This is a genomic window from Mesorhizobium sp. 113-3-3, from assembly GCF_016756495.1.
Taxonomy (GTDB): domain Bacteria; phylum Pseudomonadota; class Alphaproteobacteria; order Rhizobiales; family Rhizobiaceae; genus Mesorhizobium.
In genome coordinates, this window is the sequence record NZ_AP023243.1 from 1,523,403 (window position 1) to 1,579,639 (window position 56,237).

The window sequence follows — 56,237 nt, forward strand, 5'->3', positions numbered from 1 at the left end:
GCGCAGGGAAGGCTCACGGATGATGATGACGGCGCGACAAGACTTCCTCGATGGTATCGATTGAACAAGACCCCGCGTCGACCTCCAAGCGTCCCCCAAACTAGATGTTGCCTTCATGATCGACTCCCCCAAGCGTCAGGATCCCGATGAGGCCATCGAGCCGGTTTTTCAGGCGATCGAGGCGCGCAGAGTTCCCTTGCCCGTCGGCTACCGACAGGGTGTGATCTCGGCGATCACCGTATTGCTGGGGTTTTCGCTTCTTTTCCTGCGATATTGGAATTTCGAAGCTGATGGCGGATGGACGGCCGCCTCGATCCTGGCGACGCTCCTGCTCGCGCTGGCCATCGTCCTCCAACTCGTCGCACTGTGGCGTTCGCTGCTGCCGCGCGACGACGACGAGCCGGTCTATCAGGTCACGCTGCGCTGGTTCCTCGCTTCGATCATCTCTTTGGTTGCGGGGGTGCTGCTGGCCGGACTGACCGCTTCGCACGTCTTCAACCTTTAGTCGGGGCCGCTCGACCATCGGCCTCTACGCCGGACCTGTGGGCCGCACGGAAAGCCCCGCCGACCGGGAGTCAGGCGGGGCCGTTGGAGTAGCCGCAAAGGGGACTGGCTTCGGACTACTCATTGATCCGTAGGATCATCTTCAATGTGCATCCTCGGGATGAGGTGCCGCATCGGCCGAATGGATGAAGGAAACGGCCTTATCCACCTTTCAATGCCATCTCGCTTGTCCGGGAGAGTTGGCGAAGCCCGCGATAACCCGGCGGCCCGCGTGCCCGATCTCCCCAATTTAAGTCAGGCCGCAACGCTTGAAAGCGTAACGATCTCTGTTACTTGCGGTGTGTTGGGTTGGCATCCGCCGCAGCGCGGTTGTGGGGTAGAGTTGGAATGGCGTCAGGAAAGATTTGCGCGCGCTGCCATGGCGGCGGCAAGGTGTTTGACTGCTCGAGATGGAGTGCGTCGAAAGGGCATTGCTGCCCGCAAGGGACGCATCAGATCAGTTGCCCAGGGAAGAGCCTCATTTGCACCGAATGTGGCGGTGCGGGGATGATTGCGGAAGCCGAACTCAGGGCCGTCGCTTAGTCGCGGCTTCGACCGGGGCGCGATGCGGGCGGTTTTGGCTGGTGCCGCCATTTCCTGAAAGATCCCGCAGCTTTGCGGCAGAAGCGGTTTCACCGTCGCGCAAAGATGGGGCTTGCCGCTTCTGGCGCGGCGAGGCCGATTGCTTTAGCATCACCTCATGGATTTCGAGGCACGGCTCAGGCGGCACAGAGGATGCGGTGCCAGGCAGATCCTGACGAGCAATCGATGCCGCGGGGAGAAGGCCAATGCAGAAGCTGCAAGCACAAGGCGTCCACCACATCACGCTGGTCGGCGCCGGCCGCCAGACCTCGATCGATTTCTGGGAAGGCGTGCTCGGCATGCCTTTCATCTTCGAGCAGCCCAACCTCGACAAGGCCAGCGAGAGCCATCTCTATTTCGATCCGGGTGACGGCCGGCTGATCACCATCTTCACCGATGAGAGCCGCACGCCGCAGAAGCGCCGCACGCCGACCGATCCGGGCTGCGTCCACCACATCGCCTTCGCGGTGTCGCGTGTCACCTTCCTGCAGGCGGTCGCCCGGCTCGACGAGCGCGGCATCAAGCACAGCGGCGTCAAGGATCGCGGCTTCATGGATTCGATCTATTTCGAGGATCCGCTCGGCTTGCTGATCGAACTCGCCTCGTACCGTTTCGAGCCGCCGGCGGGCTTCACTCATGCCGACGTGCTGATGCAGGCGCACAAGCTGCGAGTCGGGCGCGGCGACTACAACATCGCCGAGGTGCATCTTGCGGATGCGATCCAGGCGCTCGTCGAGAGCTCCCGTGCGACCCTGTCGGACGACCGGGCGCCGAAGAACCCATACTGACGGCCAACAAAACAGAGGGAGGACAACAATGGCAAAGACAGTGACCAAGAACACCGGGAAATCAGCTGCCAAGGCAAAGGTGGCCGCCAAGCCGGCGGCAAAGGCAGCTGCGAAGGCTGCGCCCAAGGCAGCCGCGAAAGCCGCGGCAAAATCGGCGGACAAGAAGTCGCCGCCGAAGACCGCCAAGGCGAAGAAGCCGGGGTTGAAGCTCAGCATGCTGAAGCCGAGCGTCAACAACATGACTGTGCGGGTGTTTGCCCGCGCGGCCGGGTTCGACGCCGCCGAGACCGACGCCTGGGGCCACACGCGTTCGCCCGAATATCTGGCGCGCAATCCGGCGCATCTGACACCGATGATCGAGGACAAGGGGCTTCCCAGGGGCGTGCTTTGGGAAAGCTGCGCCATCATGCAGTATCTCGCCAACAAGCATGGGCTGGAGAAATTCTATCCCAAGGCGCCGGCCAAGCGGGCGATGATCGACAGCGCGATGTTCTACCTGATCGGTACGCTCTACCCCTATGTGGCGCGCGCCACCTATCCGGCGCTGGGCTTCCCGCAATATGCCGGCGAGGTCGGGCACAGCGATGCCCATCCCGACAAGAAGTCGGAGGCGCAGAAGGCCGCCATGGCGGCTATCGCCGAGCCGCTGGAGGTCTTCCACAGTTTCTTCAGGGACGGCAAGCCGTTCATCGGCGGCAAGAACCCGTCGATCGCCGACATAAGGCTGGCGGCGACGCTCGAGTTCCTGGCTGTCGTCGACTACACGCTGCCCAAATGGGCGCAGGAGTACATGGCGGCGATCGAGAAGAAGCTCGGCAAGGCCTATGCCGAGCCGGCCGGCGACGTGCGTGGCTACATCGCCTATGTGCGGTCGCAGGCGAAGGCTCCAGCTTAAGGGTTCGTTAACCAAAGCCCTGTCTACTTGCGGGAATTCACCGCGCGACCACGGATGTACTGGCGCACTATCGGTGGAAGGAAAGGTCGGCTCCGTGCCGGCCTTTTTGCTTTTCAGACCCCACGCCGCGACATCGCGCGACGGTGACAAGGCAGTGCCGGAGCATCAACCTTTCGCGTCCGGATATTGTCATCACGGACGTCGCCTCTAACGTGTTGAGCGGGTTCGGCACGGAATGCCGGCCTGGAGTGAGATGAGGGCTTGCGATGAAATGCATGGCGGCAAAGCTGATGATCGCCGGTGGAATGCTCGTCGGGACGCTTGTCCCGTCACAGGCGGCAGTGCTCAAGACAATGACGAAGTCGGGGACGCGATCCAGGTTTGCTGGACGCCGCCGACGGACGCCGGGAATTCGACCGTAACCCTGAGTTTCAGTCTCAAGCGCGACGGCTCGCTGATCGGTCCTCCACGGCCGACCGCCGCGAACGTGGCCGGCGATGACAATGCGCGAAAGGCGTTCATCGCCGCGGCCATCGCCGCCGTCCAGAATTGCACGCCTCTGAGTTTCTCGCCGGCTTTGGCGCAAGGCATTGGCGGCAACGTTTTCACGCTGCAACTGGCTTCCCCGAAGCAATAGCTGTCCCCGCCGGCGCCTCAGACCCAATCGCTCAATGGCTCAGGCGCCGGACCGCGGCATGCCGTGCCAGGTCCGGTGTCTCGAAAACATAGTCGCTCCAGGCCGATTCCGGGATCTGTCCGGCCAGATAGCACTCAAGCAACAGGTTTTCCTCGGGATTGAGCGGTCGTGGCGCGCGCTCGTGATCCAGCCCGAGAGAATGAAAAAGATTCCTTGTCAGTTCCGATACCGTGAAGTGGATCGACATCTGCGTTCTCCCTGTGCCTTAAACGCGGCAGTCAGGCAAAGGTTTCAGCGTCAAGCTTCGGTAACGCCGGATTGATCGTTCGCCCCTGGGAGCGCGGCCCGGCACTTTCGATAGCCGGCTGCCTCGTCACTTTGTTTTGCGGTTCGTCTCAATCTTGAAATAAAAATGTAATATCGAATTTACAGCGGTCATTCTATTACACTAAACGAAAGTCTGTTCGGTTCGGAAAGCTTCAATTATTAGGTATAGCTCATTTAGTTGAAGATTATCCAGGCCGAAAGAATGTGATTCCAGGCCATCAGCAACAAGGACCATGTCGTCATGATGATCCGTTTCTGGTTTCTCATGATCATCGCACTGGTGACGGTGGCCGCCTCTGCGCTCGGCACGACGTCTTCCTACGCGGATAGCTGCGGCGCGATCAGAAGTCAGTTGCTTTCTGGCGGCCGCAGCGGCGGCGTGAGCCCCGAACTGGCGCAGCTACGCCGCCAGCTTGCGGCGATCCAGGGCCTGGAGAGGCAGCGCAGGTGCACGGCCCAAAGTGCAGCGGGCGGCTTCTTCAACGCTTGCGCCGATCTTGCCAGAAACCGGACGGAAGTGCAGCGCCGGATGGCGGCTGCATCCAATTCCGGTCGGGATATTTCAGGCTTGCAGGCACGGTTCGCGGCGCTCGGCTGCACGTCCGGGACAAACGAGCAGCGCCCGGCGCCGAAGAGCCAGAGCGGAACAATTTATGCCGGCAATGCGATGCTGTTCTGCGTGCGCCTGTCGGACGGCTATTTCTTCCCCGCGCCAAAATCGCAATTCGCCGGCAGCGACGACGTCAAGGATATGGCCGATCAGTGCCGTTACATCTGCGATGATCCGGCCGTCGATCTCTACACGCTGAGCGACGCCAGTCTGGAGACCGAGAAGATGGTCGCGCTCGATACCCGCAAGCCCTACACCGAACTGCCGTCGGCTTTCCGCTACCGTGACGATGCCAATTTCAAGGCCTGCGATGTCAAGCGCTACTACCAGCGGGTCACCGAATTGAGGGCAAGGACAGTCACGCCCACGAACATGACCAACGCCATCATTCCCCTGCCGCGGCCAAAGCCGGATTTCGGCAGTGTCGCGGCGATCCCGCAATCCGGCACCGGGGCCGCGGGGGCCGCTCAGCTGCGGTCGGTCGAAGCCGGTACGCGGCCGGTGCGTGTGGTCGGCCCAGCCTTCTTCCCGGCGGAATGACCTCTCCTTTTTGCGCATTCCCGGGATAACAGGCTGCGGCGAGCCGTCATGGTGCGGCCGGCTATAGGACCCGTCTGGAACGGAGGGGCGCTGACGGCGTTGTGACCGACACAGCCGGGAGAAACGCCATGGCCACGTTCAGGGAAATGCGGGTTCTGGAGATCGTCGAAGACGGCTCCCTGACCAATGACGAGAAGGTTGCCGAACTGCGCAAGATCGAATCCGAGGCGCGCGGCCTGCAGCGGGCCGCATCGGAGAGTTCCATGGGCGACGATGACGGCTGGCAGGACGATCTGCGCCAGGTTCGCCTCGCGCTCGACAAGCTCGGCGCGAAGGAACCGAAGAAGGGCGCGGCATCGCTGTAAGGCGATCGCGGGACTTTCCCTGGATCGCGCCTATTCGCAAACCATGCGAACGCGTTGGCCTGGCGCGCTCACGTTCTTGCATGCCAATTGCTTTTCCGGCTCCGAGGGCGAGGGAGGCGGCGCTGAAAACCGAGTCTGATGGCGTCTGTGCCCGGCAGGCTTCGAAACCCTGCTTTCGGAAAATCTTGCAGGCGGCTGCGGCGACACCGGAAAGGCGCCATTATCGGCCTGCGGTGCGTAGTCGACATTGGGTGGCGGCCGGTCCCAGAAGCGCCTGGCGTCGAGCGGCCGCGGGATGATCACCGTGCCGTCATAGCTGCGCGAACAGCCGCTGCCGATAAGCAGCGCCACGCCCAGCAAGAAAGGCCCTATCCGTCGATACATTAGCAACACCCCTGCGCGGGCTTATAACGCGGCCTTGGCCCGCCCGACAACCGGACTGAATAACGCAGGAGGAGCGTGCTGGTTGCGCCGTTAAGGTTAGCGGATCGTTAATGCTTCTCGGGCACATTCCGCCGACGAACCGCGGAGGGAGGGTTCGGCCTTGATTTTCGGGGTGGGGACAGGATGGCGGAAGCGGACGAAGCAATCGGCGTGCGCGGCAAGCGCGGGCCCGGAGAGCCGGTGTATCGCGGCGCCGCGCCGCCAAGCGCGGACATGGGCTCGCCCGACGCGCTTCGCCAACTGCTCGAGGCAGGCTCGGACTGGGTCTGGGAGACCGACGCCGAACTGCGGTTCTCCTGGCTTTCATCCTCCTACCAGGCGGCCACCGGTAGCGATCCGGCCGATGTGCTGGGCCGGTTCCGCTTCGATTTCCTCAACCAGGTCTTGAAGGGCAATCACAGCGCGGCGGCGCATCTTGAAGATTTGCAGGCGCGACGGCCGTTCCGCGACTTCGTCTACGAACTGAAGGGAGGCCGCCCCGACTGCCGCTGGGTGCTGACCTCAGGCTTCCCACGGTTCGACAATGAAGGAAAATTCGCCGGCTACCGCGGCATAGGCCGCAACGTCACCGCAATGGCCAGCGCCTTCGAAACCATCGAGCAAAACCCGTTGTCGGTCAACGAACCCGACCGGCATCTTGCCGATCTCGAACGGACGATGGACGCCATGCACATGGGCGTCGTGCTTCTCGATGCCAAGCTCGACACGCTGATCGTCAACAAGGCCTATCGCGAGCTGTCCAGCATTCCAGACGGGGCCGTGACCGTCGGCGCCCCGTTCAGCCGGTTGATGGAACTCAACCGCCGCAACGGCATCTATGGCGACATCGACGAACAACAGTGGCAGCGCTACCTCGCCAGCCGTATCGATGAGATTCGCGCCGGCTCGGTCGCGCCTCGCGAATTTGTCCATGCCAGCGGCAGGACGATGATGTTCTCCGTGACGGCGCTGTCCGGCGGCAAGCGGCTCTTGACCTATTATGAGGTCACCGAACTCAAGCATCGTGATGCCGAGATCGAAAACGCCAACGCCAAGATCGCCGAGACCTTCGTCAATCTGCGCACTATGGTCGACGAGATGCCGATCGGGGTTCTCGTCCTCGATGCCGATATGCGCGCCGAAGTCATCAATCGCGCCTTCTATGATTTCTGGAGGATCGATCCAGGCCGCGCCGGGATCGGCTCGGCCTTTCGCGAGCTGATGGAAGCGAGCCGCGCCATTGACCCTTACGGCGCCGATGACGTCGCCTGGCAACGTCATACCGCCGAGCGCGAAGCCGAAATCCGGGCGGGCGTCGCCGGCTCCAGACAATTGCCGCACAATGACGGGCGCACGCTTGTCGCATCGCTGGCGCCGCTGCCCGGTGGCAAGCGGCTCATCTCCTATGTCGACGTCACCGACATGAAGGGGCGTGAGACCGAGGCCCAGGACGCGCGCAAGCATCTCGCCAGCGTGCTGGAATCGCTGCCGGCCGGGGTCATCATCTACGACCGCGACGACAAGTTCGTCTTCGCCAACCGCAAGCTGCAGGACACGCTGCCGGCGCTGAAGCCCTTCTGGCAGCCCGGGTGCAGCTTCCGCGAGGCGTTGGAATTCGGTCGGTCGGTCGGCTATTTCCGCTCGAGCGGCGATGCCGGGATCGACAGGCTGTACGAGGTCGAACCCGAACGCTGGCTCGACTCCATGCTGGCGCGTTATCGCTTGCCGAATTCCTCCTATGAGCGCCTCAATGCCGATGGACGCTGGTACCAGGTCTACGACATGCGCACCGATGACGGGACGTTCATCGGTGTGCGCGTCGACATCTCCGACATCAAGAGCCGCGAGGCGGCGCTGCGCGACTCGATGCGACAGATCGATCTCTTCCGTCACGTCATGGACGAGTTGCCGGTAGCCGCCTTCATCAAGGCGCAGGACCTCAGCATCGAATTCGTCAACAAGGCCTGGTGCGCGCTGACCGGCATCGCCAAGGAAGACGTCATCGGCCGGACCGACCGTGAGCTGTTTGGCACGCAGGACGCGGAAAGCTACAGCAATGACGACACCCAGGTCGTCGTAACCGGCAAGGGCCTCGAGGTCGAGGAGCCCGTCACCCATCGCGACGGCACGGTGCGGCAGTTGATGACGCGCAAGAGCCGGCTGGTGGCGATAGACGGTTCGGTGCATCTGGTCGGTTCCAGCACCGACATCACCGACGTAAAGGCGCGCGAGAAGGCTCTGGAAGAGAGCATGCGCGAGAACGAAGTGTTCCGCAGCCTGATCGACAATGTACCGGTGTCGATCTATGCCAAGCGCTCCGATCTCAGGCAGTTCTATGTCAACAAGGGCTGGTGCGATCTGACCGGCCTCAGCAGGGAAGACGCGATCGGCAAGACTGACATAGAGATTTTCGGGGAGGACGGCGAGGCGTTCGTGGCCGGCGATCTGGCCGTGCTGCGCACCGGCGACACCCAGGAGGTCGAGGAGACGGTGCGGCTTGCCGACGGCAGCGTCAGGCATCAGTTCGCGCGCAAGGGCGCGATGATCGCGTCGGACGGTTCGCTCTACCTGATCGGATCGACCACTGACATAACGGAGCTGAAGCTGCGCGAGGCGGAGCTCAGCGAGGCGCGCCAGCGCGCCGTGCTCGCCGACCGCGCCAAGTCCGAATTCCTCGCCAATATGAGCCATGAGATCCGCACGCCGATGAACGGTGTGCTGGGCATGGCGGAACTGCTGGCCAAATCCAATCTCGATCCCAAGCAGAAGACGTTCACCGACATCATCGTCAAGTCGGGCAATGCGCTGCTGACCATCATCAACGACATCCTGGATTTCTCCAAGATCGATGCCGGCCAGATGGTGCTCGACCCGGCGCCCTTCAACCTTGCCGAGGCGATCGAGGACGTGGCGACGCTGGTGTCGACCCGCGCCAAGGAAAAGGACCTCGAGCTCATCGTGCGCGTCGAGCCGAGGCTCGAAAGCCTGTTCATCGGCGATGTCGGCCGCATCCGGCAGATCGTCACCAACCTCGTCGGCAATGCGGTCAAGTTCACCGACGAAGGCCATGTGCTGGTCGACGTGACCGGCGAGAGGGTGCCGACCGGAACCAGGCTGACGATCTCGGTCACCGACACCGGGATCGGCATCCCCGAGGAAAAACTGAAACTGGTGTTCGAAAAGTTCAGCCAGGTCGACACCTCCTCGACACGGCGGCACGAGGGCACCGGGCTTGGCCTCGCCATCACCTCACGGCTGGTGGAGCTGATGGGCGGCACCATCGGTGTCGAGAGCGCCGAGGGCAAGGGCTCGACCTTCTGGTTCACCGTGACGCTGCCCAGGGCCGGACAGCAGAACGGGCAGCGCATCATGCCGGTGGACGTGACGGGCGCGCGCGTGCTGATCGTCGACGACAATGCCGTCAACCGGGCCATCCTGACCGAGCAGATGACCTCGTGGACGTTCGATTCCTGCGCGGCCGAAAGCGGCGCGGAGGGCCTCAAGGTGCTGATCGCGGCCGCCGCCTACGGCGTGCCCGTGGATTGCGTCGTGCTCGACTACCAGATGCCCGAGATGAGCGGTGCCGAAATGGCGCGCATCGTGCGCACCACCGAAGGCCTCGCCGACACGCCTATCATCATGCTGACCTCGGTCGACCAGTCGCTCGCCAACACCAGCTACCGCGATCTCGGCATCGACGCCCAGCTGATCAAGCCGGCGCGCTCCTCGGTGCTCCTGGAGACGCTGGTGGCGACCATCCAGCGCCATCGCCACGCCACGGACAGCGACGCCGTGCAGCCGCTTGCAACCGGAAGGCCCGATGCTCCCCAGCCGCCGCTGGCGCCGGCCGAACAGCGCGCTCAACTGCAGCCGCCGCCGATTCGGCCCAGGTTGCCCGCCACTGGCGGCGACGGACACAAGCTGGACATCCTGGTGGCCGAGGACAATGAGGTGAACCAGATGGTCTTCACCCAGATCCTTGGCGAGACCGGCTACGGTTTCGAGATCGTCGGCAATGGCCGCAAGGCGCTCGAGGCTTTCAGCAAGCTCAATCCGGGCATGATCCTCATGGATGTCTCGATGCCGGAAATGAGCGGGCTCGAGGCGACCGCCGCGATCCGCCAGCTGGAGCAGGAAACCGGCACGCATGTGCCGATCGTCGGCGTGACCGCGCATGCGCTCAAGGGCGATCGCGAACGCTGCCTGGAGGCGGGCATGGACGATTATCTGCCCAAGCCGATCAGTCCCAGGGCCCTCCTGGAGAAGGTCGAGCGCTGGATCGGCTCCGGCCGCCAGGTCCAGCGTAACGCGGGATAGCAGGGCGTCGTCCGGCTCCAAGGCCCGAAGGAACCAGACCGGGAGAATCAATCGCGAATAATGCTGCTACCCCTGCGTGCAATGCCTATGGTGCGATCGCACCATACCAAAGGCGGCGCCGAGCCGGGACAATAGCCAAATCGAATTCCGCCCTTGCAGTTACGGGCGGGAGCAGCGACCGCCGGCAACAAACAGCGTCAACCTACCCCAACGGACCTGTTTTTGGCGATGGCCCGGCCATGACACGCTCTGGCCTTGAGCAACGCGCTCCCGCCCGGATTTTCTTCATCCGAGAAAGCCCCGTCGAATCCGGCGGCGGCTCCGGCCGGTGGATGGCTCAAGCCCCTGATTTCGGGTGCAAACTCGGATCAGGTCACGGCCATCCGACGCCACCACCTTTTCCAGTGCCGGCGACGCGTTACCGGGCTGACACGAAACTGTCATGCGACTGTTATAATCCATCGCTATTGGCCTCAGCGGGCGCTGCTTAGGAATGGCGCCGAGAGACCATCTTCCGAACAGGAGCAGGCCACATGAGACATTTCATCCGCTCGGCGGCCGTTGCGATCGCAATGGCTACAGCGTCTACCTTCACCCTTTCCGCAGCCATCGCAGCTGACCTTTCCGGCGCGGGCTCGACCTTCATCTATCCGGTGTTCGCCAAGTGGGCCGACACCTACAAGAAGGACACCGGCATCGGCCTCAACTACCAGTCGATCGGCTCCGGCGGCGGCATCAAGCAGGTCATCGCCAAGACCGTGACCTTCGGCGCCACCGACAAGCCGATGTCCGATGCCGATCTGGAAAAGAACGGCCTCGTGCAGTTCCCGATGGTGATGGGCGGCATCGTGCCGATCGTCAACCTCCAGGGCGTGAAGCCGGGCGAACTGGTCCTCGACGGCAAGACGCTCGCCCAGATCTACCTCGGCGCCATCACCACCTGGGACGATGCCGCTATCAAGGCGCTGAACCCCAGCCTCACCCTGCCGTCGACCGCGATCGCCGTCGTGCATCGTTCGGACGGCTCGGGCACCACCTTCAACTTCACCAACTATCTGGTGAAGCTCTCGCCCGACTGGAAGGACAAGGTTGGTTCGGACACCGCCGTCGAATGGCCGACGGGCGTCGGCGCCAAGGGCAGCGAAGGCGTTGCCAACACCGTCAAGCAGACGGATGGCGGCATCGGCTACGTCGAATACGCCTATGCCAAGCAGAACAACCTGTCCTACTCCAAGATGCTGAATGCAGCCGGCAAGGTCGTCGAGCCGTCGCTGGAGTCCTTCGGCGCTGCCGCTTCGAATGCCGACTTCAAGACTGCCAAGAACTTCAACGTCATCATCACCAACGAGCCCGGCGACACCACCTGGCCGATCGCTGCCTCGACCTGGGTCTTGATCCACAAAGCTCCGGATGATGCCGCTGCCACCGGCGAAGCCCTGAAGTTCTTTGCCTGGGCCTACAAGGACGGCAAGGAAACCGCCAAGGCGCTCGACTATGTCTCGATCCCCGACAGCGTCGTCGACCTGATCAAGGCTTCTTGGAAGGCCGACATCCAGGCCGGCGGCAAGCCCGTCTACGCCGGCGAGTAACATCCTCCAAAGGAGCGCCGCGCCCGCGGCGCTCCTTTTCCTTCAACTGAAAGAGCCGAGCTTGACATGAGCGCTGTCCAGGAAGCCTTGCCAGCCGTTAGAAGTTCGCGCGACGCCACCGTTCGACGGTTCGCGCTGACCGATTCGATCTTCCACGGAATGACCCGCGCCGCTGCCATATTGGTGCTGGTCCTGCTCGGCGGCGTAGCGATCTCGCTGGTAGCCGGTTCCTGGCAAGCCCTGTCGACCTTCGGCTTCTCCTTCCTGACCAGCGAGAGCTGGAACCCGGTGACGGAGAAGTTCGGTGCGCTGGCGCCGATCTACGGCACCATCATCACCTCGGCCATCGCCATCCTGATCGCCGTGCCGCTCGGCATCGGCATCGCCATCTTTCTCACCGAGCTTTGCCCGCGCCCGCTGCGGCGCCCGATCGGCATGGCGGTGGAATTGCTGGCCGGCATCCCGTCGATCATCTACGGCATCTGGGGCCTGTTCGTGCTGGCGCCGTTCCTGCAGACGACGGTGCAGCCCTTCATCATCAGCGTGTTCCACGGCGTTCCGGGCCTCAACGGCCTGTTCGCCGGTCCCCCCTATGGTATCGGCCTGCTGACCTCGGCGATGATCCTGGCCATCATGATCCTGCCGTTCATCACCTCGATCACCAAGGACGTCTTCGATACGGTGCCGTCGGTGCTGAAGGAATCGGCCTATGGCATCGGCTGCACGACCTGGGAGGTCACGCGCCGGGTCGTCATTCCCTATACCCGCATCGGCATCATGGGCGGCGTCATGCTGGCTCTGGGCCGCGCGCTCGGCGAAACCATGGCGGTGACCTTCGTCATCGGCAACGCGCACCGCATCTCGACGTCGCTGTTCGCGCCGGCAACGACCATCTCGGCGACGATCGCCAACGAATTCACCGAAGCCGTCGGCGATCTCTACACCTCCTCGCTGGTCGCGCTCGGCCTGATCCTGTTCGTTATCACCTTCCTGATCCTTGCCATCGCACGCTACATGCTGATGCGCATCGATGCCCGCACGGGAGCCTGACCGATGTCGACAGCCGCATCGCTTCACCAAAGCCGCAAGCGCAAGAATGGCGTGATGATGACGCTGTGCGTCGTCGCGGCCGGCATCGGCCTTGCCTGGCTGGCGCTGATCCTTGGCGCCTTGCTCTACAAGGGCCTGGCCGGCGTCTCGCTCTCGGTCTTCACGGAAATGACGCCGCCGCCCGGCGATGCCGGCGGCCTGCTCAACGCGATCTACGGCAGCATCGTGATGACCATCATCGGCATCATCGTCGGCACGCCGATCGGCGTGCTGGCCGGCACCTACATGGCCGAATACGGCCGCTTCTCGAAGCTCACCACGGTGGTGCGCTTCATCAACGACATTCTTCTGTCGGCGCCGTCGATCATCATCGGACTGTTCGTCTATGAGCTGATGGTGCGGCCGATGGGGCATTTCTCGGCGATCGCCGGTGCCGTGGCACTTGCCATCCTGGTCATCCCCGTCGTCGTGCGCACCACCGAGGACATGCTCAACCTGGTGCCGAACGCCTTGCGCGAAGCGGGCACCGCGATCGGCGCGCCGCGCTGGGTGGTCATCCGCTCGGTTGCCTATCGCGCCGCGCTTTCGGGCATCGTCACCGGCATATTGCTGGCGATCGCGCGCATCTCCGGCGAGACCGCACCGCTTCTTTTCACGGCGCTGAACAACCAGTTCTGGTCGAGCAATCTCAACGCGCCGATGGCCAGCCTGCCTGTCACCATCTTCCAGTTCGCTCTCAGTCCCTATGAGGAATGGCAGCAGCTGGCCTGGACCGGCGCACTCATCATCACATTGACGGTTCTCGCGCTCAGCATCTTTGCGCGCAGCCTGACCGGACGCAGAGAGGACAAATGAGCCAGATGTTGTCTCCAGACATGACGATCGCCGCCGAGGCGGTGACCAAGGCCAAGATCGAGGTCAAGAACCTCAACTTCTACTACGGCCAGTCGAAGGCGCTGAAGGACATCACGCTGTCGCTGCCCGAGCGCAGCGTCACCGCCTTCATCGGCCCTTCGGGTTGCGGAAAGTCGACGCTGCTGCGCGTCTTCAACCGCATCTACGAGCTCTATCCCAAGCAGACCGCCGAGGGCCAGGTGCTGCTCGACGGCCAGAACATTCTCGACCGCTCGCAGGATCTCAACCTGCTGCGCACCAAGATCGGCATGGTGTTCCAGAAGCCGACACCGTTCCCGATGTCGATCTACGAGAACATCGCTTTCGGCGTCAGGCTCTATGAGAAGATCAGCAAGGCCGAGATGGACGGCCGTGTCGAGCAGGCGCTGAAGCGCGCGGCGCTGTGGACCGAGGTCAAGGACAAGCTCAACGCCAGCGGCCTCAGCCTGTCGGGCGGCCAGCAGCAGCGGCTGTGCATCGCCCGCACCGTGGCGGTGAAGCCGGAAGTCATCCTGCTCGACGAGCCGGCCTCGGCGCTCGACCCGCTGTCGACCGCCAAGATCGAGGAACTGATCGACGAGCTGCAGGCCGACTACACGATCGTCATCGTCACCCACAACATGCAGCAGGCCGCGCGCGTGTCGAAGCAGACGGCCTTCATGTATCTGGGCGAACTGGTCGAATTCGACAAAACCGAGAAGATCTTCACGTCGCCTCGCGAGAAGCGCACGCAAGACTACATCACCGGCCGCTTCGGCTGATCGCACGCATACGAGGACCAGGATCATGGCCGAACACACAGTCGCAGCCTTCGACGAGGATCTCGGACAGATCAGCAGGCTGATCAGCGACATGGGCGATCTCGCCGGCTCGATGGTCGGCGGCGCCACCAAGGCGCTGCTGAATTCCGACAATGCGCTCGCCCAGCGCGTGGTCTCCGACGACGCCATCATGGATGCGCGCCAGCGCGAGCTCGACGACCGCGCCATCACGCTGATCGCCAAGCGCCAGCCTATGGCCGACGATCTGCGTCATGTCGTGGGCTCGATCCGCATGGCCGGCGATCTCGAACGCATCGGCGACCTTGCCAAGAACATTGCCAAGCGCGTCGGCACCGTCGGCCTCAGCTCCACGCCGCGCGACCTGTCGCATTCCATCGACGCCATGGCGCAGCTGGTGCTGATCCAGGTGCAGGGCGTGATCGAGGAATATGCGGCGCGCGATGCCGCCGCACTGGCGAAGCTGCGCGCCGACGACGAACGCATCGACGTCAAATACACCTCCGTCTTCCGCGAACTGCTGACCTATATGATGGAGGATCCGCGCAACATCACGGCCTGCACGCATCTGTTGTTCTGCGCCAAGAATCTCGAACGCATCGGCGACCATGTGACCAACATCGCCGAGAACGCGTACTATGTCCTGACCGGCACGCAACTGCCCGCCAACCGTCCAAAGCAGGACGAGACGGCGATGTCGGCGCCGGCGGCCTGAGCGCAGGGGTAACCAAGCGATGATCGCACCACGCATCATGGTGGTGGAGGACGAGGAGCCGCTCGGCGTGCTCCTCCGCTACAATCTGGAATCGGAAGGTTATCAGGTCGAGGTGGTGACACGCGGCGACGAAGCCGAAATCCGCCTGCAGGAGAACGTGCCCGACCTCCTGGTGCTCGACTGGATGGTGCCGGCGGTGTCCGGCATCGAACTCTGCCGGCGCCTGCGGATGCGGCCCGAGACCGAGCGGCTGCCGATCATCATGCTGACCGCGCGGGGCGAAGAAAGCGACCGTGTGCGTGGGCTGTCCACCGGCGCCGACGACTATCTGGTCAAGCCGTTCTCGACGCCGGAATTCATGGCTCGCGTCAAGGCGCTGCTGCGCCGCGCCAAGCCGGAAGTGCTGTCCAGCGTGCTCAAGGTCGGCGACATCGTGCTCGACCGCGAATCGCACCGGGTCTATCGCAAGAAGAGCGAGATCCGGCTCGGACCGACCGAATTCCGCCTGCTCGAATTCATGATGCGCCACCCCGGCCGCGTGTTCTCGCGCAGCCAACTGCTCGACAATGTCTGGGGCGAGACGATCTACATCGACGAACGCACTGTCGACGTGCATGTCGGCCGGCTGCGCAAGGCGGTCAACAATGGCCGCATGCCGGATGTCATCCGCACCATTCGCGGCGCTGGCTACGCGATCAGGGAAGATTGAAAGCGACCTGATTCAGGCGACGTTTTTCTTGGCGGCAAGGCCCGCTTTCGTTTGCACGCCCGGCGCGAAAATCTCCTGGTCGACGAAGGTCAGCGCGCGCATGGCACAGCCTTCGCGGATCAGCGGCAGCTCGTTCGGCTCGGTGTCGAAGGAGATCGATTTCGAGTGCTGGCCGCCAGCGGTCTGGGCGATCGCCTCGCGCAGTGCCGGCTCGATCAGGTCGAAGGCGGCGGCGCTGACGCCGACCATGGCGACGGGCGCGGGATCGATCAGCGCGAACAGGCTGCCGAGGCCGTAGCCAAGTGCCTCGCCGGCCTTGCGGTAGGCTTCGCGCTCGGGCCCGTCCCGTTCGCGTGCCGTGGCGGCCAATGCCCGCATCTGCGCGTCGCTGACATCGGCCACCGGCTCGGTGTCCTCGCTGAGCTGCCTGGCGTTGCGCCAGATGGCATAGTTGCCGGCATAAGCCTCGACGCAGCCACGGCGGCCGCAGCGGCAGAGCGCGCCGCCCGGCCGATGGATCATGTGGCCGAACTCGCCGCCCGAGGAATGGGTGCCGGTGAACAGCTCGCCCTTCAGCACCAGCCCCATGCCGATGCCGTGCGACAAAAGGATGGCGATGAAGTCGTCGCGGTAGCGCTCGGGATCGCGCCAGCGCAGCGCCACCGCCATCATGTTGCAGTCGTTTTCCATGGTGGCGGGGATGCCGAACTCGGCTTCGAGTATGTCGGCGAAGGCGATGTCGGTCTGCGGCGTGATCGGCGACCAGAGCATCGCCCGGGCTTCGGTGTCGGTGATGCCCTGGATCGCCAGCGCGATGCGGGCGACGCTGCGTACGTCGATGTCGGGATCCTCGAGCCGCCGTCGCACGATTGCCGTGCATTCGCCGATCAGCGCTTCGCGCGACATGGTCAGCGTGTCCAGCCGGCGCTGTTCCTCCGATATCACCTGGCCGGCATAGTCGATGACGGCGACGGAGAGGAAATTCAGCGACAGCACCACGGTCATGACAGCCGCGGCCTCCGGGTTGAGGCCAAGGCCGACCTGCGGCCTGCCGCGTTTGAGCGCGCCGGCCTCGCTCGGCTTGCCCTCGGCCAGGATGCCTTCACCGATCAGGTCGGAGGAAATCGCCGATATGGTCGAATGGCTGAGGCCGGTGGTCGCCGCGATCTCGGTGCGCGAAGGCCGGCCGGCCCGGCGCACGGCCGTGATCACCATGGCGCGGTTGCGCCGGCGCAGATCGTCGTGACGGATTCCGACCGACATGTTTTTCCATATCCTCCCGGTCGCCGCGGCTCCTCCGGTCCCTCGAACGCCGCGCGACACGGTCAAATACTGGCAGAAGCGGCCCGTCCTGTCATTTATTTATTCCGAGGCTCGAAAAAAATTCGGAAGGGCATCAAAATCCATCAGAATCGTTGTTGACAGCGTTCCGGTGTTAGACCAGTGTTTTTTCGAGGCTCGAAAAAATAGAGCCTCTGTGCCGGCCTTAGGGCCAGTTTGGTCGCGCCATACGCGGCGCAGGGAGGAATATTATGAAGAGATTCACAACCGCCATCCTGGCGGGTGTCGCCATGTCGCTGACGCTTGCGTCGGTCGCGCAGGCGAAGGACAAGGTCATCGGCGTTTCGTGGTCCAACTTCCAGGAAGAGCGCTGGAAGACCGACGAGGCCGCCATGAAGAAGGCCATCGAGGCCGCCGGCGACAAGTACATTTCCGCTGACGCGCAGTCCAATCCCGGAAAGCAGCTCACCGATGTCGAAAGCCTGATCTCGCAGGGCGCCAATTCGCTGATCATCCTGGCGCAGGATGCCTCGGCCATCGGCCCGGCCGTGCAGAAGGCGCTGGACGAAGGCATTCCGGTCGTCGGCTATGACCGCCTGATCGAGAACAAGGACGTCTTCTACCTGACCTTCGACAACAAGGAAGTCGGTCGCCTGCAGGCGAGCGCGGTGTTCAAGGCCAAGCCGGAAGGCAACTATGTCTTCATCAAGGGCTCGGGCGCCGATCCGAATGCCGACTTCCTGTTCGCGGGCTCGATGGAAGTGCTGAAGGCTGCCATCGACAGCGGCAAGATCAAGAATGTCGGCGAGGCCTATACGGACGGCTGGCTGCCCGCCAACGCCCAGAAGAACATGGAGCAGTTCCTGACCGCCAACGACAACAAGGTCGACGCGGTGGTCGCGGCCAATGACGGCACCGCCGGCGGCGTCGTCGCGGCGCTGACGGCGCAGGGTCTTGCCGGCACCGTGCCGGTTTCGGGCCAGGACGGCGACCATGCCGCGCTGAACCGCATCGCGCTCGGCACCCAGACCGTGTCGGTGTGGAAGGACGCGCGCGAACTCGGCAAGAATGCCGCCGAGATCGCCTCGCAGCTGGCCGACGGCAAGAAGATGACCGACATCGCCGGTGTGAAGGACTTCACGACGCCTGGCGGCAACACCGTCAAGTCGCTGTTCCTGACCCCGGTCGCCATCACCAAGGACAATCTCAACGTCGTCATCGACGCCGGCTGGATCAAGAAGGACGAAGTCTGCGCGGGCGTCGCCGCCGGCAGCGTCGCCGCCTGCAACTAAACGGCGCAAGATTGTTCGACATCGACGCCGCGGCCCAAAAGCCGCGGCGTTTTCCCAAGGGCTTCCCGCTTCAAATGACCGCGGAAAGCAAATAGCATCCATGTTCCGGCACCCGCGCCAGACGGTAAACCGGTGGGAGGATAGCATGACCGACACGACCTCTAATCAACCGGTCGGCAGCACTGCAGCGGACAGGGCGCGTGCATCCGAACTCAGCGCCGTTGGGCGGTTCCTCAAGGCGACCGAACTCGACACGCGCATGCTCGGCATGGTCGGCGCGCTGTTGATCATCTGGGTCGGCATCCATGTCCTGTCGGGCGGGCTTTTCCTGACGCCGCGCAATCTGTGGAACCTGTCGGTGCAGACCTCGTCGGTCGCGATCATGGCGACCGGTATGGTGCTGGTCATCGTCATGCGCAACATCGACCTCTCGGTCGGATCCGTCGAAGGCGTGATCGGCATGATCATGGGCGTGGCGCAGGCCGAATTCCTCATCCGCGTCGTCGGTTTCCAGCTTGGAAATCCCTGGCTCTGGATCATCGCGCTGGCCGCCGGCGTGGCGCTCGGTCTCCTGATCGGCGCATTCCAGGGCTTCATCATCGCCTATATGGAGGTTCCGGCCTTCATCGTGACGCTGGGCGGCCTGCTCGTCTGGCGCGGCATGGCATGGCTGATCACCAGCGGGCGCACGGTCGCGCCGCTCGACACAACCTTCCAGCTGATGGGCGGCGGACCACGCGGCTCGATCGGCGCCACCGCCAGCTGGATCGTCGGTGTCGTCGCCTGCGTGGCGGTCGCCTTCATGCTGCTCAACGGCAGGTCGCAGCGCAAGCGGTTCCACTTTCCGCTGCGCCCCGTCTGGGCCGAGACCTTGCTTGGCGTGGTTGCCTGCGCCGCTATCCTTGGCGCGGTCTGGATCGCCAATTCCTATCCATGGCCGATCGGCATCGTGCGCCAGTACGCCCAGCAGAACGGCATCACCGTTCCCGAAGGCGGGCTGTACATCGCGCATGGCATTGCCATACCGGTGCTGATGGCGGTGGCCGTGGGCATCATCATGACCTTCATCACCAAGCGCACGCGTTTCGGCCGCTATGTCTTTGCCATTGGCGGCAATCCGGAGGCGGCTGAACTTGCCGGCATCAACACGCGCTGGGTGACCATGAAGGTGTTCATGATCATGGGCGTGCTGGCCGCGATCAGCGCCGCGATCTCGTCGGCACGCCTCAACGCGTCGACCAATGCGCTGGGCACGCTGGACGAACTCCTGGTCATCGCCGCCGCCGTCATCGGCGGCACGTCGCTCGCCGGCGGCGCCGGCACGGTGATGGGCGCCATGCTGGGCGCGCTTCTGATGCAGTCATTGCAGTCGGGCATGGTGCTGCTCGGCATCGACTCGCCGCTGCAGAGCATCGTCGTCGGCGCCGTGCTGGTCATCGCCGTGTGGCTCGACACCGTCTATCGCAAGCGGGTTTAGGGGGAGAAACGATCATGACCGACAAAATCGCTCCCGCAACTGCCCCAACAAATGCCGCCGCGGGCACGCCGCTGATCGACATGCGCAACATCTCGATCGCCTTCGGCGGCATCCGCGCCGTCGACGATGCCTCGATCGATCTTTTCCCCGGTGAGGTCGTGGCGCTGCTCGGCCACAACGGCGCCGGCAAATCGACGCTGATCAAGATCCTGTCCGGCGCCTACAAGCGCGATGCCGGCCAGATCTTCGTCAATGGCGAGGAGGCTTCGATCTCCAACCCGCGCGACGCCAAGAAATACGGCATCGAGACTATCTACCAGACGCTCGCTTTGGCCGACAATGTCGACGCCGCCGCCAATCTGTTCCTCGGCCGCGAGCTGATGACCGGCTGGGGCACGCTCGACGACGTTGCCATGGAGGCCGAGGCGCGCAAGGTGATGGGGCGGCTCAATCCGCGCTTCCAGCGCTTCAAGGAGCCGGTGATCAAGCTGTCGGGCGGCCAGCGGCAGTCGGTGGCGATCGCGCGCGCGATCCTGTTCAACGCCCGCATCCTGATCATGGACGAGCCGACGGCTGCCCTTGGTCCGCAGGAGACGGCGCAGGTGGGAGAACTGGTCAAGCAGCTCAAATCCGATGGCATCGGCATCTTCCTGATCAGCCACGACATCCACGATGTGTTCGAACTGGCCGACCGGGTCTGCGTGATGAAGAACGGCCAGGTCGTCGGCACTGCGCGCACCACCGATGTCACCCAGGACGAGGTGCTCGGCATGATCATCCTGGGCAAATGTCCTCCGGGCGCCATTCCCGGGCCTGGCGCGCTGAAAATCGCCGCCTGAGGCCCCGCGCCGGCGGCCCGGTATCGGCTTGACCGGCATGGCCGGTTGCCGCCCACGTGATATGCCAGTGATCGCGATGGCTTGGCCTTGCCATTGTGTTGGCCTGACGACTTGCCCATAAAGGTCCGGTATTGCTCATGGGCCGCATCATCCGTTGAAGAAGCTTTTTCCAATCGTCGCGTTCATCGCTGTTGCGCTGATCAGCATGACCATGGCGGGATTCGCCTATTTCGCGACGCAGGAGGCCTCCCGCATCAAGTTCGAAGCGGCCGCCGACGATGCCCTCAACCGGATCGAGAGCCGCATCGACCTGCATCTGTCGCTGCTGCGGTCGACTCAGGCCCTGTTCGACGCCCGCAATGGCGATATCTCGCAGACAGAGTTCAAGGCGTTCTTCAACGCGCTGGATGTCGACAACAATTTCGCCGGCCTGCGCGGCATCGGGTTCCTCGGGCTGGTCAAGACGGGTGACGAGGCGGCGCTCGAACGCGACATCCTCCACGATTTTGGCGTCAGCCATCCGATCTATCCTGGAACCACGCAGCCCTGGCGCGCGCCCATCGTGCTCTTCGAGCCGCTGGATCCGTCCAACCAGGCCAGCATCGGTTATGACATGTTCAGCGAACCGGCGCGGCGCGCGGCGATCGAGCAGGCGATGGCCGATGACCAGCAGCACGCGAGCGGGCTGGTGCAGCTGGGCCAGGGCACGGGTGCCACGCAGACCTTCCCCGGCTTCCTCGTCTTCGTGCGGCTCAACGTCGAGACTGCGCCGGAGGTCATCAACGCATCGCGATCCTCGACCGCGGGCTTTCTCTACGCCGCCTTCCGGGCCCGCGACCTGTTCCAGATCGCACTCAGCCGCGCGCCGTTGCTGCCGGTCAACACCGAGATCTATGACGGCGCGGCGGACAGCGGCAATCTCTTGTTCCGGTCGGAGACGCCTCCTGCCTCGGCCTTTGGCGATCGGCTGCTCGTCACCCGCAAGATCACGGTGGCCGGCCGCCCATGGACGGTGCTGTTCCGGCCGACCAGCGCCTTCTCGCAGCCGTCGTCGCGCGCCATCCCGGTGATGCTGGGGCTGTTTGGCCTGCTCGCGGCGGGCGCCATCGCACTGGTGGCGCGTTACCAGGAGCGAGCCTATGAGGCGGCGTCACGCCTGCACGAGACGACCGAAAAAAGCCTGCTCGAAAAAGACCTGATGCTGCAGGAGATGAAGCATCGCATCAAGAATTCGATCACAAGAGTGCTGGCGATAGCGCGGCAGACGGCGTCGCGGGCGACGGACGTCAACGAGTTTTCGGCGTCTTTTTCGGCCAGGCTGCAGGCGATGGCGGCGTCCCAGGACATGCTGACGCGCTCGCGCTGGCAGAAAGCCGATCTCGCCGACCTGCTGCGCATCGAGCTTGGCCAGGTGTTCGGCAAGGATCTGCCCGAGGGGTTGCTGTCGGGACCGGAGGTGCTGCTCGACGAGACCACGACGCAGGCGCTCGGCCTGACCTTCCACGAGCTGGCGACCAATGCGCTGAAATATGGCGAAGCCGGCAATTCCGCCAATTCGCTCAGGAGCGACTGGGCGCTCAAGGTCGAATGGTCGGTGGAAGGGCGCGGGCGGGAACGGACGCTGGCGCTGCACTGGCTGGAGGCCGGGAAGAAAAAAGTCGAGGCGCCGGTCGAGACCGGATTCGGCACCAAGCTGATCGACCTCAACGTCACGCGCGAACTGCGCGGCACGATCAAGCGCGATTTTCAGGCCGATGGTCTGAAGGTGGAAATCAGAATTCCGCTGACAGGCTGACGGCGAACAGTCAGGCTGACAGGGCACGCCCATACGTGCAAAATCCGGAGGCCGGCGGACCGGCCTCCGGATCGAAGTTTCGACTATCGCCGAATCAGTTGCAGCGCGCCGTGTAGATCCGGCCGCGATGATCGCGATACTGGCAATAGCCATTGCGCAGGTTGCGCACCAGCAGGCCGGAACCGGCACCGACGGCCGCACCGATCAGCGCGCCCTTGCCGCCGCCGACCAGACCGCCGATACCGGCGCCAATCAAGCCGCCGCCAACCACGTCCTGTTCGGTCGAGGTGCAGCCGCTGAGAGCGGCGACCGCAACCATGGCAATAATCATCTTCCGCATAGAGTCACTCCTCACTTTGTGTCCACACTTTGGTAAGCTCCAGCAGCCATTTAGCACGAAATAACGGCCTTTGCTGCTCCAATTTATTGTTGGCTAAGGTAGTCCTTTTCTGGGCGCGTTGCATTCGATGCCATGACGAGGCTGGAAATGGCAAGAGAGGCGTCGAGGCTGCCGTCGGGACGCACATTCCAGACGACCTGATCGTAGTCATCCTCAAGCGCGGGATCGACAGCAAGGCATCTGGCGACGATATGCTGCGCCTGTCCCTGCACGTCGCCCATGGCAAAGGGGCGTTCGGCGGTGCATTCGTCGGCGGTTTCGAAAATGCTCACGGGCACCTGCAACTCGCGACAATCGGTCATCGAGTTGCTGCAGCCGATGACAAGCAACAATGCGGCGATGTGTTCCATGGCGACATGTCCTCTCGCCACAACAACGGCCCATTACGGTCAAAAGTTCCTGAGCGGTCGGGGGGGCATGCGAATAATGCCGGCGCTGCAAGCGGTTGACGGCACGCACTCTCGCCAGCAGGGGATTTCGGTCAGGTCAGCTGGAACAGCGCGACGAGGAGAATGGTCGAGGCCGCCGCCAGGACGATGCCCCACAGCAATGTGTGACGCGGCGAGGTAAGCGGTTCCGCGGATGCTTCTGGATCATGGAATTCGCCCATCGAAACACGGGCGGCCTGTTCCAGTCTGTTCATGTCGGCGACCGTCAAGCATTCCTCCCACACCGTACCGCGACTTGGCGGATTGCAGCGGTATCTGGGTAAAACAGCATCCGCTCCTATGGTGAACAGCCGGTTAAGGATCTTTGCTTGCAGCCGGAGCCGGATGATGTCAGGCGGGATCCACCTAAGATATGAATCCGCCTCTAAATCAGAGGGATAGCTGCTCACTGCGTCTCGAAATTGCTGTGCGGGACGACAAGACGGTATTCGAGGCGACCGTCCGCGATGTCGAGGCTTGCGGTTCCGCTCAGGGAGGCCGGCACCACCCGCTCGAGCGCGACGCTGCCGAAACGCTTTTGGCTCCCCCGACCGCCATTGGTTCCAATGGCTTCGGCCCATGTCAGCGACAGGGCAACCTCGCCAGTGGCGGCGGCGTTGAGATTGGCGGTCACTTCGACGAATCCATCCGGCCGGGACAGGGCGCCATAGCTGACCGAGTTGACGGCAAGCTCATGCATCGCCAGGCCGATATGCAGCGCGGCATTGGGATTGAGATAGGGGTTGGCGCCCCGCAGACGAAGGCTGTGCGATGTGTTCGTCCCATAGCGACCGACCTGGCTCGTCACCAGTTCATGAAGGGCCGCACCTCGCCAGTTGGAGGATGTCACCAGATCCTGCGAGGAGGAGAGCGACTGCAGCCGGCCCCGAAAGCGCGTGAGGAAGTCGCCGATGCCGTCTGAGTAGCGGCCGGTCTGGGTCGCGATGCTCTGGATGATCGCCAGGAGATTCTTCGAGCGGTGGCTGACCTCGCGAAGCAATGATGTCAGCGTCTGTTCACGCCGCTTCTGCTCCGTCGTTTCTACCATGGTGGTGACGACACCTTGCACGTCGCCGGCGTCGCCCCGGTCGGCATCGATCCAAACCTGAAACCAGCGGACGCCGTTTTCGACCGGAACACTGATTTCAAGGCGCTCTGGGTTGCCTGTGGCGACCACATCGCGCTTGGCGGTGCTGATGCGGTCGGCCTGCGCTGTCGGCAGGATGCCATTGCCGTCGGAATTGTCCGAAATCCAGGGCGCGCGCATGTTGCGGGCCCAGACGGTTTTCAACTCGCGATCCTGATAGAGGACGGAAATGCCGGCATTGTGCAGCGCGTGGAGAAGAGCCCGGCCTAGCTGCATGCCACTTTCCGCCGGATGCAGGGCGATGACTTCCTCGCTCCGTGCGCCGTCCGTCCTATCTGCAGTCTTGGAACGCATCGGTTGATCTGTCCACCCAACTCAGGCTGAACGGCTCACTGCGAAATGGGTTCCCAATGAAATTTCCGCGGAATCCGTCCCCTAAAACGGTCCGCCGGACGGTGTCTGTTTGAAGGACACCGTCCGGCGGTGGCTGGAAACCGTTTGAGGGGTGCGGCTTCCAGTGTTCGCTCGAGTAGGATTCGCCCTCACGCCCGTTTGAACAGGCCGGCCAGTAGCGAAATGACCAGGAAGGCGAGAAAGATGAAGAACAATATCTGCGCTATGCCAGCGGATGTGCCGGCGATGCCGCCGAAACCAAGCGCGCCGGCAATGATCGCCACGACGAGAAATACGAGCGCCCAGTAAAGCATGGTTCATCTCCTTCCGAATGCTGCAGGGAAAACGTGGGTGGGTGCGGTTTGTTCCACCCTTTGCCGAAAAAGGCGATGCTTGCAAACCGTTAGAGGCAAAGCGCCTCAAAATTCGCGACGGATGGCTCCGGTTGCCAAAAGGCCGCCCGGCGCATTGCATCGGGCGGCCTTTGGGTTCGGCCTTTCAGGCTGGAAAGGCAGCAGCCCTACGCGGCGGCCTTGGCCTGACGGTCGAAGAACAGCGCCTGGCTGATCAGTGCCTTGACCATGTCGGGATTGAACGGCTTGGTCACCAGGAAGGCCGGTTCAGGGCGTTCGCCGGTCAGGAGGCGTTCGGGAAAAGCAGTGATGAAGATTACCGGCACCGAAGTTGACGACAGGATCTCGTTGACCGCCTCGATGCCCGAACTTCCGTCGGCGAGCTGGATGTCGGCCAGCACCATCTTCGGTCGCGTCTTGCCGAACATCGTCACCGCTTCGGCGTGCGTGCGCGCCGTTCCAACGACACGATGACCGAGGCTCTCGACCATCTCCTCTATGTCCATGGCGATCAGCGGTTCGTCCTCGATGATGAGCACATCGGTCGCCACCTGGCGGGAAATCTCGTTGCTTGCCTGGGCAAGCAGCTCGGAGAACTGCTGGTCGCCGACGTCGAGGATCTCGGCCGCCTCGTCCTCGCTGAAACCTTCGACGGCAACCAGCAGGAAGGCCTGGCGCGGCAGGGGCGCGATGGCGTTGAGATTGGCGGCGGCGCGCTGTTCCCACGCCGATTGAGCCTGCTCCTGCGGCACGCGGATGGCGACGGACGTGAAGAGTTTGGCGAAAACCTTGTAGAGGGCGATACGGTCGCTCGATGCCTCGGGGAAGATGTCGACATCGGCGATGATGGCCTCAAGCATCGCAGCGACCAGCGCGTCGCCGCTCTCTTGCGATCCCGAGACAGCGCGCGAGAAGCGGCGCAGGAACGGCAGGTGCGGCGCGATGGTGGCGGATAAACTCATGATAAGACGTCTCCCTCAGTGTGACGCGATTGCTTGGTTACAGGTCAAGCTGATTGCAAGCCCCGCTAATACAACGCGGGTTTTCTCAGAAAGTTCCAGCCGATATGGAACGAAAAGGCGGGAACGGCGTTTGATGTGGGGATGGGCAACCAGACGAGGGTGCCGCTTGCCTTGTGTTGAGTTGAGTCAGAGCGGCCTAGTGCTGGGAATATAAGGGCGAAATGAAGGACATGACGAAAGATATTTTGGCTGGCGCCGAGGGCAGGCGCCGGAACGGTGTCGGCGACCCGCTCGGGCCGAACTCCGAAATCGGACGCAAACTCAAACAATATTATGACGAGCTGGTCTCCGACGATGTGCCGGATCGCTTTTCCCAACTGCTCAGCCAGTTGGAACAGGCCGAACCCGCACAGAAGAAGGACTGAGTCATGGCAGCGGTCTCCCAAGGCTTCAAGACCGATCTGCTTGGGGCAATCCCGAGCTTGCGGGCCTTTGCCGTGTCGTTGACGCAGAATGCCGACAAGGCCGACGACCTCGTTCAGGAGACACTGGTCAAGGCCTGGGACAAGCATGAGAGCTTCCAGCCCGGCACCAACCTCAAGGCATGGCTTTTCACCATCCTGCGCAATGAATTCTATTCGCAGATGCGCAAACGCGGCCGCGAGGTGCAGGACAGCGACGGCATCATGACGGCGAGGCTCGCGGTGCATCCGGCCCAGCACGGCCAGCTCGATCTCAAGGATTTTCGTGGCGCTCTCGAGCAGTTGCCGGAAGACCAGCGCGAGGCCATCATTCTCATCGGCGCATCGGGCTTCTCCTATGAAGAAGCCGCCGAAATCTGCGGTTGCGCGGTCGGAACGATCAAGAGCCGCGTCAGCAGGGCACGTACGCGCCTGCAGGAGATTCTCAAGATTTCCGGCGAGGACGAATATGGTCCCGATGCGATCTCGGCCCAGGTGACGGGGACAGCGGCGCATTGACGTGGATCCGGGTCCCTGACTCGGATCGATCTCAGTTCACCCCGGAGAGCCGCGTCCATAGGCCATCGCCACCGCTTCGACGAGATCCTCGCCTGAATAGGGTTTGGTGACCAGCCTCACGCCTGGAAAGGATGCCTTGATCTCGTCCGCATCGGAATAGCCGGAGGCGAACACGAAAGGCACGCCTGTTTCACGCAGGCCGGCGGCGAATTCGAGCGTCGAGGTGCCGCCCAGCATCAGATCGACGATGGCCGCGTCGAATTGCGTTGCGACCTTTCCGCCATCGATCTCGGCCAGGTCGCGGGCAACCACCACCTCGCCGGCCCCGTGGTCGCGGCAGAGCTGCTCGACATCCATGGCGATGAGGAATTCGTCCTCCAGGACAAGAATTCGCAATCCGTCAAGCAAATGGGGCACGGGCAATCGCTCCTTGAAACGCCGGGAGTCATGATCGCAATTCGGCGTGCTGTCATTTAAAAAAGACATGCCTTCTACTCCGGAACTCCCGACCCGGCAAAACGTTTAAAAATGCCTGCTGACCGGCAGGCTTTCGAAGAGGGGTCGAAATGCCAGGCCAGAATGGGCGCGCCTTATCCAGCCGACAGCATCCTTGCGAGAAATGTCCTTTGCGGCCATTGCCGGTTTTCAGAGAGTTCGAAAAGCAGGAACTGGCCTTCATCAGCACCTTCAAGAAGGGGGAACTGGCGGTCGACAAGGGCGCCACGGTCCTGGTGGAAGGCAGCCACAGCGCCCATCTCTACACCGTGCTGTCCGGCTGGGCTTTCCGCTACAAGCTGTTGCCGGACGGCCGCCGGCAGATCCTCAACTATCTCATGCCTGGCGATCTCATCGGCCTGCAAGGCAGCGTCATGGGGGAAATGCAGCATTCCGTCGAAGCCCTGTCGCCAATGCTGCTTTGCGTCTTCGAGCGCGACAGTCTGCACGAGCTCTACCGCAACCATCCTGGTCTCGCCTATGACATCACCTGGATCGCGTCGCGCGAAGAACGCATGCTGGATGAGAACCTGCTCAGTGTCGGCCGCCGCAGCGCGATCGAGCGCGCCGCCTATCTGATTGCCTTCATCGGCAGCCGCGCCAAGGTCGTGGGGCTGAACGGCAAGCAATCGATCCAGATTCCGATCACGCAACAACATATCGCCGACACGCTTGGCCTTTCGCTGGTTCATACCAACAAGACGATCCGCAAACTGATGGACCGCAACCTGGTCCTCTGGCGGGATGGTGGTTGCGAGGTTGTCGATGCGGAAGGCCTCAAGCAACTCGCCGGCTGGGAAGGGCTGGGCGAGGGACGTCGCCCCCTGATCTGACGAAAGCGCCTCTCGACATAGGCGATTGGTGCGTACGTACGTGTTTTCGGCTATCTCTTTGTTTTGACGCAACTCCCAAGGGAAGTGCTACCTACTTTTCCCGGGAAAACCGTTTCACACTTCTCCTGGAGTTGCTCTAGTTTGTCCCGATGCCGGAACCTTGAGACGCAAGGCGCGTTTGAAATCGAGCAATCACAAGGAGTTAAGCAATGGCAACCGCCGCAGGAAAGACCGCCAACGACGCGCGGGCGAATTCGGACCTCGAAGCCGACATCAGGCAGCTGAAGGCCGATATCGACAAGCTCACCAAGCAGTTGGCCAAGACCGGTGAACATGGCTATGGCACTGCCCGCCGCGCGGCCACCGAGGGCGTCGAGCAATTGCGCGCACAGGGCGAGGCCGCGTTTGACAGTCTGCGCGGCAGCGCCAAGGACATCGAGGCGCAGTTGCTGGCGAATGTCCGCGAGAAGCCGGTGACGTCGCTGGCCATCGCCGCCGGCGTCGGCTTCCTCTTCGCGCTGCTCGCGCGTCGCTAGTTCCGCCCAGATGGGACTGTTGGCATCCCTGCTCTCGGGTTTCGCCTCGGGTGAAGCCGTGGCCGCCATACGTCGCGCACGTACGGCGGCCATCATCTATGCGATTGCCGCTTTGGCGGCATTCTGCGGTCTCGGCTTCCTGGTCGGGGCAGCCTATATCTGGGCCGCGGCCCGCTATGGATCGCTTGCGACAGCACTTGGTTTCGGTGTCGGTTTCCTGGTGATCGCCGGTCTCGTTCTTCTGATCCATCGGTTGATGTCCGGTAGCCGTGCCCGCCGGGAGGCAAGGCGGCGCAGCGCCGACATGAAGGCGATCGGCATCACGGCGGCACTCGCCGTGCTGCCGACCTTGCTCAAGGGAAAAGGTGGCCTCGGTGTCATTCTGGGGCCGGCCGTGGCACTCGCCGCCTATGCCATCTACCGCGAGAACGTGAAGCCCGACGATCCGGATGCCGGCGAGGGGAAATAGCTCCGGCGCCCCCGCCCTGGGATCAAAGATCCGTCATTTGGACAGATCTTCGAGTGGCATCGATATTTCGGCGAAGACGCCTTCCAGCCGGAATTCGTGGGTCACTTCGCTTGAAATGACCTTGGCCAGGCTGCGGCGGATGAGGATCGAGCCGAAGCCGTGGCGCTCCGGCGGCGCGACTTCAGGACCGCCGCTTTCGCGCCAGGTCAGCACCAGGCGTCGGTTGCCCTTCCTGCCTTGTGCCTTCCAGTCGAGATCGACCTTGCCCGATGCAATCGACAGCGATCCATATTGCAGCGCGTTGCTCGCCAGTTCGTGCAGGATCAGCCCCAGGCCGACCGCCTGGTCGGGCGACAGCAAGAGATCGGCGCCGGAAATCGCGATGCGCGGCTGGTCTGCGGTATCAAAGGGCCTGATCTCGATCTGCACGAGTTCGCGAATGCCGATGCCGCGCCACTCGCGGTCGGACAAGAGGTTGTGGGCGATGCCCAGCGCCTGAAGCCGGGCGCCGAAAGCGTCGAGGAATTCGCTGGGCTGGCGGGCATGACGCACGGTCTGCGTCGCCAGCGCCTGCACGGTCGCCAGCGTGTTCTTGACGCGATGGTTGAGCTCGCGCAGCAGAAGCCTTTGCCGCTCCTCGCCGAGCTTGCGTTCGGAAATGTCGTAGTTGACGCCGAAGATCAGCGTCGGCTTGCCGTCGCCGTCGCGCTCGATGACGCGGCCGCGCGTGGCCACCCAGCGCGGCGGATGAAAGTCCTTCACCCGGTATTCGCCGAAATAGTCGTCGCTGCCGGACAGGGCATCGCGAAAGCGGGTTTCGGTCTGGTAGACGTCGCGCGGATCGATGGCGGTCAGGATGTCGCGCGCCCGCAGCCGGGTCGAGCGCGGCAGGTTGAACAGTTCCGACAGCCGAACGTCGCATTCGATCATGTCGGCGCGAATATCCCAGGCCCAGCTGGCGAGCGAAGCCGCATCAAGCGCAATGGCGCGGCGCTTTTCCTCGCGCGCCAGGGCTGCCTCGGCGATGGCGCCGCTGCGTGTCGCGTCCTTCAAGGTGAACAGGCTGGCGGCAAGGCCGGCCAGCGTCTTCAACTGATCGAGCTTGGCCTGCGATGGAAAGGCATGCGGCTTGCGGTCGAGCACGCACAGCGTGCCGATCCTGGCGCCCGCCACCACCATCGGTGCGCCGGCATAGAAGCGCACATGATGCTTGCCGGTGACCAGCGGGTTGGTTTTGAAGCGCGGGTCCGTCGTCGCGTCCGTCACCACCATGGGCTCGTCGCCGGCAGCGATGGCATGGGCGCAGAAGGAAATGCCGGTCGCGGTTTCGCTCTCATCGAGACCGAAGCACGACTTGAACCATTGCCGCTCGATATCGACGAGCGTGACGAGGGCCGTCGGCGCCTGCATCACGGCCGCGGCAAGGCTGGTGATGCGGTCGAAATCCGGGTCGGCCGCCGTATCCAGCATCTCCAGCCCGTGCAGCACGGCCAGCCGGTCCTCGGCATTGACCGCGAGCGACACCTCGGCCGGCAGGCTTGCCCCTATTTCCGCCTTGCTATCCACCCCAATCCCCAAATGCCCGTGACGGTCTTCGCCGTCCTGCCGATCGGCCTGCCAAGCAGGCCTCCCGGAACCATCCTAACGAGGAACCGTTACCCGACCGTGATTTGCGGAGTGCGCCAGGCGCAAAACGAAACAAGGACCGGCCATGCCCAAGATCATTCCTCAGGACAAAGCGCGGCAGGGGCGATGGGGCTGGCACGGCCTGCGCATCCTGATCGCCGCGCTGCTTCTTGCCTTCGCGGCCTGGGGTATCGCCGAAATCTATGGCGAGGTGGCCAAGACACCGGCGACGCAGCAAGGAAGCGCTCCGAGTGGCTAGATTATCGGCCGTCATCGTTGGAGATCGCATCAGGCAGCCTTTGCTTGCGCGATGCTGGCCGGCACCAGGACATTCAGCGCGCCGGGCCGGATTTCGATCGTCGTCTCACGCTCGAGCCTGACCAGTTCGCCATCCATGACGGCTCGGAACTTCCTGCTGCCGGAATGGATCTTCAGGACGGTTCGGTCAGCCTGATGGATTTCCACATGCTCATTGTCGCGCCATCTGCCGCACGCCACATTGAAGAGGAATTTCACCAGTTCGGCGCGCTGCTGCGCCACCGTGACATAGATGCCGAGCACGCCACCTGCAGGGTTGTCCGCATAGGGCAAGTGGCCTTCGCCGAACAGATTGTTGGTGACGCCGATGCCCGAGATGCGCGCCGTCATCTCGGCCTTGCCTATAGCAAGCGTGACGTTCATCGCCGGAGGGTTGTTGATTGTCGCCCATGCCGCCTTGGCCGAAGCCCGGATCTTGCCCAGGCGCGAGCCGAATTCCATTCCCTGGCGCAATTGCACCATCCTGGCATGCATGCCGATCGAGAATTGATGAACGAAGGGCCGGCCGTTGGCGGTGGCCATGTCGACGGCGATGATCTCGCCGTCGGCGAAGGATTTCAATGCCGCATCGAGGGATTGCGGGATTCCCAGACCGCGCGCGAACAAATTCATGGTGCCAGCCGGCAAGATGGCAAGCGCCTTTTTCTTGTCCATCAGCCTCGCGGCCGCCGCTGAAATGGTTCCGTCGCCGCCACCCGCCAGCACCACATCGACGGTGCGGCGCGAGGCAGCGTTGTCGAGACCCTCCACCACGTCCTTGCCGGCGACCACATCGATGCTCAAGGAATGTCCCGCGGCTTCCAGCGTCTGACGCATCCTGTCGGAGAAGGCGGCGAGGTCGGTGGTGCGCAAGGTGCCGCCATCCCGGTTCAGCACCGCTGCAAATTTCATGCCCCGCTCCGTTGTGTCAGTCCAAAACGGCCGGAGGAAACCAGCCGCAGGCTGAAACGTAGCAGTGCGGGAAAGGTTCCGTCGGGGCGGTGCTATTGCTGGCGTGTTCTCCCGTCACCGTGCAACTGCTCCGTGTTTTCCCGTCCGCGAAATCCACGCCAATTTTGTCGGAACAACAGCATGGTCACGACGTTGTGAACCCGTAGAGATGCCGCGCCGGACCTTTCCGAGAACGGTCCAACCGGACGCGGCGCGCACGAAATCACACGTCAGGAGAGACCATCATGATCCGCACCCTCTTAGCCACGACCGCACTCGCAACGCTGATCGCGACGGGCGCCTTCGCGCAGACCGCGACGACTCCGGCTCCCGCCGACGCCCCTGCCGTTCAGGAGCCGGCCGTAGCCGCTCCGGTGCAACGCGCCGAAGGCAGCATCGTCACCAACATCATCGGCGAATCCGTCTATAACGGCACCGGCGACGATGCCGAGAACATCGGCAAGGTGACCGATGTCGTCTTCGACAAGGACGGCATGGCCAAATCCGTCGTCATCGGCGTCGGCGGCTTTCTGGGCGTCGGGGCGAAGAATGTCGCCTTCGATTACGACAAGCTGCAATGGGCCGAGAAGAACGGCGACCGCTGGCTGGTTGCCCAGACAAGCAAGGATGAACTGACGGCGCATGCGGAATTCGACAGCAAGCCTTATGGGCCCGCGCCGGCACCTGCCGCTTCGACGGATGCTGCAGCGCCCACGGCACCCGCGGCCACGGATACCGCGCAAGCGCCTGCCGCCGTTCCGGCCGAGCCTGTGAAGCGTGCTGATGGCAATCTTGCCACCAACATCATTGGCGAGACCGTCTACAACGGCACCGGCGACGATGCGCAGAACATCGGCAGCGTCAACGACATCGTGCTGAGCAAGGAGGGCAAGGCGCAATCCCTGGTCATTGGCGTTGGCGGCTTCCTTGGCCTCGGCGCCAAGAATGTCACCTATGATTTCAACAAGGCTCAGTGGGCCGAGAAGAACGGCGACCGCTGGCTGGTGGCCCAGACCACCAAGGAAGAGCTGCAGGCGCAGCCTGATTTCAACCGCAAAGCCTATGATCCGGTGCCGGCGACGACGGCATCCAATGAGCCGGCGGCAACAGCTCCGGCCGAGACAACGGCTCCTGCCGCGGCCCCAACGGATAAGACGGCCCAGGCACCGGCGGCCACCGCTCCTGACCAGACAAAGACGGCAGCTATCGACAAGTCGACGCTGACCGAGATGCCGATGGGAGAAATCAGAGGTGAAGACCTGAAGGGCGCGACGGTCTATGGCGCCAATGACGCCAAGGTCGGGGAGATCGGCGATGTCGTGCTGACATCCGACAAGAAGACCGATGCAGTGATCGTCAATGTCGGAGGCTTTCTCGGCATTGGCGAGAAGGAAGTGGCGGTTGGCTTGGATAATCTGAAGTTCATGACCGACAAGGACGGCAAGAAGTATCTCTACACGTCCTTCACCAAGGAACAGCTCGAGGCGCAGCCCGCCTATGACAAGGGCAGCTATGCCGAGAAGCGCGACCAGCAGCGGTTGATTGTGAAGTAGAGCAGTAGGGCAGTAGGGCAGTAGGGCAGTAGGGCAGTAGGGCAGTAGGGCAGTAGGGTGTGCGGCGTCGATGCCGGCATATCCAAACATACTGCCTTACTGCCCTACTCCCTTGTTGCCTTACTCACATGTCCCACCACGCCGGTTTCCGTCAACTCCGCCAGCGCCAGTGACTGGTCGAGGTGCTCGGCTCGCCAGCCCAGCAGCCGCTCGGCGAATTCCAGACGAATGGACAGATGCGCGGGGCTGGTGGCGAGGTTGGTCAGTTCACCAGGGTCCGTCTCGACGTTGAAAAGCAAAGGTGGCAAGCCGCCGCCAAAATGCACGTATTTGAATTTGTTTGTGCGGATGACAGCCAGGTTGCACTGGCGCGAAGCGATGCCGAAATGCGCCTCGGCCTCGCCGTCGGCGATAGAGCGGAAATCGAACTCCCAATGCGCGGCGTCGCGCCAGACGGCGGGGGTTCCGCCGCTCAGGAATGGTTTGAGCGACCATCCGTCGAGATGCGGTTCGGGGGCCTCGCCAAGCAGATCTATAAGCGTGGGCAGGATGTCCACCGCTTCGGTGAAACGATCCACCGTGCTGCCGGCAGCCTTGCCATGCCGCGGATCGCGGATGATCAACGGGATGTGGTAGCTGCCGTCGAAGTAGCCGCCCTTGCCCAACATGAAATGGTCGCCCATCATCTCGGCATGGTCCGAGGTGAGAACGATGATGGTGTCGTCCCACGCGCCTGAAAGCTTGAGCGCCTGCCATATCCGACCGAGTTGTGCGTCGACCTCCGAGATCATGCCGTAATAAATCGCCCGGATGCGGCGGAAATCGTCCTCGCTCCAATCGTGCACCTTGCCCGTCGCGCCGGGGCGGAACTTCGCGCGTCTCTGCCGGCTGAGATCATAGGCGATATAGGGATGGCTCTGGGCTTCGGCTCGCCAGCTCTCGGCGCGATGAAAGACCGGGCCGTCAGCCGGATCGTACAGCGTGTTGTAGGGCTCCGGTACGATGAAGGGCGGGTGCGGGCTGATGAAGGAGAGATGCGCGAACCAGGGCATGGCCTGCTCCTGTTCGCCGAGCCAGCGGATGAACTCACCGGCAAGGAAGGCCGCCGGCGTCTGGTCTTTCGAATAGATTGGCGGCGCCTCTGTCACTGCGTCTGCGGTGTCTTCATCGCCTACGGGGCGATGGATGTCCGGAGATCCGGCGCTGGCATCGATGCCTTGCTGCTTCAGCCAGGACAGCCACTGTTTCTGATGCTCCGGCAGCAATTGCCGCACCGTGAATCCGGGCAGCACGCCTTCATAGCTTTTCAGCCTTGGGTCGCGGGGCGTCAGCGGGCGCGGATCGAGCGACACGTCGGTGTAGCCGAACAGCGTCGGATCGTAGCCGATGCTGCGCGCATGCTGCGCGATATTGCCGTGACGGGCGTCCAGCGGTGAGCCGTTGCGGCAGACGCGGTTGTTCATCTGGTAGAGACCGGTGTAGAGGCACGCGCGGGCTGGAGAGCACGGCGCCGCACCGCCATAGTGCTGCCTGAACAGCACGCCCTCCGCAGCCAGCGCATCGGCGTTGGGCGTCTTCACCACCGGATGGCCAGCAGACGACAGGCAGTCGCCGCGCCACTGGTCGCAGGTGATCAGGAGAACGTTCGGGCGTCTGGCTTTTCCTGTCACTCGCTGTACCTTTCGCTGGCTCGTCGAATGCCATTCATGGAACCGATTTCCAGCAAGGGCGCAAGACCACCCCTGTTAGTCGATTGGTGAACAAAATTCTTTCCATCGTTCACTTTTACAGCACAGTCCATTCTGTGTTTGGCGCCTTTGCCGCAAGCGGTCGTGTCCTCATATTGGCGTGGACAGCACAAACAACAAGGGAAGGAGCGAGACAATGCTCGACCAGATCAAGGGCCTGCATCACGTCACCTCGATGGCCAGGGATGCCCGCCAGAACAATGACTTCTTCACCCACAAGCTCGGCCTGCGTCGGGTCAAGAAGACCGTCAATTTCGACGCGCCCGACGTCTACCACCTCTATTATGGCGACGAGGCCGGCACCCCCGGTTCGGTGATGACCTATTTTCCGTTTCCCAACATCGGCAAGGGCCGTCCCGGGGTCGGCGAAGTCGGCACCACGGTCTACTCCGTGCCGGAAGGCACGCTCGCCTATTGGGAAAAGCGCTTTGCTGACGAAGGCGTGAGCGGCGTTTCCCGCGAGGAGAGTTTCGGTGAGAAGCGGCTCAGGTTTGCCGGCCCCGATGGCGACGGTTTCGCGCTTGTCGAGGACAAGGCCGACGGCAGGGCGCCGTGGGCCAAAGGCGGCATTCCGACCGACGAGGCGATCCGCGGCTTTCACTCGGTTTCGCTCAGGCTGAAGGATGGCGGCGCCACCGAGGAACTGTTGAAATTCATGGGCTACGAGGAAGTCGACAAGTCAGGCAATGTCAGGCGGCTCGCCGTGAAGAACGGCAATGGCGCCGATGTCGTCGATATCGAATCGCTGCCGACCACGGCCTTCGCCGATCTCGGCGCCGGTTCCGTCCACCATGTCGCCTTCGCCGTCGAGAACCGAGCCAAGCAGCTCGAAGTGCGCAAGGCGTTGATGGACACGGGCTATGGGGTGACGCCGGTGATCGACCGTGACTACTTCTGGGCGATCTATTTCCGCACGCCGGGCGGCGTGCTGTTCGAAGTCGCCACCAACGAGCCGGGCTTCGACAGGGATGAGGACACCGCGCATCTGGGCGAAGCGCTGAAGCTGCCGACGCAGCACCAGCATTTGCGGCCCTATCTCGAACAGCATCTGCAGAAGCTGGAAGGCTGAGGTCATGAGCAAGGACGCTTACATCCACAAGGTGCTGCCCGGTTCGCCGGGCGGCCCCATGCTTTTCGTCTTTCACGGCACCGGCGGCGACGAGAGCCAGCTTCTCTCGCCGGGACGCGATCTCGTGCCCCAGGCCACCATCATCTCGCCGCGCGGCGATGTGTCCGAGTATGGCGCTGCACGCTTCTTTCGTCGCACCGGCGAGGGCGTCTACGACATGGACGACCTGGCGCGGGGGACGAGCAAGATGGCTGAATTCGTCAAGGCACATGTCGAGGCGGCGAAACCCTCGGCGGTGCTTGGCCTCGGCTATTCAAACGGCGCCAACATACTGGCGTCCGTGGTGTTCGCCGAGCCCGCGCTGTTCGACGCCACGGTGCTGATGCATCCGCTGATCCCGTTCGAGCCTGAGGTGAAGGGCAGCCTCGCCGGCCGTCACATGTTGCTGACCGCCGGCAAGCGCGATCCGATCTGCCCGCCGAACCTGACGACGCGGCTCGAGGCCTATTTGCGTGCCGACGGCGCCGATGTCACAGTGGAATGGCACGAAGGCGGGCACGAGGTGCGGCCAAATGAAATCGAAGCGGCCCGGCGGCTTTTCGCCAGGGTCGCCTAGGGAGTTTAGACATGCCTGACCAACTGCCTGAAATCGAACTGGAAGACCGCGGCTCCAAGGGTCGCTACGTGCTGCGTGGACCCGGCGGCGCCGAGGCCGAGATGACCTTCACCAAGATCGGCGAACACCAGATCATCATCGACCACACCGAAGTGCCGGACGCGTTTCGCGGCCAGGGCGCCGGGCTTCGGCTCGTCACCCGCGCCGTCGAGGATGCGCGCGCGGCGGGCAAGAAGATCATCCCGCTTTGCCCGTTCGCCAACGCCCAGTTCCGCCGCCACGCGGAATGGGCAGACGTGCTGAAGCACTAGGAGGCGCAGGCGCGTCCTCGATAGGCTGCAGCGGGGGGATAAAGGGGCAGTCCCCGCTGCCGGTTGGCTTTGTCATTTGCCGCGACCAGATATCTTGCCTAGATATGATGTCTCGCCGCGCCGACAAACGAACCGAATGATCCCCCGATGACCGAAACCGACCTCGTCCCCGTCTTCGACGGCCACAACGATACGCTGCTCAGGCTGTATCAGTCGAAGGACAGGGACGTCGAAAAGCTGTTCGTCGAAGGCAAGTCGGGCGGCCATATCGATCTGCCGCGCGCCAAGGCGGGCGGCTTTGCCGGCGGCATGTTCGCGATCTTTCCGCCGCCGGTCGAGAAAGCCAGGCGCAGCGCCGTGCCCCTGGCGCCGAGCGACAGCGAGCCGCTGCCGCCGGAGGTGCCGCGCGCCGATGCGCTCAACTCGACGATCGCGATGGCCTCGATCCTGTTCCGGTTGGAGCGGGCCGGGGCTCTGGCCGTCTGCCGCACCGCCGGCGATGTGCGAAACGCTATGGCCAAAGGCACGATCGCCGCGGTGTTCCACATCGAGGGCGTCGAGGCGATCGATCCCGAACTGACCATGCTCGACGTGTTGCATGCCGCCGGCCTGCGCTCGCTCGGCATTGTCTGGAGCCGGCCAAATGCCTTCGGCCACGGCGTGCCGTTCCGCTTTCCGTCCTCCCCGGATACCGGCCCGGGGCTGACCGATGCCGGCAAGGCGCTGGTCAAGGCCTGCAACGAGCTGAAGATCATGATCGACCTCTCGCATCTCAACGAGAAGGGTTTTCGCGACGTCGCCGGTCTCAGCGACGCGCCGCTGGTCGCCACCCACTCCAACGTGCATGCGCTCTGCACCCATTCGCGCAATCTCACCGACTGGCAGCTCGGCGCCATACGCGAGTCCGGCGGCATGGTCGGGCTCAACTTCGCCACCGGCTTCCTGCGCGAGGACGGCCGCATGAATGCCGACACCAGCCTCGACATCATGGTGCGTCATGTCGATTCCCTGCTGCAGGCGCTGGGTGAGGACGGCGTCGGCCTCGGCTCCGATTTCGACGGCGCCATGATCCCGGCCGTCATCGGCGACGTCGCCGGCCTGCCGAAGCTGATCGATGCCTTGGCCGCGCGTGGCTTCGGCCGTGCCCTGATCGAGAAGATCGCTTACCGCAACTGGCTGAGCATGCTCGAGCGCACGATAGGCTGAAGGCTACCGATCGAAGTCCATGCGCTTCAGCCAATCCTTGCCGACGCCGCGATCCCTGATGATCGGCAGCGGGTTCTCGGAATCCAGCCGCGCGCAGATGCGGTAGACTTCGAGTGTCTCGGCGCTCATCTCGCCGCGCTTGTAGAAGAACATGGCGGCGGCATAGCGGGTGCGTCCGGACCATTTTTCGCCGAGCGGCGTGTTGACCAACTCCCACTGCTCTGCGGCCTCCAGCTCTGCGTCGTCGGCCATGGTCAGAAATCCGCCGGCGGATTGGCGGTGCGGCGATCGAGCTTGATGAAGGGCCGCGCCACCACCTTGGCCCGTTTCATCAGCTTCTGATATTGCAGCTCGCGCATGGCGTAGATCTCGACCCACAGGTCTTCCACGACGGTATCACCATAGGGCCGCGCCAGCGAAGCGATGGCGATGTTGCGCTTGGCCATTGGGGACCACATGGCGGCGCTGACCAGGCCGACCTCCTGATGCTTCTTGTGATAGACGATGGCGTGTTCGGCCGGGATGTTGCCTTCGATCTCCAACCCGACCAGCACGTGGCGCAGCCTGCGCTTGGCGCGGGCCTCGAGGATGGCGCGGCGGCCGTTGAAATGGCCCTTTTCCGGATCGATCATGAAGCCGAGGCCGATCTCGTCAGGCCTGCGCAAGCGGTCGGCGCGGATGGCGTGCTCGGCGGTCGTGAAATCGGCATTGGCAACGATCAGCCCGGCCTCCAGCCGCGCGCGGTTGAGCGCGGTGTAGCCGATGGCCCGGATGCCGCGCAGTTCGCCGGCCGCCATCAACCGGTCCCACAGGCTCAGCGCCTTGTCGGCCGGCATGAACAGTTCGTAGCCGAGATCGCCGGTGAAACCGGTGCGCGAGATGGTGACGGTTGCGCCGTCATGCGGGAAATCGGCAAGGTCGAAAACCTTGAGCTTCTCGACGCCGGCAAAGCCCGCATCGCGCAGCACGGCAAAGGAGGTCGGCCCTTGCAGTGCCAGCCCAGCGATAGCCTCGGTCTCTTCCTCGACAGTCACGTCGAATCCGATTGCGCTGTCGAGCAGCCAAGGCAGATGGCGCTCCTGCGAACAGAGACGAAAGCGTGTCGGCGAGAGGCGAAACAGTGTGCCGTCGTCGAGGACAAAACCTTCGTCGTCGCACCACGCCGTATAGTGGACGCGGCCGGGTTTGAGTTTGGTGACGTCGCGCAAGGTGACGCGATCGAGGAAGGCTTCGGCTTCCGGCCCTTCTATCCGGTATTTGGTCATCGGTGAGATGTCGAACAAAGCCGCCTGGCTGCGAATGGCGAAATATTCCAGCTCCTCGTCCCACAGCGAATGCGGCGCGCGGTAGCCGGCCCAATTGTACCAGTCCTGGGTCTTTGCCAGCGCGTCCAGGCGCGGCTGGAATGGCGTGCCGAGGCGCAGCGTGCGGAAATGGGATTGCGCGGCGATGCGGGCGGAAACGGCCGCGTCTTCTGTCTTCGCAGCGGGCTTCTTCCTGGTTGCCTGGGCCATGGCCTATCCCTTCATCGCAATGATGCGTCGCGCGGCGTTGAGGCCGGGAGCGCCGGAGACACCGCCGCCGGGGTGCGAGCCGGCGCCGGCCAGGAACAGCCCTTCGAGCGGCGTATCGTAGCCCGACCAGCCTGAAATGGGCCGCGAGACCAGCATCTGGTCGGCCTGCAATTCGCCATGGTGCCAGTGGCCGCCGGGCATGCCGTAGCGCGCCTCGATATCGGCCGGCGTCAGAAGCTCGGCATGGACGACACTCTTGCCGACGCCGGGCGCGTAGGTCTCGAGCTGCGCCATGACGACCTCGAGGAATTTCGGCTTGCCGGTAGCCCAGCCTTCCCTGAGCGCGTAGGGCGCGTATTGCACCACCGCCGACAGAACGCAGGCGCCATCAGGCGCGAGCGATGGATCGGCGAGGCTGGGCAGGGTGATTTCCATCACCGGTTCGGGTGAGAATTCGCCATACTTGCATGGGTTGAAGGCACGCTCGACATGATCGGGCGAGGGCGCGATGACCAGCCGTCCCTTGTGAGCGGCGGCATCGGCGCCAGTGAACTGCGGCGGCCGGTCGAGCGCCAGATGAAGCTTGGCGGCGTCGCCTTTCATGCGGATGTTTTTCACCTTGCGGAGGAAGCCGGTGTCGATTTCGCGTGGCCCGACAAGGTCGAGGAAGGTGGTCGCCGGATTGATGGCCGAGACAATTGTCCTGGCGCGCAGATCCTCGCCCGTGTCGAGCGCGACGCCGATGGCGCGGCCTTTCTCGACGATGATTTTGGCTGCGGCAGCCGATGTGCGGATGGTGACGCCGGTCTTTTCCGCCGAGGCGCGGATGGCGGCGATGACGGCGCCCATGCCGCCTCGCGGCAGGACCTGAGCACCGGCCGCTCCGCCGGTCTCGCCGGCGAGGCGATAGTAAAGGCCGAGCAACGAGGTCGGCGAGCGCGGGCCGAGATGACTGCCGAGCGTCGCGTCGAAGGCGAGCAGGCCTTTCAGCCTGTCATCCCTGAGCTGTTCGTCGAGCAGGTCGGCGACGTTCATCAAGAGCACGCGCAGGAAGTCGCGCATGTCCTCCTTGCCGAGCTTCTTCAGCGCCAGCGCGGTCTGGCCGAGCGAAGCGGTCTCCAGCAGCGACATGCCGGCGAGATCGGGTGGGCGGCGCGAAAGGAAGGGTTTCAGGATGCCGGCATAGCGCAGCAGCTGCGCACGCAGTTCCTTCCAGGCCGACTGTTCCGAACTGCTGGCGCCGGTCAGAACCTCGCCATAGGCGCCATGCAGCATCAGCGCCGGACCGTCCTTCGACAGCGCCACCGACGGCAGGAAGTCGGCGCGGGTAAATTGCAGCCCATGCTTCTCCAACTCCAGCGTCTTCACCACATCGGGATGCAGGCGGTTCAACAGATGAGCGACCGACGAGGCGCGAAAGCCCGGGGCGAATTCCTCGGTGCGCGCCGCGCCGCCGACTTCGTTGCCTGCTTCCAGCACCAGCACCTTGCGGCCGGCTTTGGCCAGCGTGGCGGCGGCGACGAGGCCGTTGTGGCCACCGCCGATGACGATCGCATCAAATGACGTCATGGGCCGGGCTCATATGCGAGGTGGATTTGGCGAGATCGCGCAGGATTTCGGCGGCGGCATTGCGGCCGGGCGCGCCCATGACGCCGCCGCCGGGGTGGGTCGAGGAGCCGCACATATAAAGCCCGCCGACCGGCGAGCGGTATTGCGCGTAGCCCGGCACCGGCCGGTTGAACAGAAGCTGGTCGAAGGTGAGTTCGCCCTGAAAGATATTGCCTTCGGTGAGCCCGACCTCTGCCTCGATCTCGCGCGGCGTGCGCACCTCCATATGGACGATGCGATCGCGGAAGCCGGGCGAGTATTCTGATATCTGCGCAACCACGCTTTCGGCGAAGCCGTCGCGATCGGCGTCGGTCCAGTCGCGGCCGTTCACCTTGGGTGGCGCGTATTGCACGAAGCAGCTCATGAAGTGCTTGCCCGGCGGCGCCATGGTCGGATCGAGCGTCGTCGGGATGACCATGTCGAGGAAAGGATCGGCCGACCAGCGCCCGGCCTTCCAGTCGTCATAGGCGCGCTCCATGCGCTCCACCGAATCGGTGAAATGCATGTCGCCGCGATAGACCGGCGAGTCCTTCGGCAGTGCGGGGAATTCCGGCAGCGAATCGAGCGCGATGTTGACCTTGCCGGAGGAGCCGCGGATCTTGAAGTTCTTGACCCGGCGCAGGAAAATGTCGGGCAGTTCCTTTTCCTCGACCAGCTTCAGGAAGGTGCGTTTCACATCGGCATTGGAGACGACGAGCTTGCCGTAGACTTCCTCGCCGCCGGCCAGCACCACGCCCTTGGCCTTGCCTCTGGCAACCAGCACATGGTCGACCTCGGCGCCGGTGCGGATGGTGCCGCCCGAAGCCTTGAACGACGCGGCCAGCGCCTTGGTGACCGCGCCCATGCCGCCGCGCGCATAGCCCCAGGCGCCGACCGAGCCGTCGACCTCGCCCATATAGTGGTGCAAGAGCACATAGGCCGTGCCGGGCGACATCGGCCCGAGCGCGGTGCCGATGATGCCGGACAAAGCGAAGTTCGCCTTGATGACATCGGTCTCGAAATATTCGTCGAGGAAGTCCGAGATCGACATGGTCCAGAAGCGCAGTGTCAGCGCCATTTCTTCGGCCGACAGGCCGGCGAATTTCTTGCCGAGATAGAGCAGCTCACCGATATCGCGCGGCTTGAGACTGGTCGGGTCGGGCGCAGTGCGCATCAGCAGCGGCTGGATGAAGCGGCACTGTCGCGTCACGTCGCGGGCGTAGCGGTCATAGGCCTCGGCGTCGCGCCTGGAGAAGCGGGCGAATTCGCGGCGGTGCGCGTCATGGTCGCGGTAGTTGGCGAGATAGTCGCCATCCCTGGTGAACACCGCGCCGCCCTCATAGGAAATGACCTGCAGGCCGAAGCGCGGCAGTTCGAGGTCGCGCATGATTTCGGGGCGAAACAGCGAGCAGACATAGGAGCAGTTGGAATAGAGGAAGCCCGGCGTCAGCTCGCGGCTGGTGGCCGCGCCGCCGACCCATTCGTTCTTCTCCACCACCAGCACGTCGAGCCCGGCGCGCTGCAGATAGCAGGCATTGACCAGGCCGTTGTGGCCGCCGCCGATGATGATCGCGTCCCATGCCTTCATTGTGGCCCAGTCTCTTTGTTTCCGCGCAATTCCGAAGGGACCGCGCCGCGCGCTTTTCCTGGAATTGCTCTGTGCGACCCGCTGTTCATTTTTGCGTGATCTGTTCCCGAATGCGCGGAATTTGGCACGGCATCGGCCATTCTGTCCAGCCATTCTGAATGAATGTTCAACAAATGATATTGCGTTTTCCCCGACATGCGCTAGGCTTTGCGGCGTTCGAACTGAGCATTCGCCGATTGGGGATCGAGGGCTGATGATCGAAACGGCAGATGCCGAGTATGACGACACCGCCATCCGCTTCCTCGAGGCGCTGTGGGGCGAAGGCTACCTGTCGCCGGGCGGGCCCGAAGAGGTCGACCGGGTCGTCGAAGGGCTTTCGCTCGAAGGCAAGACGGTCCTCGATATCGGCTGCGGCTCCGGCGGCATCATCCTTCATCTGGTCGAGCACCATGGCGTGGCGCATGCCACCGGCTTCGATGTCGAGCAGCCGGTGATCGAGGCAGCCAGAGGGCGCGCCGCCGCGCGCGGGCTCTCGGACCATGCCGACTTCATCCAGGCGCCGCCCGGACCGTTGCCTTTCGCCGATCGCTCCTTCGATGTCGTCTTTTCCAAGGATGCGCTGCTGCACGTGCCCGACAAGGACAGCCTGTTCGCCGAAATCTTTCGCGTGCTGAAGCCGGGTGGCGTCTTTGCCGCCTCCAACTGGATGATCGGGCATGACGGTGAACCGTCACCCGAGATGAAGGCCTATGTCGCCGCCGAGGGGCTGTCCTTCGCCATGGCCTCGCCGGCGCGCTATGCGCAGGCGATGCGCCGGGCGGGCTTTGCCGACATCACCGTGCGCGACCGCAATCCCTGGTACCGGGAGGTGGCGCGCGGGGAACTCGCGCGGCTCAAGGGACCGCTCTACACCCGAGCCGCGGCAGCGGTCGGCGCGGCCTATGTCGACAAGAACATCAAGACCTGGGAGGCCATGCAGAAGGTGCTTGACAGCGGCGAGCACCGTCCCACTCATCTGCGCGGTTGGAGGCCGGTTGGATAGCCGGCGATGCTGGAGACCGTCACACCCATGAAGACTTCCGAGGCCAGGGACATTCCCGCCGAAACGGCGCAAAAGGGCGATGCCGAAAAGCGTGGCCGCAAGGCTTCGAAGGAGGTGCGCCAGCTGCAGTTGATCGAGGCGACGATCGACTCGCTGGCCAAGCGCGGCTACGCCGAGACGACGATGGCCGATGTCGCCGATGGCGCTGGCCTCTCGCGGGGCATCGTCAACTTCCATTTCGAGAGCAAGGAAAAGCTGCTGATCGCGACGCTGCAGCACATGTATGACGAGTATTCGGCGCATTGGCGCGCCTCCCTGCAGAAGGCAGGCGACGATCCGGCGCGGCAGCTGCAGCAACTGGTGTGGGCCGACTTCGACCGCTCGATCTGCAACAAGCGCAAGCTCGCCGCCTGGCTGGCCTTCTGGGGCGAGGCCAAGTCGCGGCCGACCTATCAGGCGCTGAGCAGTTCGCGCGACAATTATTACCAGCAGGTCTTCATCGATCTCTGCGCGACGCTCAAGCAGAGCGGCTCGTATGCCTATGAGCCGCAGGTGATGGCGCTGGCGCTGTCGGCCATGCTGGAGGGGCTGTGGCTGCGGCTGATGATGGGCACCGAGGATACGACGCGCGAAACAGCCTTGCAGGCGGCCAACGCTTTCTTGGCCGCTGCCTTCCCCAAGCACTACGGTTAGCAACAGCCGGCCGCCAAGACCGGCAAGACCAAAAGAGGATGGAACAGCATGAAGAACCTTAGCCGACGCCTGACATTGACATTGGCGCTGGGTGGCGCGCTTGCGGCTTCGGCGGCAGCGTTTGCCGTCGCCGCCGACAAGGATCTGATCGTGTTCGACTGGTCCGGCTATGAGGACCCGAGCTTCCATCCGAAATATGTCGAGAAGAACGGCGATTCGCCGACCTTCGCCTTCTTCGGCGACGAGGACGAGGCATTCGAGAAGGTGCGCTCGGGCTTCAAGGCCGATCTCGGCCACCCCTGCTCGCAGAGCGTAACGAAGTGGCGTGAGGCAGGCCTGCTGCAGCCGCTCGACACGTCGAAGATCACAGGCTGGAAGGACCTCAATCCCGGCATCATGGCAATGAAGAATCTCGCCACGACCGATGACGGCAAGGCTTGGTTCATGCCGTGGGACTGGGGCAACACGCAGCTCACCTATAACTCCTCCAAGATCGGCGCCAAGGACGTGCAGTCGCTGAAGGCGTTCGCCGATCCGAAGTTCAAAGGCCGGGTGTCGATCGGCGACAATGTCGACGACGCCTATGCGCTGGCAAGCCTTGCCATCGGCCTGAGGGATTGGACCAAGATGACGGACGACCAGTTCAAGCAGGCCTCCGACTTCCTGCGCCAGGTGCACAAGAACGTCCGCTCCTACTGGACCGACACCACCGATATCGTGCAGCTGATGAGCGGTGGCGAGGTCGACCTCGCCTGGGCCTGGAACGACGCGACGGTTCAGTCCGTCAAGGCGGGCGTGCCGATCAAGTCGGTAAAGGATACCAATGAAGGCATCTCGACCTGGGTCTGCGGCTATGTGTTGTTCAAGGATGCGCCCGGCAATGTCGACAAGGCCTATGATTATCTGAACGCCGTCAACGATCCGGAGACCGCCAAGGTGCTGGTCAAGGACTGGGGCTATGGCCAGGCCAACGCCAAGGGCATGGCCGGCGTCGACCCGGCGATCCTGAAGGAAAAGGGCTATGACGACGTGCAGAAATTCGTCGACAAGACGCTCTTCCAGTCGCCGCTGCCGTCCGATCTGAAGCTGAAGATGATCGCCGAATTCGAGAAGATCAAAGCCGGGTACTGATCTCGTCTCGACGTCCCGTCCGACGCCGATATGGCGGGCGGACGGGCCTCGCCAAAGCGGGTGATTTCTCCTAACCTCGCAGCAAGCTTTTTCGCGATGGGGGAGTTTCGCCATGACGCCAATGCTACGCCGCCTGGCGCTTGCCGCCGCCTGCACGATCGGCGCCGGCGCGGCCTATGCCTGGGCGGAAGGCGGCGGCGATCTCGTGGTGTTCGACTGGTCCGGCTACGAGGACCCGCTGCTGCATCCCGCCTACACCGCCAAAAATGGCGCCGAGCCGACCTTCGCCTTCTTCGGCGACGAGGACGAAGCCTTCGAGAAGATGCGGGCGGGCTTCAAGGCCGACATCGCGCACCCCTGTTCGCAAAGCGTGGCGAAATGGCGTGACGCGGGCCTGCTGCAGCCGCTCGACACGTCGAAGATCACAGGCTGGAAAGACCTCAATCCTGGCATCATGGCGATGAAGAACCTCACCACCACGGCCGACGGCAAGGCTTGGTTCATGCCGTTCGACTGGGGCAACACGGCGCTGCTCTACCGCACCGACAATGTGACGGCGGACGAGGCGAAGTCGCTGCGGATTCTGGCCGATCCGAAATTCAAGGGCCGGGTCACCATCGGCGACAATGTCGACGATGCCTACGCGCTGGCGAGCCTGGTCATCGGCCTGAAGGACTGGACCAAGATGACCGACGCGCAATTCAAGGAAGCGTCGGATTTCCTGCGCCAGGTGCACAAGAATGTCCGTCTCTATTGGACCGATTCGAGCGATATCGACCAGGCGTTTTCCGGCAATGAGGTCGACCTTGCCTGGGGCTGGGGCCAGACGCTGATCGCGATGAGCGGGCAAGGCGTTCCCGTCGCCATGAACCGCGATACCAAAGAAGGCATGTCGACCTGGGTGTGCGGGTACGTGCTGATGAAGGACGCGCCGGGCAAGCTCGACCAGGCCTATGATTTCCTGAACGCGGTCAACGCGCCGGACATTTCCAAATACATGGTCACGACGTTCGGCTACGGCCATGGCAACAGTGCCGGCATGGCCGCGATCGACCACAAGGTGCTGGCCGAGCGCGGCTTCGGCGACATCGACAAGTTCCTCGACAAGACGCTGTTCCAGCAGCCGGTCGCGCCCGAACTGAAGAAGCGCATGGTCGACGAGTTCGAGAAGATCAAGGCCGGATATTGAACGATAAAACCCAGAGAACCGACGTCGTCATCGTCGGTGCCGGCTTCACCGGCCTGTCGGCGGCGCTTGAACTGAAGCAGGCCGGCATCGATTTCCTGTTGCTTGAAGCGCGCGACCGCGTCGGCGGGAGGGTCGAGGCGATCCGCAACGGACTTGGCGAGCGCATTGACAGCGGCGGCCAGTTCCTGTGCGAGGACATGCCGGAAGTGATGGCGCTGGCGAAGGCGCGCGGCAAGACCTTCGTCGAAACCTATGTCGAGGGTGATTTCGTCACGCATCCGCCGATGCCGGCCAAGGACGCCAAGCAGACCTATCACGGCGCGATGGCGATCCGTGAGCGCATGAACGGCATCGAGCCGGACGACCCGTCGATAAAAGGCATGAGCGTCGCCGCCTGGCTCGAACGCCAGCCTGATCCTATCGATGCCAAGACCGCTTTCCGCTCGATGATCGAAGGCCTGTGGTGCCTGCCGATGGACAAGGTGCCGCTCTGGCACCTGATCGACAATGACCGGCGCATCACCAACGAGGTGCCGGAGCTGCAATATTTCCTGCGCGAGACGATGGAGTCGGTTGCCGCGGATCTGGCTGGTGACCTCGGCCACCGGGTCCGGCTCGGCGAAGCGGTCACGCGCATCGAGCATGAGCCGCAAGGCGTTCGTGTCGTCACCGGCAATGGCGTGATCGATGCGCGCCAGGTGCTGGTCGCGCTGCCGCCGGCGACGGCCGCGAAACTCGCTTTCGCGCCGGCCTTGCCGCCCTCCCTGAGGCAGGCGCTTGGCGTTTGGGAAAGCGGCGCGGTGATCAAGATCCTGGTGCGCTATCCCCGGCCGTTCTGGCGCGAGCGGGGCTTGAGCGGCATGGTGATGTGGCGCGATCTGCCGGGGCTGTTTGCCTGCGACGCCAGCACGGATGCGGAGCATGCCGCGCTCGTCGTCTTCGTCGGCGGGCCGCTGGCGTTGCGATGGCGTGCGCTCAGCGATGCCGCGTTGCGCGCGGAAGTGACGGCAAGGCTGGTGGCTGCTCTTGGTCCGGGCGCAGGCGACAGTGTTGATTTCAGCCAGCGCGACTGGATCCATGACCGCTGGAGCGGCGGCGCCTACAGCGACCTCATCGTCGATGCGACGGCGAGGGACGCCGAGAGGGCGATTCTCGCGGGTGCGCCGCCACTGCATTTCGCCTCTTCGGAACTGTCGCCGTCATTCCCCGGCTATGTCGAAGGTGCGATCGTCGCCGGGCGCATCGCCGCCCGCAAGATCATGGCGCAGCTTCAGTCGCCCATCGCCACCAGCGCCTCGGGATCGTAGGCGAGGCGGATCGGGGTGCCGACCGGAATGTCGTCGGCGCCGAAATCGTTGGTCTCGGTCACCGACAGCGGCTTTTCCAGTCCCGGTATCTCGACGATCAGATGGGTGATCTCGCCGAAATAGTGGCGTTCGACCACCTTGCCGGCGACCTCGAATTTTGCCGTGGCATTGTCCCACAGCACGCGCAGACGTTCTGGCCGTATGCCGAGCGTCGCCGCGCCGCCATTGCGCACAAAGGCCTTCGGCTTGTCGGTCTTGACGCGGCCGAAGCCGAGCGTGTCGACAATCAATGAGGCGCCGTTCTCCTCGACGATCTCGGCCTTGACGAAGTTCATGCCGCCGAGGAAGTCGGCGACCTGGCGGTTGACCGGCCGCTGGTAGATTTCCTTGGGCGAGGCGACCTGCGCGATTTTGCCACCGAACATCACGGCGATGCGGTCGGACATTGCGAGCGCTTCATACTGGTCGTGGGTGACCAGCACGAAGGTGATGCCGACCGCTTGCTGCAGGCGGCGCAGCTCGACCTGCATCTGCTCACGCAATTTCTTGTCGAGCGCCGACAGCGGTTCGTCGAGCAGCAGCACCTTGGGCCGCATCACCAGCGCGCGGGCGAGCGCCACGCGCTGGCGCTGGCCACCGGACAGTTCGGTCGCCAGCCGCTTGCCGAGGCCGGTCAGCGAGACCTGCGCCAGCGCCTCCTCGACGCGGCGCTTCTCCTCGCCGCCCTGAAGCTTCAGCCGCTTCAGCCCGTAGGCGACGTTCTGCTCGACATTGAGGTGCGGGAAGATCGCATAGCTCTGGAACACCATGTTGGTCGGCCGGCGGTTGGCCGGTATGCCTTCCATCGGCTGGCCGCCGACCGCGATCGAGCCGCTGGTCGGGTTGTCGAAACCGGCGATCATGCGCAGCAGCGTGGTCTTGCCACAGCCGGATGGGCCGAGCAGCGAAAAGAATTCGCCCTCCCTTATGGTCAGGGAGGCATCGTCCAGCGCCTTGAACGCTCCATAGCTGCGGGTGACGTTGCGGATCTCGATCATCGCCCGATCAGACTGGGCCCGATCCGATTGGGGGCGCTCGATCTGCGACTGGTCAGGCATAGAGGCCTCCCTCGTTCTGGGTGCGTATGGCCGCGCGGCGGCGCAGGATTTCGGCGATTGTCATCAACAGGAAAGAGGCAACCAGCAGCAGCGTGCCCAGCGCTAGCACGCCTGGCAGTTTCGAGGCGAAGCGCAACTGGCCCCAGATGTAGATCGGCAGCGTCGCTTCGGTGCCGGTCAGGAAGAAGGCGATGATGAACTCGTCGAGCGAGATGGTGAAGCAGACCAGCAGGCTGGAGATGATGGCCGGCGCCACCATCGGCAGCGTCACCCGGCGGAAGGTGCCGAAGGCGCTTTCGCCGAGATCGGCGGAGGCTTCCTCCAGGCTGCGATCAAAACCCTCGAAGCCGGAGGTGAGCACCGTCATCGAATAGGGAATGCAGATCAGGACATGGCCGAGCACGACGGTGAACAGCGACAGGCTGAGACCCAGCTGCAGCATCACCAGCAGCATCGAGATGGCGACGATGACCTCGGGCAGCACCAGCGGCGCCATGATCAGGCCGTTGATGGTGCGGCGGCCGGGATAGCGGTAGCGGGTGATCGAACGGGCGGCGAGGATGCCTAGCACGGTGGCCAGGACCGAGGCGCAGACGCCGACTTTCAGGCTGTTCCAGGCAGCGTCGAGCAAAGCCGGCGTGTGCGGCAGGTCCGCATACCATTGCAAGGTGAAGCCTGTGAGCGGGAATTTCGGCGTCGGCGCCGTGTTGATCGAGAAGATCGGCAGGAAGATCACGGGCAGATAGAGGAAGACGATATAGAGGAACGCATAGACGGACAGCCAGCCGCCCGACAGGAAGCGCCGCGCCCTCATCGTGCCAGCCTCTGCAGGGCGCGGATGATCAGCACCGTGGCACCGGCCATCAGGGTCACGATCAGCATGGTGGTGACCGAAAGCGCGGCGCCGAGCGGCCAGTTGGCCGCCTTGCCGAACTGCGCCTGGATGGCGTTGGCGATCATGACGCCGTCCTTGCCGCCGACCAGTTTCGGCGTGACATAGTCGCCGACGGTGGGGATCATGACGATGAGCGCCGCCGAAATGACGCCCGGCGCCGACAGCGGCAAGGTCACGCGCAGGAATGAGCGCAAGGGGCCGTCGCCGAGGTCGGTGGCGGCCTCGACCAGCGTGCGGTCGACCTTTTCCAGCGAGACGAAGATCGGCAGGATGGCGAAGGCCGCCCAGGCGTGGGTGAGGGTGATGATGACGGCGCTCGAATTGTAGAGCAGAGCGGTCGACGGCTCGTCAATTATGCCGAGGCCCATCAGGCCGGAATTCAAGACGCCATTATAGCCGAGGATGACCTTCCACGACATGACGCGCAGGAGATAACTGGTCCAGAACGGGATGGTGATGAGGAACAGCCACAGGCTCTTGTGACGGCCGCCATGGAAGGAAATGTAGTAGGCGATGGGGTAGGCGAGGATGACGGTGAACAGGCTGACCGTCAGCGAAATGTAGAGCGAGCGCCACAACAGATCGCGGTAGATCGGCTCGGTCAGCGCGACGCGGTAGTTTTCCAACGTGAAGGTGCGGTCGATGGTCAGATAGTGCTGCGTCCAGAAGGAGTGGGCGATGACCACCAGGATCGGCAGGACCAGCAGGATAAGGGCGTAGAGAAAGGTCGGACTGATCAAGGCAAAGCCCTGGACGGGCTCGGATTGCAGAAGGGCATTTCGTCTGGCCCGCGTCATGCGCAATGGAGGCGACCCTTCCACGGCCGCCGTCATTGCCAGACTCCGGAGGGCAGGGCTCCGGGCGTGATCTCGGTTGCTGGCCTGGACTGTTCCGCCATGCGCATCCCATCGTGATGGCGCCGGCTGTTTGTTCCCACTTTATCCTCGGAACGCGATCGGACGCAAAACCGGTGACCACTTTTGCTGGTCGCGTTCCTAGCTTGCCGGCTTTCTTTCATCATGCGCGCATCCGTGGATTGAAATCAAGCGCTATTTCTGAGATATTGATTGAACGGACATTCAAAATCAGGTGAAGAAAGCCGTCATCTGCGGTATTGCCACCGAATTCGAGGTCCTTGAAAAAATCGAAAGAGATGTGGAGACGACGATGGCTGCGGTGAGGGATCTGAAGGCGACCGAAATGGCGGCGGCAGGCGGCGACGATGCCATTGAACTGGGCAAGCGCCACCTCATCCAGCCCTGGCCTTATGCCGGTTCCGTCGGCGCCGAAGCCCGCGCGCTGATCGGCGAAGGCGACGGTATTTACATCACCGACAACACCGGCAAGCGGCTGATCGACGGGCCTGCCGGCATGTGGTGCGTCAATGTCGGCCACCGCCGCGAGGAACTCGCCAGGGTGATGTACGATCAGGCGATGGCGCTGTCCTACAACACGCCCTGGTACACGATGAACGCGCCGTCGGCCGAACTTGCCATGCGCATCGCCGGCCATGCGCCGGGCGATCTCAGCCATGTCTTCTACACGACCGGCGGCTCTTCGGCCGTGGAGACGGCGCTGCGCTTCATGCAGTTCTACAACAATGTGCGCGGCCGCCCGGAAAAGAAGCTGATCCTGTCGCGCGGCGGCGCCTATCACGGCTCGACCTATCTGTCGGCCTCGCTCAACGGCCGCCCGCGCGACCGCGACTGGATGGACGGCGCCGACGAGCTGGTGATCAAGCTGTCCTCGCCCGACCCGTTCCGCCGCCCGAAAGGCATGAGCGTCGCCACCTTCACCGACTTCCTCGTCGATCAGTTCCGCGACACGGTCGCCCGTGTCGGCGCCGACAGAATAGGCGCTTTTGTCGGCGAGCCGGTGCAGGCATCGGGAGGCGTCGTGATCCCGCCGGACGGCTATCTCAAGCGCATCCGCGAGATCTGCCGCGACTACGACATCCTCTACATCTCCGATGAGGTGGTGACAGGCTTCGGCCGGCTTGGCCATGTCTTCGCCTCGGGCGAGGTGTTCGGCATCGATCCCGACATGATCACCTTCGCCAAAGGCGTCACCTCAGGCTATTTCCCGCTCGGCGGCGTCATCATCTCGGAACGGCTGCTGGAAGAGTTGCGCCGCTCGAACCATCCAGACGCAATGTTCGGCCATGGCCTGACCTACACCAGCCATCCGGTCGGCTGTGCCGTGGCGCTGAAAAATCTCGACCTGCTGGAAGAGGGCGTGCTCGCTCACACGCAAGCGGTCGCGCCCTATTTCCAGGCGCAGCTCAAGACGCTGGAAGAACTGCCGTTGGTCGGCGAGGTGCGCGGCGCCGGGCTGATGGGCTGCGTCGAATGTGTCGCCGACCGCGAAAGCAAGGACCCGCTGCAACTCGACAAGGATGTCGGCAAGCGCATCGACGCCCACTGCCATGAACTCGGCCTGCTGGTGCGGCCGCTGATCAACATGTGCGTGATGTCGCCGCCGCTGATCATCACGCGCGAGCAGATCGACGACATGGTCGGCATTTTGCGCGAGGGCATTTCGCGGACCATGGATGATCTGCGCCGTGAAGGTGTGTGGCGAGGGTGAGGTTTCTTCCTTCTCCCGTAGAACGGGGAGAAGGAAGCTACGACCGCGACCTCAGCGCGTCGTTCAGATTCCACATGTCCTTCTCCTCCGGCGCGGTCTCCAAGCCTAGAACGGGCAGCATCTTGCGCAGATGGTCGTGGTGGGTGCGCACGCCATATTCGAGGTCGGAGAGATAGAAGCCCTCAAAGGCTTCGGACAGCATGGATTCGTTCGACCACACCGACAGCTGGACATCTTCCGACATGGTGTCACGGTCGATGCGGAAGGACAGGTAGCGGGCGGCGGCCTGCTCGCGGCTTTCGTCGCGGTAGCGGTAGATGGCGCCGCGCAAAAGGGTTTCACCCGTCGAGAGCGGAAACTCCTGATAGAACTGCACGGATTCCGGCATCACCGAAATAACGGCATTGGGGAAGATACCGTAATAGACCCAGGCCTTCTTCAGATGGTCCGGCAGATGCGTCGGCTCGGGCGCGATCTTGACGTAGTTCTTGACGCTCCAGCGGCGGCCGGCATGCGGATTGTAAGTGGCGAAGGAGCGCGACACGCCGTTGATGAAGGGCTCGTCGAAATAGGTCGCGCCATAGAGATCCTGCAGGGCGGGATGCGCCATGGCGACGTGATAGCCCTCATTGTCGACATCGCGCACCGACTTCCAGTTGACGGGAGTCTTCTGGGTCCAGATGCCCCAGGACGGCACCATGTCGGCAGCCTTGTAATGCGCGAATTCAGGCTCGATCGGCTTCATCAGCTCGGCGACCGAAGGCTGCGGCCCGCCATTGCGGAAGCGGATGAAGATGAAGCCCATCCAGACTTCCAGGTCGAGTTGCATCAGGCCGAACTCGGTCTTGTCGAGATCGGGGAAGGAGCGCGGGCGCGCGGCGCCCCGCAGCGTGCCGTCAAGATTGTAGACCCAACCGTGGAACGGGCACACCAGCGCGTTCTTGCAATTGCCCTGGCTGTCGGCGACGACACGGCTGCCGCGGTGGCGGCACATATTGTTGAAGCCGCGCACGACGCCGTCCTTGCCGCGCACGATCAGGGCGCGTTCGCCGACCACGTCCATGGTCAGATAGTCGCCGGCGTTCGGGACGTCGGAAACATGACCGACGATCTGCCAGTGGTTTCGGAAAACATGTTCCTTCTCGAGCTCGAGAAGGGCATCGGAATGGTAACTCCAGCCCGGTAGTCCCCGCCGGTCCCAATCGTTGGGGATCGCCACGTCACGGAGGTGCGGGTTCATAAAACGTCTCTTCTTTTTGTTGAATAATCATTCAATAAAATCATATTTTGCATTGAAATGCAATGGCTTGTGAAAAACGGAATGATTCTTGGCCTGAGTCTAGGCGTCGCTCGCAACTGAATTCGAGGCGGCGTCTGCCCGAGAAAATCTCGGAGAATCCGGGCGTTAGCTCCGGTTCCGAAATGCTGTTCTCACGTCATTTCACGAAGCGCGGAAGCTGACGAACACGATGCCTTGCCAACGGCAAAAAGCTCGCCGCGCTCTGGCCAATCTGCTGTTCGGCAGGCGCTTGGGTTGGGGCCGCCCGGCGGAGTCGGGCTGAGGTTGGCTTGTATCGGCGAAGGCGAGCCGGCTGACCGATCATGACCGGTTTTGCCCGATAGCGCCGTTTCAATCTCGTTACATTGCCAGAGCTACGCCAATTTTGTGCTGTTACAAAGTGCGAATAAGTTCGTTTCATCATCAAAAAGAAACGCAGCGAAGGGGAAGGCAATGCATGCGAAAATCGAGACCATCAGCAGCGACCACCGCCTCCAGGCTCCAGAGCGCGCTGACCGCCGCCCGAAACTGGCGCTACGCCAACGCGCCAGCGACCACCCCATGGCCATGTTCATGGGGCTGGCTGCTTGCGCCTTCATCGGCATGGCGCTCACGCCGACAGTCGGGCCGGCCTTCGCCTCGCTGAATCCGCCGGCCAATGTGGTCGACGGTGCGCCGACGACAACCAAGGCCGCTCGCCTGCCGGTGCCGACGCTCGATTTCGCCTGCAAGGGGCAGGCATGGGGTGCTGAAAGCATCGATTGCCTGCGCGCCATCGCCGAACAGTCCGGGACGCACAAGGCCCGGGCGATCCGCATGATCGCCAATGCCGCGCCGCTGACCAACACACCAAACGTTTTCTAGATTTCCGTCGAAGCGTGGTCCCGAAACCGTTCCCTTTCGGGATCCTGCTCTGACCTCCCCGAGCGCTCCCTCCAGCGCTCCTTTCAGCTCCCGCCGCAAGTCGGCCGGGAGCTTCTTTTTTAGCCCTTCAACGCAGCTTGCTCGGCGATGGATGAAAGCACGCTGCGCACGTCCAGCGTGCTAAACGGCTTTTCCAGGATCTGCGGCCGCTGCGGTGCCGGCAAGGCTTCAATCTCCGCCTTGGCGCCGATCAGATCGCCGGTAACCAGCACGAAACGCCGTGCCAGTTCGGGCCGCTCGGCAAGCAACTCGCGGTAGATGGCCATGCCTGATGTGCCAGGCATGCGCAGGTCCGAAAAGACGATGTCGGGCGGCATGTGGCCGCTCAAGGTGGCGGCGCCCGATTCCCAAACCGGCGCGATCCGTGACTTGATGCCCATCAATTCGAGAATGTCGGACAAGGAGCCCGCGACATCAGGCTCGTCGTCGATGATCAAGGCATGACGCAGGCCGCTCGAGCGCGGCTGGCTCTCGCCGGCAGCGGCGATGCCCGCCGAAATGGCCGGCAACTGGACAACGAAACGCGCGCCTCGGGGCTGCACTTCCTCGAACCAGACATTGCCATTGTGCCGTTCGATGATCGATTTCGAGATCGACAGGCCAATGCCGGTGCCCACACCGACCGGCTTGGTGGTGAAATAGGAT

General features: G+C 63.3%; 57 protein-coding genes (2 of these 57 cut by a window edge). 36 read left to right on the forward strand and 21 right to left on the reverse strand.

Features of this window, described 5'->3' with window-relative positions:
* The 5 genes from JG746_RS07365 to JG746_RS07385 form a co-directional block, all read left to right on the forward strand.
* On the forward strand, positions 1-64 hold the 3' end of the coding sequence (locus JG746_RS07365) for a hypothetical protein (RefSeq protein WP_202357550.1). The gene continues 158 nt to the left of window position 1, outside the view; only the last 64 of its 222 coding nucleotides appear in the window; the start codon falls outside the window, past its left edge; its stop codon occupies positions 62-64.
* Between the two features lie 51 nt (positions 65-115).
* Positions 116-505, forward strand: coding sequence for a hypothetical protein (locus JG746_RS07370; protein WP_202357551.1), 390 nt, complete (start codon positions 116-118; stop codon positions 503-505).
* Positions 506-1,331: 826 nt separating this feature from the next.
* A complete protein-coding gene (locus JG746_RS07375) occupies positions 1,332-1,913 on the forward strand; it encodes a VOC family protein (RefSeq protein ID WP_202357552.1) in 582 nt (193 codons plus the stop codon).
* A gap of 28 nt (positions 1,914-1,941) precedes the next feature.
* Positions 1,942-2,808, forward strand: a complete 867-nt coding sequence (locus tag JG746_RS07380; protein ID WP_202357553.1) for a glutathione S-transferase family protein — start codon at positions 1,942-1,944, stop codon at positions 2,806-2,808.
* A gap of 271 nt (positions 2,809-3,079) precedes the next feature.
* Positions 3,080-3,445, forward strand: coding sequence for a hypothetical protein (locus JG746_RS07385; protein WP_244730692.1), 366 nt, complete (start codon positions 3,080-3,082; stop codon positions 3,443-3,445).
* A 31-nt stretch (positions 3,446-3,476) separates the two neighbouring features.
* Here the strand turns inward: JG746_RS07385 and JG746_RS07390 are convergent, their stop codons facing one another.
* A complete protein-coding gene (locus JG746_RS07390) occupies positions 3,477-3,692 on the reverse strand; it encodes a hypothetical protein (protein ID WP_202357554.1) in 216 nt (71 codons plus the stop codon).
* A gap of 321 nt (positions 3,693-4,013) precedes the next feature.
* Between JG746_RS07390 and JG746_RS07395 the strand changes: the two genes are divergently transcribed.
* From JG746_RS07395 to phoB, 9 genes are all read left to right on the forward strand, one after another.
* Complete coding sequence (locus JG746_RS07395) at positions 4,014-4,922, forward strand: DUF2865 domain-containing protein (protein ID WP_244730693.1); 909 nt, start codon at positions 4,014-4,016, stop codon at positions 4,920-4,922.
* Positions 4,923-5,050: 128 nt separating this feature from the next.
* A complete protein-coding gene (locus JG746_RS07400; RefSeq protein WP_202357555.1) occupies positions 5,051-5,287 on the forward strand; it encodes a hypothetical protein in 237 nt (78 codons plus the stop codon).
* A 567-nt stretch (positions 5,288-5,854) separates the two neighbouring features.
* Positions 5,855-10,027, forward strand: a complete 4,173-nt coding sequence (locus tag JG746_RS07405; RefSeq protein WP_202357556.1) for a response regulator — start codon at positions 5,855-5,857, stop codon at positions 10,025-10,027.
* Between the two features lie 533 nt (positions 10,028-10,560).
* The gene (gene pstS / locus JG746_RS07410) at positions 10,561-11,616 is read left to right on the forward strand and encodes a phosphate ABC transporter substrate-binding protein PstS (protein ID WP_202357557.1); all 1,056 of its coding nucleotides are present in this window, start codon (positions 10,561-10,563) and stop codon (positions 11,614-11,616) included.
* Between the two features lie 66 nt (positions 11,617-11,682).
* Positions 11,683-12,666 (forward strand): phosphate ABC transporter permease subunit PstC, encoded by a 984-nt coding sequence (pstC, locus tag JG746_RS07415; RefSeq protein WP_202357558.1) that lies wholly within the window; start codon positions 11,683-11,685, stop codon positions 12,664-12,666.
* 3 nt (positions 12,667-12,669) lie between these two features.
* Complete coding sequence (gene pstA / locus JG746_RS07420; RefSeq protein ID WP_095201300.1) at positions 12,670-13,521, forward strand: phosphate ABC transporter permease PstA; 852 nt, start codon at positions 12,670-12,672, stop codon at positions 13,519-13,521.
* Positions 13,518-14,321 carry a phosphate ABC transporter ATP-binding protein PstB gene (pstB, locus tag JG746_RS07425; protein ID WP_202357559.1) on the forward strand — a complete coding sequence of 268 codons (804 nt, stop codon included), beginning with the start codon at positions 13,518-13,520 and terminating at the stop codon, positions 14,319-14,321. Before pstA ends, pstB begins: the two co-directional genes overlap by 4 nt.
* Positions 14,322-14,346: 25 nt before the next feature.
* Positions 14,347-15,054, forward strand: coding sequence for a phosphate signaling complex protein PhoU (gene phoU / locus JG746_RS07430; protein ID WP_202357560.1), 708 nt, complete (start codon positions 14,347-14,349; stop codon positions 15,052-15,054).
* 19 nt (positions 15,055-15,073) lie between these two features.
* Positions 15,074-15,763, forward strand: coding sequence for a phosphate regulon transcriptional regulator PhoB (gene phoB / locus JG746_RS07435; protein WP_010911896.1), 690 nt, complete (start codon positions 15,074-15,076; stop codon positions 15,761-15,763).
* Between the two features lie 12 nt (positions 15,764-15,775).
* On the opposite strand, the gene JG746_RS07440 is transcribed toward phoB, so the two are convergent.
* Positions 15,776-17,026: an ROK family protein gene (locus JG746_RS07440; RefSeq protein WP_202357561.1), complete on the reverse strand. Its 1,251-nt coding sequence runs from the start codon at positions 17,024-17,026 to the stop codon at positions 15,776-15,778.
* Between the two features lie 269 nt (positions 17,027-17,295).
* Between JG746_RS07440 and xylF the strand changes: the two genes are divergently transcribed.
* The 4 genes from xylF to JG746_RS07460 all read left to right on the forward strand — a co-directional run bounded on the left by xylF (position 17,296) and on the right by JG746_RS07460 (position 22,447).
* Positions 17,296-18,336, forward strand: a complete 1,041-nt coding sequence (gene xylF / locus JG746_RS07445; RefSeq protein WP_202357562.1) for a D-xylose ABC transporter substrate-binding protein — start codon at positions 17,296-17,298, stop codon at positions 18,334-18,336.
* 145 nt (positions 18,337-18,481) lie between these two features.
* Positions 18,482-19,813, forward strand: a complete 1,332-nt coding sequence (locus tag JG746_RS07450) for a sugar ABC transporter permease (RefSeq protein WP_202357563.1) — start codon at positions 18,482-18,484, stop codon at positions 19,811-19,813.
* Between the two features lie 14 nt (positions 19,814-19,827).
* Entirely contained in the window at positions 19,828-20,652 is an 825-nt protein-coding gene (locus JG746_RS07455; RefSeq protein WP_202357564.1) for an ATP-binding cassette domain-containing protein, read from the forward strand.
* A 154-nt stretch (positions 20,653-20,806) separates the two neighbouring features.
* Entirely contained in the window at positions 20,807-22,447 is a 1,641-nt protein-coding gene (locus JG746_RS07460; RefSeq protein WP_202357565.1) for a CHASE domain-containing protein, read from the forward strand.
* Positions 22,448-22,541: 94 nt separating this feature from the next.
* Here the strand turns inward: JG746_RS07460 and JG746_RS07465 are convergent, their stop codons facing one another.
* From JG746_RS07465 to JG746_RS07490, 6 genes are all read right to left on the reverse strand, one after another.
* Positions 22,542-22,787, reverse strand: coding sequence for a YMGG-like glycine zipper-containing protein (locus tag JG746_RS07465; protein WP_019861598.1), 246 nt, complete (start codon positions 22,785-22,787; stop codon positions 22,542-22,544).
* An 83-nt stretch (positions 22,788-22,870) separates the two neighbouring features.
* Positions 22,871-23,197, reverse strand: coding sequence for a hypothetical protein (locus JG746_RS07470; protein ID WP_202357566.1), 327 nt, complete (start codon positions 23,195-23,197; stop codon positions 22,871-22,873).
* A 131-nt stretch (positions 23,198-23,328) separates the two neighbouring features.
* A complete protein-coding gene (locus JG746_RS07475) occupies positions 23,329-23,505 on the reverse strand; it encodes a hypothetical protein (protein WP_202357567.1) in 177 nt (58 codons plus the stop codon).
* Between the two features lie 176 nt (positions 23,506-23,681).
* Complete coding sequence (locus JG746_RS07480) at positions 23,682-24,716, reverse strand: sensor histidine kinase (RefSeq protein WP_202357568.1); 1,035 nt, start codon at positions 24,714-24,716, stop codon at positions 23,682-23,684.
* A 188-nt stretch (positions 24,717-24,904) separates the two neighbouring features.
* Positions 24,905-25,069, reverse strand: a complete 165-nt coding sequence (locus JG746_RS07485; RefSeq protein WP_027031438.1) for a DUF1328 domain-containing protein — start codon at positions 25,067-25,069, stop codon at positions 24,905-24,907.
* Between the two features lie 206 nt (positions 25,070-25,275).
* Positions 25,276-26,070: a response regulator gene (locus JG746_RS07490; protein ID WP_064990804.1), complete on the reverse strand. Its 795-nt coding sequence runs from the start codon at positions 26,068-26,070 to the stop codon at positions 25,276-25,278.
* A gap of 221 nt (positions 26,071-26,291) precedes the next feature.
* On the opposite strand from JG746_RS07490, the gene JG746_RS07495 reads away from it, so the two are divergent.
* Entirely contained in the window at positions 26,292-26,495 is a 204-nt protein-coding gene (locus JG746_RS07495; protein ID WP_202357569.1) for a NepR family anti-sigma factor, read from the forward strand.
* A 3-nt stretch (positions 26,496-26,498) separates the two neighbouring features.
* Positions 26,499-27,050: an RNA polymerase sigma factor gene (locus JG746_RS07500; protein WP_010911883.1), complete on the forward strand. Its 552-nt coding sequence runs from the start codon at positions 26,499-26,501 to the stop codon at positions 27,048-27,050.
* A gap of 36 nt (positions 27,051-27,086) precedes the next feature.
* Here the strand turns inward: JG746_RS07500 and JG746_RS07505 are convergent, their stop codons facing one another.
* Positions 27,087-27,536, reverse strand: coding sequence for a response regulator (locus JG746_RS07505; RefSeq protein ID WP_446721191.1), 450 nt, complete (start codon positions 27,534-27,536; stop codon positions 27,087-27,089).
* Between the two features lie 80 nt (positions 27,537-27,616).
* Between JG746_RS07505 and JG746_RS07510 the strand changes: the two genes are divergently transcribed.
* The 3 genes from JG746_RS07510 (at position 27,617) to JG746_RS07520 (ending at position 29,383) form a co-directional block, all read left to right on the forward strand.
* Positions 27,617-28,378: a Crp/Fnr family transcriptional regulator gene (locus tag JG746_RS07510; RefSeq protein WP_202357570.1), complete on the forward strand. Its 762-nt coding sequence runs from the start codon at positions 27,617-27,619 to the stop codon at positions 28,376-28,378.
* A gap of 209 nt (positions 28,379-28,587) precedes the next feature.
* Positions 28,588-28,914, forward strand: coding sequence for a DUF883 family protein (locus tag JG746_RS07515; RefSeq protein ID WP_202357571.1), 327 nt, complete (start codon positions 28,588-28,590; stop codon positions 28,912-28,914).
* 10 nt (positions 28,915-28,924) lie between these two features.
* Positions 28,925-29,383, forward strand: a complete 459-nt coding sequence (locus tag JG746_RS07520) for a hypothetical protein (protein ID WP_202357572.1) — start codon at positions 28,925-28,927, stop codon at positions 29,381-29,383.
* Between the two features lie 33 nt (positions 29,384-29,416).
* Here JG746_RS07520 and JG746_RS07525 read toward each other — a convergent pair whose 3' ends face one another.
* Positions 29,417-30,949: a sensor histidine kinase gene (locus JG746_RS07525; protein WP_202357573.1), complete on the reverse strand. Its 1,533-nt coding sequence runs from the start codon at positions 30,947-30,949 to the stop codon at positions 29,417-29,419.
* 145 nt (positions 30,950-31,094) lie between these two features.
* On the opposite strand from JG746_RS07525, the gene JG746_RS07530 reads away from it, so the two are divergent.
* Entirely contained in the window at positions 31,095-31,268 is a 174-nt protein-coding gene (locus JG746_RS07530; protein WP_181823671.1) for a hypothetical protein, read from the forward strand.
* Between the two features lie 29 nt (positions 31,269-31,297).
* Here the strand turns inward: JG746_RS07530 and JG746_RS07535 are convergent, their stop codons facing one another.
* A complete protein-coding gene (locus JG746_RS07535) occupies positions 31,298-32,218 on the reverse strand; it encodes a diacylglycerol/lipid kinase family protein (RefSeq protein WP_202357574.1) in 921 nt (306 codons plus the stop codon).
* A 284-nt stretch (positions 32,219-32,502) separates the two neighbouring features.
* Here JG746_RS07535 and JG746_RS07540 point away from each other — a divergent pair, with 284 nt between their 5' ends.
* On the forward strand, positions 32,503-33,810 hold the full coding sequence (locus tag JG746_RS07540; RefSeq protein ID WP_202357575.1) for a PRC-barrel domain-containing protein: 1,308 nt from the start codon (positions 32,503-32,505) through the stop codon (positions 33,808-33,810).
* A gap of 104 nt (positions 33,811-33,914) precedes the next feature.
* Here JG746_RS07540 and JG746_RS07545 read toward each other — a convergent pair whose 3' ends face one another.
* Positions 33,915-35,480: an alkaline phosphatase family protein gene (locus tag JG746_RS07545; RefSeq protein ID WP_202357576.1), complete on the reverse strand. Its 1,566-nt coding sequence runs from the start codon at positions 35,478-35,480 to the stop codon at positions 33,915-33,917.
* Between the two features lie 214 nt (positions 35,481-35,694).
* Between JG746_RS07545 and JG746_RS07550 the strand changes: the two genes are divergently transcribed.
* From JG746_RS07550 to JG746_RS07565, 4 genes are all read left to right on the forward strand, one after another.
* Positions 35,695-36,627 (forward strand): VOC family protein, encoded by a 933-nt coding sequence (locus JG746_RS07550; protein WP_202357577.1) that lies wholly within the window; start codon positions 35,695-35,697, stop codon positions 36,625-36,627.
* 4 nt (positions 36,628-36,631) lie between these two features.
* A complete protein-coding gene (locus JG746_RS07555) occupies positions 36,632-37,243 on the forward strand; it encodes an alpha/beta hydrolase (RefSeq protein WP_202357578.1) in 612 nt (203 codons plus the stop codon).
* Between the two features lie 11 nt (positions 37,244-37,254).
* The gene (locus JG746_RS07560; RefSeq protein WP_010911871.1) at positions 37,255-37,554 is read left to right on the forward strand and encodes a GNAT family N-acetyltransferase; all 300 of its coding nucleotides are present in this window, start codon (positions 37,255-37,257) and stop codon (positions 37,552-37,554) included.
* A 147-nt stretch (positions 37,555-37,701) separates the two neighbouring features.
* Complete coding sequence (locus JG746_RS07565) at positions 37,702-38,760, forward strand: dipeptidase (protein ID WP_064981710.1); 1,059 nt, start codon at positions 37,702-37,704, stop codon at positions 38,758-38,760.
* Positions 38,761-38,763: 3 nt separating this feature from the next.
* On the opposite strand, the gene JG746_RS07570 is transcribed toward JG746_RS07565, so the two are convergent.
* The 4 genes from JG746_RS07570 to JG746_RS07585 are packed head-to-tail and all read right to left on the reverse strand — an operon-like array spanning position 38,764 to position 43,449.
* Positions 38,764-39,012, reverse strand: coding sequence for a hypothetical protein (locus tag JG746_RS07570; RefSeq protein WP_202357579.1), 249 nt, complete (start codon positions 39,010-39,012; stop codon positions 38,764-38,766).
* Positions 39,013-39,014: 2 nt separating this feature from the next.
* The gene (locus JG746_RS07575; RefSeq protein ID WP_202357580.1) at positions 39,015-40,274 is read right to left on the reverse strand and encodes an aminomethyltransferase family protein; all 1,260 of its coding nucleotides are present in this window, start codon (positions 40,272-40,274) and stop codon (positions 39,015-39,017) included.
* Positions 40,275-40,277: 3 nt separating this feature from the next.
* On the reverse strand, positions 40,278-41,843 hold the full coding sequence (locus JG746_RS07580) for a phytoene desaturase family protein (protein WP_202357581.1): 1,566 nt from the start codon (positions 41,841-41,843) through the stop codon (positions 40,278-40,280).
* Complete coding sequence (locus JG746_RS07585; RefSeq protein ID WP_202357582.1) at positions 41,830-43,449, reverse strand: phytoene desaturase family protein; 1,620 nt, start codon at positions 43,447-43,449, stop codon at positions 41,830-41,832. Before JG746_RS07585 ends, JG746_RS07580 begins: the two co-directional genes overlap by 14 nt.
* Positions 43,450-43,702: 253 nt before the next feature.
* Between JG746_RS07585 and JG746_RS07590 the strand changes: the two genes are divergently transcribed.
* From JG746_RS07590 to JG746_RS07610, 5 genes are all read left to right on the forward strand, one after another.
* A complete protein-coding gene (locus JG746_RS07590; RefSeq protein WP_202357583.1) occupies positions 43,703-44,491 on the forward strand; it encodes a methyltransferase domain-containing protein in 789 nt (262 codons plus the stop codon).
* A gap of 6 nt (positions 44,492-44,497) precedes the next feature.
* On the forward strand, positions 44,498-45,184 hold the full coding sequence (gene betI, locus JG746_RS07595; RefSeq protein ID WP_202357584.1) for a transcriptional regulator BetI: 687 nt from the start codon (positions 44,498-44,500) through the stop codon (positions 45,182-45,184).
* Positions 45,185-45,232: 48 nt separating this feature from the next.
* Entirely contained in the window at positions 45,233-46,315 is a 1,083-nt protein-coding gene (locus tag JG746_RS07600; RefSeq protein WP_202357585.1) for an ABC transporter substrate-binding protein, read from the forward strand.
* A 112-nt stretch (positions 46,316-46,427) separates the two neighbouring features.
* Positions 46,428-47,504 (forward strand): extracellular solute-binding protein, encoded by a 1,077-nt coding sequence (locus tag JG746_RS07605; protein WP_202357586.1) that lies wholly within the window; start codon positions 46,428-46,430, stop codon positions 47,502-47,504.
* The gene (locus JG746_RS07610) at positions 47,501-48,811 is read left to right on the forward strand and encodes a flavin monoamine oxidase family protein (protein WP_244730695.1); all 1,311 of its coding nucleotides are present in this window, start codon (positions 47,501-47,503) and stop codon (positions 48,809-48,811) included. Before JG746_RS07605 ends, JG746_RS07610 begins: the two co-directional genes overlap by 4 nt.
* Here JG746_RS07610 and JG746_RS07615 read toward each other — a convergent pair.
* The 3 genes from JG746_RS07615 to JG746_RS07625 are packed head-to-tail and all read right to left on the reverse strand — an operon-like array spanning position 48,775 to position 51,636.
* Positions 48,775-49,848, reverse strand: coding sequence for an ABC transporter ATP-binding protein (locus JG746_RS07615; RefSeq protein ID WP_202359286.1), 1,074 nt, complete (start codon positions 49,846-49,848; stop codon positions 48,775-48,777). The genes JG746_RS07610 and JG746_RS07615 overlap by 37 nt on opposite strands.
* Positions 49,849-49,900: 52 nt before the next feature.
* On the reverse strand, positions 49,901-50,722 hold the full coding sequence (locus JG746_RS07620) for an ABC transporter permease (protein WP_202357587.1): 822 nt from the start codon (positions 50,720-50,722) through the stop codon (positions 49,901-49,903).
* Positions 50,719-51,636: an ABC transporter permease gene (locus JG746_RS07625; RefSeq protein ID WP_202352442.1), complete on the reverse strand. Its 918-nt coding sequence runs from the start codon at positions 51,634-51,636 to the stop codon at positions 50,719-50,721. The genes JG746_RS07620 and JG746_RS07625 overlap by 4 nt, the downstream gene beginning before the upstream one ends.
* 334 nt (positions 51,637-51,970) lie before the next feature.
* Here JG746_RS07625 and JG746_RS07630 point away from each other — a divergent pair, with 334 nt between their 5' ends.
* Entirely contained in the window at positions 51,971-53,389 is a 1,419-nt protein-coding gene (locus JG746_RS07630) for an aminotransferase (RefSeq protein WP_202357588.1), read from the forward strand.
* A 37-nt stretch (positions 53,390-53,426) separates the two neighbouring features.
* Here JG746_RS07630 and JG746_RS07635 read toward each other — a convergent pair whose 3' ends face one another.
* Positions 53,427-54,629, reverse strand: coding sequence for an aromatic ring-hydroxylating oxygenase subunit alpha (locus JG746_RS07635; RefSeq protein WP_202357589.1), 1,203 nt, complete (start codon positions 54,627-54,629; stop codon positions 53,427-53,429).
* 492 nt (positions 54,630-55,121) lie between these two features.
* Between JG746_RS07635 and JG746_RS07640 the strand changes: the two genes are divergently transcribed.
* The gene (locus tag JG746_RS07640) at positions 55,122-55,532 is read left to right on the forward strand and encodes a hypothetical protein (RefSeq protein ID WP_202357590.1); all 411 of its coding nucleotides are present in this window, start codon (positions 55,122-55,124) and stop codon (positions 55,530-55,532) included.
* A 119-nt stretch (positions 55,533-55,651) separates the two neighbouring features.
* Here the strand turns inward: JG746_RS07640 and JG746_RS07645 are convergent, their stop codons facing one another.
* A protein-coding gene (locus JG746_RS07645; protein ID WP_202357591.1) for a PAS domain S-box protein crosses the window boundary here: on the reverse strand, positions 55,652-56,237 show its end. Its footprint extends 1,502 nt past the window's final position; 586 of the gene's 2,088 nt are visible here — the last part of the coding sequence; its start codon lies beyond the right edge, outside the window; the stop codon is at positions 55,652-55,654.

Coding starts and splice junctions, on each gene's coding strand:
- JG746_RS07400 (WP_202357555.1), top strand. CDS start 5,051: ATGGCCACGTTCAGGGAAATGCGGGTTCTGGAGATCGTCGAAGACGGC.
- JG746_RS07370 (WP_202357551.1), top strand. CDS start 116: ATGATCGACTCCCCCAAGCGTCAGGATCCCGATGAGGCCATCGAGCCG.
- JG746_RS07440 (WP_202357561.1), bottom strand. CDS start 17,026: ATGTCGGTCGGAATCCGTCACGACGATCTGCGCCGGCGCAACCGCGCC.
- JG746_RS07625 (WP_202352442.1), bottom strand. CDS start 51,636: ATGACGGCGGCCGTGGAAGGGTCGCCTCCATTGCGCATGACGCGGGCC.
- pstC (WP_202357558.1), top strand. CDS start 11,683: ATGAGCGCTGTCCAGGAAGCCTTGCCAGCCGTTAGAAGTTCGCGCGAC.
- JG746_RS07505 (WP_446721191.1), bottom strand. CDS start 27,536: ATGTCTTTTTTAAATGACAGCACGCCGAATTGCGATCATGACTCCCGG.
- JG746_RS07555 (WP_202357578.1), top strand. CDS start 36,632: ATGAGCAAGGACGCTTACATCCACAAGGTGCTGCCCGGTTCGCCGGGC.
- JG746_RS07495 (WP_202357569.1), top strand. CDS start 26,292: ATGAAGGACATGACGAAAGATATTTTGGCTGGCGCCGAGGGCAGGCGC.
- JG746_RS07550 (WP_202357577.1), top strand. CDS start 35,695: ATGCTCGACCAGATCAAGGGCCTGCATCACGTCACCTCGATGGCCAGG.
- JG746_RS07640 (WP_202357590.1), top strand. CDS start 55,122: ATGCATGCGAAAATCGAGACCATCAGCAGCGACCACCGCCTCCAGGCT.
- JG746_RS07405 (WP_202357556.1), top strand. CDS start 5,855: ATGGCGGAAGCGGACGAAGCAATCGGCGTGCGCGGCAAGCGCGGGCCC.
- JG746_RS07390 (WP_202357554.1), bottom strand. CDS start 3,692: ATGTCGATCCACTTCACGGTATCGGAACTGACAAGGAATCTTTTTCAT.
- JG746_RS07455 (WP_202357564.1), top strand. CDS start 19,828: ATGACCGACAAAATCGCTCCCGCAACTGCCCCAACAAATGCCGCCGCG.
- pstB (WP_202357559.1), top strand. CDS start 13,518: ATGAGCCAGATGTTGTCTCCAGACATGACGATCGCCGCCGAGGCGGTG.
- JG746_RS07635 (WP_202357589.1), bottom strand. CDS start 54,629: ATGAACCCGCACCTCCGTGACGTGGCGATCCCCAACGATTGGGACCGG.
- JG746_RS07585 (WP_202357582.1), bottom strand. CDS start 43,449: ATGAAGGCATGGGACGCGATCATCATCGGCGGCGGCCACAACGGCCTG.
- pstA (WP_095201300.1), top strand. CDS start 12,670: ATGTCGACAGCCGCATCGCTTCACCAAAGCCGCAAGCGCAAGAATGGC.
- JG746_RS07520 (WP_202357572.1), top strand. CDS start 28,925: ATGGGACTGTTGGCATCCCTGCTCTCGGGTTTCGCCTCGGGTGAAGCC.
- JG746_RS07450 (WP_202357563.1), top strand. CDS start 18,482: ATGACCGACACGACCTCTAATCAACCGGTCGGCAGCACTGCAGCGGAC.
- JG746_RS07515 (WP_202357571.1), top strand. CDS start 28,588: ATGGCAACCGCCGCAGGAAAGACCGCCAACGACGCGCGGGCGAATTCG.
- JG746_RS07490 (WP_064990804.1), bottom strand. CDS start 26,070: ATGAGTTTATCCGCCACCATCGCGCCGCACCTGCCGTTCCTGCGCCGC.
- xylF (WP_202357562.1), top strand. CDS start 17,296: ATGAAGAGATTCACAACCGCCATCCTGGCGGGTGTCGCCATGTCGCTG.
- JG746_RS07385 (WP_244730692.1), top strand. CDS start 3,080: ATGCATGGCGGCAAAGCTGATGATCGCCGGTGGAATGCTCGTCGGGAC.
- phoU (WP_202357560.1), top strand. CDS start 14,347: ATGGCCGAACACACAGTCGCAGCCTTCGACGAGGATCTCGGACAGATC.
- phoB (WP_010911896.1), top strand. CDS start 15,074: ATGATCGCACCACGCATCATGGTGGTGGAGGACGAGGAGCCGCTCGGC.
- JG746_RS07590 (WP_202357583.1), top strand. CDS start 43,703: ATGATCGAAACGGCAGATGCCGAGTATGACGACACCGCCATCCGCTTC.
- JG746_RS07375 (WP_202357552.1), top strand. CDS start 1,332: ATGCAGAAGCTGCAAGCACAAGGCGTCCACCACATCACGCTGGTCGGC.
- JG746_RS07570 (WP_202357579.1), bottom strand. CDS start 39,012: ATGGCCGACGACGCAGAGCTGGAGGCCGCAGAGCAGTGGGAGTTGGTC.
- JG746_RS07575 (WP_202357580.1), bottom strand. CDS start 40,274: ATGGCCCAGGCAACCAGGAAGAAGCCCGCTGCGAAGACAGAAGACGCG.
- JG746_RS07560 (WP_010911871.1), top strand. CDS start 37,255: ATGCCTGACCAACTGCCTGAAATCGAACTGGAAGACCGCGGCTCCAAG.
- JG746_RS07380 (WP_202357553.1), top strand. CDS start 1,942: ATGGCAAAGACAGTGACCAAGAACACCGGGAAATCAGCTGCCAAGGCA.
- JG746_RS07615 (WP_202359286.1), bottom strand. CDS start 49,848: ATGATCGAGATCCGCAACGTCACCCGCAGCTATGGAGCGTTCAAGGCG.
- JG746_RS07470 (WP_202357566.1), bottom strand. CDS start 23,197: ATGGAACACATCGCCGCATTGTTGCTTGTCATCGGCTGCAGCAACTCG.
- JG746_RS07485 (WP_027031438.1), bottom strand. CDS start 25,069: ATGCTTTACTGGGCGCTCGTATTTCTCGTCGTGGCGATCATTGCCGGC.
- JG746_RS07565 (WP_064981710.1), top strand. CDS start 37,702: ATGACCGAAACCGACCTCGTCCCCGTCTTCGACGGCCACAACGATACG.
- JG746_RS07510 (WP_202357570.1), top strand. CDS start 27,617: ATGCCAGGCCAGAATGGGCGCGCCTTATCCAGCCGACAGCATCCTTGC.
- JG746_RS07395 (WP_244730693.1), top strand. CDS start 4,014: ATGATGATCCGTTTCTGGTTTCTCATGATCATCGCACTGGTGACGGTG.
- JG746_RS07620 (WP_202357587.1), bottom strand. CDS start 50,722: ATGAGGGCGCGGCGCTTCCTGTCGGGCGGCTGGCTGTCCGTCTATGCG.
- JG746_RS07605 (WP_202357586.1), top strand. CDS start 46,428: ATGACGCCAATGCTACGCCGCCTGGCGCTTGCCGCCGCCTGCACGATC.
- JG746_RS07535 (WP_202357574.1), bottom strand. CDS start 32,218: ATGAAATTTGCAGCGGTGCTGAACCGGGATGGCGGCACCTTGCGCACC.
- pstS (WP_202357557.1), top strand. CDS start 10,561: ATGAGACATTTCATCCGCTCGGCGGCCGTTGCGATCGCAATGGCTACA.
- JG746_RS07500 (WP_010911883.1), top strand. CDS start 26,499: ATGGCAGCGGTCTCCCAAGGCTTCAAGACCGATCTGCTTGGGGCAATC.
- JG746_RS07630 (WP_202357588.1), top strand. CDS start 51,971: ATGGCTGCGGTGAGGGATCTGAAGGCGACCGAAATGGCGGCGGCAGGC.
- JG746_RS07580 (WP_202357581.1), bottom strand. CDS start 41,843: ATGACGTCATTTGATGCGATCGTCATCGGCGGTGGCCACAACGGCCTC.
- JG746_RS07480 (WP_202357568.1), bottom strand. CDS start 24,716: ATGCGTTCCAAGACTGCAGATAGGACGGACGGCGCACGGAGCGAGGAA.
- JG746_RS07530 (WP_181823671.1), top strand. CDS start 31,095: ATGCCCAAGATCATTCCTCAGGACAAAGCGCGGCAGGGGCGATGGGGC.
- JG746_RS07540 (WP_202357575.1), top strand. CDS start 32,503: ATGATCCGCACCCTCTTAGCCACGACCGCACTCGCAACGCTGATCGCG.
- JG746_RS07600 (WP_202357585.1), top strand. CDS start 45,233: ATGAAGAACCTTAGCCGACGCCTGACATTGACATTGGCGCTGGGTGGC.
- JG746_RS07465 (WP_019861598.1), bottom strand. CDS start 22,787: ATGCGGAAGATGATTATTGCCATGGTTGCGGTCGCCGCTCTCAGCGGC.
- betI (WP_202357584.1), top strand. CDS start 44,498: ATGCTGGAGACCGTCACACCCATGAAGACTTCCGAGGCCAGGGACATT.